This window comes from Streptomyces sp. NPDC096193 (genome assembly GCF_040302905.1).
GTDB lineage: Bacteria > Actinomycetota > Actinomycetes > Streptomycetales > Streptomycetaceae > Streptomyces.
The window spans coordinates 1,510-56,571 of sequence record NZ_JBEOSJ010000001.1; the positions used below are offsets into that span (position 1 = coordinate 1,510).

Annotated in this window: 57 protein-coding genes and 2 pseudogenes (1 of these 59 only partly in view); 35 read left to right on the forward strand and 24 right to left on the reverse strand. The window is 70.7% G+C overall.

Translation table 11 applies throughout. The features are described from left to right. The 8 genes from ABTX78_RS00020 to ABTX78_RS00055 form a co-directional block, all read left to right on the forward strand. Positions 1-432 (forward strand): hypothetical protein (locus tag ABTX78_RS00020; protein WP_352204508.1); only part of this gene is annotated, 432 nt, incomplete at its 5' end. Next, positions 432-698 (forward strand): DUF4235 domain-containing protein, encoded by a 267-nt coding sequence (locus ABTX78_RS00025; protein WP_352204509.1) that lies wholly within the window; start codon positions 432-434, stop codon positions 696-698. The genes ABTX78_RS00020 and ABTX78_RS00025, both read left to right, overlap by 1 nt. Before the next feature lie 281 nt (positions 699-979). Further along, positions 980-2,197, forward strand: a complete 1,218-nt coding sequence (locus ABTX78_RS00030; protein WP_352204510.1) for an MFS transporter — start codon at positions 980-982, stop codon at positions 2,195-2,197. A 294-nt stretch (positions 2,198-2,491) separates the two neighbouring features. Then, on the forward strand, positions 2,492-3,145 hold the full coding sequence (locus ABTX78_RS00035; protein ID WP_352204511.1) for a TetR/AcrR family transcriptional regulator: 654 nt from the start codon (positions 2,492-2,494) through the stop codon (positions 3,143-3,145). Positions 3,146-3,377: 232 nt separating this feature from the next. Beyond that, the gene (locus ABTX78_RS00040; protein WP_352204512.1) at positions 3,378-4,988 is read left to right on the forward strand and encodes an MFS transporter; all 1,611 of its coding nucleotides are present in this window, start codon (positions 3,378-3,380) and stop codon (positions 4,986-4,988) included. A 204-nt stretch (positions 4,989-5,192) separates the two neighbouring features. Continuing rightward, positions 5,193-6,113, forward strand: coding sequence for a hypothetical protein (locus ABTX78_RS00045; RefSeq protein WP_352204513.1), 921 nt, complete (start codon positions 5,193-5,195; stop codon positions 6,111-6,113). Between the two features lie 264 nt (positions 6,114-6,377). Further along, entirely contained in the window at positions 6,378-7,580 is a 1,203-nt protein-coding gene (locus tag ABTX78_RS00050; RefSeq protein ID WP_352204514.1) for an epoxide hydrolase family protein, read from the forward strand. Positions 7,581-7,646: 66 nt separating this feature from the next. Next, complete coding sequence (locus ABTX78_RS00055) at positions 7,647-8,612, forward strand: nucleoside hydrolase (RefSeq protein ID WP_352204515.1); 966 nt, start codon at positions 7,647-7,649, stop codon at positions 8,610-8,612. 158 nt (positions 8,613-8,770) lie between these two features. On the opposite strand, the gene ABTX78_RS00060 is transcribed toward ABTX78_RS00055, so the two are convergent. From ABTX78_RS00060 to ABTX78_RS00070, 3 genes are all read right to left on the reverse strand, one after another. Next, positions 8,771-9,415: a hypothetical protein gene (locus tag ABTX78_RS00060; RefSeq protein WP_352204516.1), complete on the reverse strand. Its 645-nt coding sequence runs from the start codon at positions 9,413-9,415 to the stop codon at positions 8,771-8,773. Next, positions 9,415-10,029 (reverse strand): hypothetical protein, encoded by a 615-nt coding sequence (locus tag ABTX78_RS00065; RefSeq protein ID WP_352204517.1) that lies wholly within the window; start codon positions 10,027-10,029, stop codon positions 9,415-9,417. Before ABTX78_RS00065 ends, ABTX78_RS00060 begins: the two co-directional genes overlap by 1 nt. Before the next feature lie 335 nt (positions 10,030-10,364). Beyond that, entirely contained in the window at positions 10,365-10,586 is a 222-nt protein-coding gene (locus ABTX78_RS00070) for a DUF5999 family protein (RefSeq protein WP_352204518.1), read from the reverse strand. 356 nt (positions 10,587-10,942) lie between these two features. Here ABTX78_RS00070 and ABTX78_RS00075 point away from each other — a divergent pair, with 356 nt between their 5' ends. Continuing rightward, on the forward strand, positions 10,943-11,425 hold the full coding sequence (locus ABTX78_RS00075; protein ID WP_352204519.1) for a DUF6069 family protein: 483 nt from the start codon (positions 10,943-10,945) through the stop codon (positions 11,423-11,425). A gap of 195 nt (positions 11,426-11,620) precedes the next feature. Here the strand turns inward: ABTX78_RS00075 and ABTX78_RS00080 are convergent, their stop codons facing one another. The 3 genes and pseudogenes from ABTX78_RS00080 to ABTX78_RS00090 all read right to left on the reverse strand — a co-directional run bounded on the left by ABTX78_RS00080 (position 11,621) and on the right by ABTX78_RS00090 (position 14,255). Next, positions 11,621-12,811 carry a thiolase family protein gene (locus ABTX78_RS00080; protein ID WP_352204520.1) on the reverse strand — a complete coding sequence of 397 codons (1,191 nt, stop codon included), beginning with the start codon at positions 12,809-12,811 and terminating at the stop codon, positions 11,621-11,623. A 31-nt stretch (positions 12,812-12,842) separates the two neighbouring features. Next, positions 12,843-13,482, reverse strand: a pseudogene (locus tag ABTX78_RS00085) (3-oxoacid CoA-transferase subunit B). Further along, entirely contained in the window at positions 13,482-14,255 is a 774-nt protein-coding gene (locus ABTX78_RS00090; RefSeq protein ID WP_352204521.1) for a CoA transferase subunit A, read from the reverse strand. The pseudogene ABTX78_RS00085 and the gene ABTX78_RS00090 overlap by 1 nt, the downstream one beginning before the upstream one ends. 189 nt (positions 14,256-14,444) lie before the next feature. Here ABTX78_RS00090 and ABTX78_RS00095 point away from each other — a divergent pair, with 189 nt between their 5' ends. The 6 genes from ABTX78_RS00095 to ABTX78_RS00120 all read left to right on the forward strand — a co-directional run bounded on the left by ABTX78_RS00095 (position 14,445) and on the right by ABTX78_RS00120 (position 19,753). After that, positions 14,445-16,097, forward strand: a complete 1,653-nt coding sequence (locus ABTX78_RS00095) for an IclR family transcriptional regulator domain-containing protein (RefSeq protein WP_352204522.1) — start codon at positions 14,445-14,447, stop codon at positions 16,095-16,097. Between the two features lie 222 nt (positions 16,098-16,319). Beyond that, entirely contained in the window at positions 16,320-16,787 is a 468-nt protein-coding gene (locus ABTX78_RS00100) for a DUF5709 domain-containing protein (protein WP_352204523.1), read from the forward strand. Positions 16,788-16,882: 95 nt separating this feature from the next. After that, the gene (locus ABTX78_RS00105; RefSeq protein WP_352204524.1) at positions 16,883-17,929 is read left to right on the forward strand and encodes a YihY/virulence factor BrkB family protein; all 1,047 of its coding nucleotides are present in this window, start codon (positions 16,883-16,885) and stop codon (positions 17,927-17,929) included. A 68-nt stretch (positions 17,930-17,997) separates the two neighbouring features. Further along, on the forward strand, positions 17,998-18,732 hold the full coding sequence (locus ABTX78_RS00110; RefSeq protein WP_502993712.1) for a nucleotidyltransferase family protein: 735 nt from the start codon (positions 17,998-18,000) through the stop codon (positions 18,730-18,732). Continuing rightward, positions 18,729-18,983 (forward strand): hypothetical protein, encoded by a 255-nt coding sequence (locus ABTX78_RS00115; protein ID WP_352204525.1) that lies wholly within the window; start codon positions 18,729-18,731, stop codon positions 18,981-18,983. Before ABTX78_RS00110 ends, ABTX78_RS00115 begins: the two co-directional genes overlap by 4 nt. Then, on the forward strand, positions 18,980-19,753 hold the full coding sequence (locus ABTX78_RS00120; protein WP_352204526.1) for a metallophosphoesterase family protein: 774 nt from the start codon (positions 18,980-18,982) through the stop codon (positions 19,751-19,753). Before ABTX78_RS00115 ends, ABTX78_RS00120 begins: the two co-directional genes overlap by 4 nt. A gap of 363 nt (positions 19,754-20,116) precedes the next feature. Here the strand turns inward: ABTX78_RS00120 and ABTX78_RS00125 are convergent, their stop codons facing one another. Continuing rightward, the gene (locus tag ABTX78_RS00125) at positions 20,117-20,335 is read right to left on the reverse strand and encodes a hypothetical protein (protein WP_352204527.1); all 219 of its coding nucleotides are present in this window, start codon (positions 20,333-20,335) and stop codon (positions 20,117-20,119) included. A gap of 795 nt (positions 20,336-21,130) precedes the next feature. Here ABTX78_RS00125 and ABTX78_RS00130 point away from each other — a divergent pair. Further along, positions 21,131-22,759, forward strand: coding sequence for a serine/threonine-protein kinase (locus tag ABTX78_RS00130; RefSeq protein WP_352204528.1), 1,629 nt, complete (start codon positions 21,131-21,133; stop codon positions 22,757-22,759). Continuing rightward, complete coding sequence (locus tag ABTX78_RS00135) at positions 22,756-23,544, forward strand: hypothetical protein (protein ID WP_352204529.1); 789 nt, start codon at positions 22,756-22,758, stop codon at positions 23,542-23,544. Before ABTX78_RS00130 ends, ABTX78_RS00135 begins: the two co-directional genes overlap by 4 nt. A gap of 195 nt (positions 23,545-23,739) precedes the next feature. Here ABTX78_RS00135 and ABTX78_RS00140 read toward each other — a convergent pair whose 3' ends face one another. Together ABTX78_RS00140 and ABTX78_RS00145 are read right to left on the reverse strand one after the other, a co-directional pair. Next, positions 23,740-24,927 (reverse strand): glycoside hydrolase family 64 protein, encoded by a 1,188-nt coding sequence (locus tag ABTX78_RS00140; protein WP_352204530.1) that lies wholly within the window; start codon positions 24,925-24,927, stop codon positions 23,740-23,742. Between the two features lie 402 nt (positions 24,928-25,329). Next, complete coding sequence (locus tag ABTX78_RS00145; protein WP_352204531.1) at positions 25,330-25,905, reverse strand: DUF2165 domain-containing protein; 576 nt, start codon at positions 25,903-25,905, stop codon at positions 25,330-25,332. A 139-nt stretch (positions 25,906-26,044) separates the two neighbouring features. Between ABTX78_RS00145 and ABTX78_RS00150 the strand changes: the two genes are divergently transcribed. Then, positions 26,045-26,581: a DUF4240 domain-containing protein gene (locus ABTX78_RS00150; protein WP_352204532.1), complete on the forward strand. Its 537-nt coding sequence runs from the start codon at positions 26,045-26,047 to the stop codon at positions 26,579-26,581. A 98-nt stretch (positions 26,582-26,679) separates the two neighbouring features. Here the strand turns inward: ABTX78_RS00150 and ABTX78_RS00155 are convergent, their stop codons facing one another. From ABTX78_RS00155 to ABTX78_RS00185, 7 genes are all read right to left on the reverse strand, one after another. Next, the gene (locus ABTX78_RS00155) at positions 26,680-27,072 is read right to left on the reverse strand and encodes a VOC family protein (RefSeq protein WP_352204533.1); all 393 of its coding nucleotides are present in this window, start codon (positions 27,070-27,072) and stop codon (positions 26,680-26,682) included. After that, positions 27,069-27,371, reverse strand: a complete 303-nt coding sequence (locus ABTX78_RS00160; RefSeq protein ID WP_313948117.1) for an ArsR/SmtB family transcription factor — start codon at positions 27,369-27,371, stop codon at positions 27,069-27,071. The genes ABTX78_RS00155 and ABTX78_RS00160 overlap by 4 nt, the downstream gene beginning before the upstream one ends. Positions 27,372-27,574: 203 nt before the next feature. Further along, complete coding sequence (locus ABTX78_RS00165) at positions 27,575-27,856, reverse strand: type B 50S ribosomal protein L31 (RefSeq protein ID WP_352204534.1); 282 nt, start codon at positions 27,854-27,856, stop codon at positions 27,575-27,577. A 99-nt stretch (positions 27,857-27,955) separates the two neighbouring features. Then, on the reverse strand, positions 27,956-28,261 hold the full coding sequence (locus ABTX78_RS00170; RefSeq protein ID WP_352204535.1) for a UBP-type zinc finger domain-containing protein: 306 nt from the start codon (positions 28,259-28,261) through the stop codon (positions 27,956-27,958). Between the two features lie 472 nt (positions 28,262-28,733). After that, complete coding sequence (locus tag ABTX78_RS00175; protein ID WP_502993738.1) at positions 28,734-28,970, reverse strand: YrhB domain-containing protein; 237 nt, start codon at positions 28,968-28,970, stop codon at positions 28,734-28,736. A gap of 119 nt (positions 28,971-29,089) precedes the next feature. Next, positions 29,090-30,745, reverse strand: coding sequence for a TlrC/CarA/OleB/SrmB family ABC-F type ribosomal protection protein (locus ABTX78_RS00180; protein ID WP_352204537.1), 1,656 nt, complete (start codon positions 30,743-30,745; stop codon positions 29,090-29,092). 302 nt (positions 30,746-31,047) lie between these two features. Beyond that, positions 31,048-31,269, reverse strand: a complete 222-nt coding sequence (locus ABTX78_RS00185; protein WP_352204538.1) for a hypothetical protein — start codon at positions 31,267-31,269, stop codon at positions 31,048-31,050. A gap of 240 nt (positions 31,270-31,509) precedes the next feature. On the opposite strand from ABTX78_RS00185, the gene ABTX78_RS00190 reads away from it, so the two are divergent. Then, positions 31,510-32,082 (forward strand): O-methyltransferase, encoded by a 573-nt coding sequence (locus ABTX78_RS00190; protein ID WP_352204539.1) that lies wholly within the window; start codon positions 31,510-31,512, stop codon positions 32,080-32,082. A 34-nt stretch (positions 32,083-32,116) separates the two neighbouring features. Here the strand turns inward: ABTX78_RS00190 and ABTX78_RS00195 are convergent, their stop codons facing one another. After that, on the reverse strand, positions 32,117-32,245 hold the full coding sequence (locus tag ABTX78_RS00195) for a hypothetical protein (protein WP_352204540.1): 129 nt from the start codon (positions 32,243-32,245) through the stop codon (positions 32,117-32,119). Between the two features lie 156 nt (positions 32,246-32,401). On the opposite strand from ABTX78_RS00195, the gene ABTX78_RS00200 reads away from it, so the two are divergent. From ABTX78_RS00200 to ABTX78_RS00215, 4 genes and pseudogenes are all read left to right on the forward strand, one after another. Continuing rightward, a complete protein-coding gene (locus ABTX78_RS00200) occupies positions 32,402-33,808 on the forward strand; it encodes a hypothetical protein (RefSeq protein ID WP_352204541.1) in 1,407 nt (468 codons plus the stop codon). A gap of 60 nt (positions 33,809-33,868) precedes the next feature. Beyond that, positions 33,869-35,140, forward strand: coding sequence for an AAA family ATPase (locus ABTX78_RS00205; RefSeq protein WP_352204542.1), 1,272 nt, complete (start codon positions 33,869-33,871; stop codon positions 35,138-35,140). Next, positions 35,137-35,876: pseudogene (locus ABTX78_RS00210) on the forward strand (vWA domain-containing protein); the annotation flags it as partial. The gene ABTX78_RS00205 and the pseudogene ABTX78_RS00210, both read left to right, overlap by 4 nt. 33 nt (positions 35,877-35,909) lie before the next feature. Then, positions 35,910-36,392, forward strand: a complete 483-nt coding sequence (locus ABTX78_RS00215) for a VWA-like domain-containing protein (RefSeq protein WP_352205005.1) — start codon at positions 35,910-35,912, stop codon at positions 36,390-36,392. Positions 36,393-36,549: 157 nt separating this feature from the next. Here the strand turns inward: ABTX78_RS00215 and ABTX78_RS00220 are convergent, their stop codons facing one another. Next, positions 36,550-36,957 carry a RidA family protein gene (locus tag ABTX78_RS00220; RefSeq protein ID WP_352204543.1) on the reverse strand — a complete coding sequence of 136 codons (408 nt, stop codon included), beginning with the start codon at positions 36,955-36,957 and terminating at the stop codon, positions 36,550-36,552. A 145-nt stretch (positions 36,958-37,102) separates the two neighbouring features. Here ABTX78_RS00220 and ABTX78_RS00225 point away from each other — a divergent pair, with 145 nt between their 5' ends. Continuing rightward, a complete protein-coding gene (locus ABTX78_RS00225) occupies positions 37,103-37,483 on the forward strand; it encodes a winged helix-turn-helix transcriptional regulator (protein ID WP_352204544.1) in 381 nt (126 codons plus the stop codon). On the opposite strand, the gene ABTX78_RS00230 is transcribed toward ABTX78_RS00225, so the two are convergent. Both ABTX78_RS00230 and ABTX78_RS00235 read right to left on the reverse strand, forming a co-directional pair. Continuing rightward, on the reverse strand, positions 37,473-37,895 hold the full coding sequence (locus ABTX78_RS00230; RefSeq protein WP_352204545.1) for a hypothetical protein: 423 nt from the start codon (positions 37,893-37,895) through the stop codon (positions 37,473-37,475). The two genes, ABTX78_RS00225 and ABTX78_RS00230, sit on opposite strands and share 11 nt — an antisense overlap. 69 nt (positions 37,896-37,964) lie before the next feature. Beyond that, positions 37,965-38,552, reverse strand: a complete 588-nt coding sequence (locus tag ABTX78_RS00235; protein ID WP_352204546.1) for a TetR/AcrR family transcriptional regulator — start codon at positions 38,550-38,552, stop codon at positions 37,965-37,967. A 90-nt stretch (positions 38,553-38,642) separates the two neighbouring features. Here ABTX78_RS00235 and ABTX78_RS00240 point away from each other — a divergent pair, with 90 nt between their 5' ends. Both ABTX78_RS00240 and ABTX78_RS00245 read left to right on the forward strand, forming a co-directional pair. After that, the gene (locus ABTX78_RS00240) at positions 38,643-39,065 is read left to right on the forward strand and encodes a nuclear transport factor 2 family protein (RefSeq protein ID WP_352204547.1); all 423 of its coding nucleotides are present in this window, start codon (positions 38,643-38,645) and stop codon (positions 39,063-39,065) included. Next, positions 39,065-39,919, forward strand: coding sequence for an NAD(P)H-binding protein (locus tag ABTX78_RS00245; RefSeq protein ID WP_352204548.1), 855 nt, complete (start codon positions 39,065-39,067; stop codon positions 39,917-39,919). The genes ABTX78_RS00240 and ABTX78_RS00245 overlap by 1 nt, the downstream gene beginning before the upstream one ends. Before the next feature lie 64 nt (positions 39,920-39,983). Here the strand turns inward: ABTX78_RS00245 and ABTX78_RS00250 are convergent, their stop codons facing one another. The 3 genes from ABTX78_RS00250 to ABTX78_RS00260 all read right to left on the reverse strand — a co-directional run bounded on the left by ABTX78_RS00250 (position 39,984) and on the right by ABTX78_RS00260 (position 43,876). Further along, positions 39,984-40,583 (reverse strand): hypothetical protein, encoded by a 600-nt coding sequence (locus tag ABTX78_RS00250; RefSeq protein WP_352204549.1) that lies wholly within the window; start codon positions 40,581-40,583, stop codon positions 39,984-39,986. Between the two features lie 266 nt (positions 40,584-40,849). After that, complete coding sequence (locus ABTX78_RS00255) at positions 40,850-41,545, reverse strand: DUF4142 domain-containing protein (RefSeq protein ID WP_352204550.1); 696 nt, start codon at positions 41,543-41,545, stop codon at positions 40,850-40,852. A 219-nt stretch (positions 41,546-41,764) separates the two neighbouring features. Further along, positions 41,765-43,876, reverse strand: a complete 2,112-nt coding sequence (locus ABTX78_RS00260) for a SpoIIE family protein phosphatase (RefSeq protein WP_352204551.1) — start codon at positions 43,874-43,876, stop codon at positions 41,765-41,767. An 835-nt stretch (positions 43,877-44,711) separates the two neighbouring features. Between ABTX78_RS00260 and ABTX78_RS00265 the strand changes: the two genes are divergently transcribed. From ABTX78_RS00265 to ABTX78_RS00280, 4 genes are all read left to right on the forward strand, one after another. Next, complete coding sequence (locus tag ABTX78_RS00265) at positions 44,712-45,218, forward strand: GNAT family N-acetyltransferase (protein WP_352204552.1); 507 nt, start codon at positions 44,712-44,714, stop codon at positions 45,216-45,218. A gap of 260 nt (positions 45,219-45,478) precedes the next feature. Then, positions 45,479-46,924 carry a glyceraldehyde-3-phosphate dehydrogenase gene (locus ABTX78_RS00270; RefSeq protein WP_352204553.1) on the forward strand — a complete coding sequence of 482 codons (1,446 nt, stop codon included), beginning with the start codon at positions 45,479-45,481 and terminating at the stop codon, positions 46,922-46,924. Between the two features lie 226 nt (positions 46,925-47,150). Next, positions 47,151-48,161 (forward strand): SPFH domain-containing protein, encoded by a 1,011-nt coding sequence (locus ABTX78_RS00275; protein WP_352204554.1) that lies wholly within the window; start codon positions 47,151-47,153, stop codon positions 48,159-48,161. After that, entirely contained in the window at positions 48,158-49,057 is a 900-nt protein-coding gene (locus ABTX78_RS00280; protein ID WP_352204555.1) for a diacylglycerol kinase catalytic domain-containing protein, read from the forward strand. Before ABTX78_RS00275 ends, ABTX78_RS00280 begins: the two co-directional genes overlap by 4 nt. A gap of 243 nt (positions 49,058-49,300) precedes the next feature. Here ABTX78_RS00280 and ABTX78_RS00285 read toward each other — a convergent pair whose 3' ends face one another. Continuing rightward, the gene (locus ABTX78_RS00285) at positions 49,301-50,014 is read right to left on the reverse strand and encodes an SDR family oxidoreductase (protein WP_352204556.1); all 714 of its coding nucleotides are present in this window, start codon (positions 50,012-50,014) and stop codon (positions 49,301-49,303) included. 125 nt (positions 50,015-50,139) lie between these two features. Between ABTX78_RS00285 and ABTX78_RS00290 the strand changes: the two genes are divergently transcribed. The 5 genes from ABTX78_RS00290 to ABTX78_RS00310 all read left to right on the forward strand — a co-directional run. After that, complete coding sequence (locus ABTX78_RS00290) at positions 50,140-50,712, forward strand: TetR/AcrR family transcriptional regulator (protein WP_352204557.1); 573 nt, start codon at positions 50,140-50,142, stop codon at positions 50,710-50,712. Between the two features lie 687 nt (positions 50,713-51,399). Continuing rightward, positions 51,400-52,317, forward strand: coding sequence for a S1 family peptidase (locus ABTX78_RS00295; protein ID WP_352204558.1), 918 nt, complete (start codon positions 51,400-51,402; stop codon positions 52,315-52,317). A gap of 202 nt (positions 52,318-52,519) precedes the next feature. Further along, complete coding sequence (locus ABTX78_RS00300; protein WP_352204559.1) at positions 52,520-53,086, forward strand: 2Fe-2S iron-sulfur cluster-binding protein; 567 nt, start codon at positions 52,520-52,522, stop codon at positions 53,084-53,086. Continuing rightward, positions 53,083-54,087 (forward strand): FAD binding domain-containing protein, encoded by a 1,005-nt coding sequence (locus tag ABTX78_RS00305; RefSeq protein ID WP_352204560.1) that lies wholly within the window; start codon positions 53,083-53,085, stop codon positions 54,085-54,087. The genes ABTX78_RS00300 and ABTX78_RS00305 overlap by 4 nt, the downstream gene beginning before the upstream one ends. Continuing rightward, positions 54,084-55,062, forward strand: partial view of a xanthine dehydrogenase family protein molybdopterin-binding subunit gene (locus ABTX78_RS00310; protein WP_352204561.1) — the beginning only. Its footprint extends 1,124 nt past the window's final position; 979 of the gene's 2,103 nt are visible here — the first part of the coding sequence; the start codon lies at positions 54,084-54,086; its stop codon lies beyond the right edge, outside the window. The genes ABTX78_RS00305 and ABTX78_RS00310 overlap by 4 nt, the downstream gene beginning before the upstream one ends.

Sequence of the window (55,062 nt, forward strand, 5' to 3'; positions counted from 1 at the left end):
CAGGACGCGGCCGCACAGGGCAAGGCCCAGGCGCAGGAGAAGGCGGCCAAGGCCAAGACGCAGGTCCAGGACGCGGCCGCACAGGGCAAGGCCCAGGCGCAGGAGAAGGCCGCCAAGGCCAAGACGCAGGTCCAGGACGCGGCCGCACAGGGCAAGGCCCAGGTGCAGGAGACCGCGGCCCGCGTGGCGCACATCGCTCAGGACAAGACGCCCGAGCAGGTGCGCGAGAAGGCCGCTCAGGCCAAGGCGCAGATCGCGGAGACGGTGGCCACCGTGGCGCACACCTTCCAGGAGAAGGCGCCGGACGCGCTGACCGACAGGGCGAGCCAGGCCGGTGAGGTAGCGCGCCGCCGTAAGGGCCCGCTGCTACTCACCGCCGCCGCGGGTGTACTGGTGCTGGTTGCCGTCAAGCGCCGTGGCAGGAACCGCTGATGAAGGCGTCGAAGATCGCGTACAAGCCGGTCGGCATGGTCCTCGGTACCGTGAGCGGCATGATCGCGGGCGCCGCGTTCAAGCAGGCGTGGAAGGTCATCGGGCATCAGGACGACGCTCCCGACGCCACGGACCAGGACCGGTCTTGGCGTGAGATACTGATCGCCGCCGCTCTGCAGGGCGCGATTTTCGCCGTGGTGAAGGCCGCGGTGGACCGCAGCGGAGCGACCGCCACCTATCGGCTGACGGGCACCTGGCCCGGCTGAGGATGCTGTCCGGGTGCCCGGGGCGCACTGCGTGAAGCAGTCGGGCACCCGGGCAGCCCGGGTCCGGGGGCCTGTGTCCGTGTCCCCGTCGCGCCCGGTCGCACCCCTCTCACGCGGGAGAGAAATCCCGCGCCGCGCGTCGGCCGCCTTCGTACACTGAGGGCATGAACCGACGACGACATTGATCCACCACTGAAGGTCCGCACGGAACGGGCTGTCGAGCGCCGCCCACGGGACGAGCGCCGACGCCGCCATCCGTTCCGTTCGCAGAAGGACCTTCGATGCTCTTTCCCACCTCAGGCGTGCCCGCTCGCAACTGCGTGCCCGGCCCGCAGATCCGGCGGCTGGAGCGGACGCTCCTCGTGTCCGCCGGCTTCGAGGATCTGATCCTGCTCTATCCGGTCTACGCACTGCTCTTCGCCGAACACGGCCTGAGCACCGCGGAGGTCTCCTCCCTCTTCGCCATCTGGTCGGTGACCGGACTGCTGCTCGAAGTGCCTTCGGGTGTGTGGGCCGATGTGGTCTCCCGCCGGCTGCTTCTGATCATCGGGCCGCTGCTGTCGGCCGCCGGATTCGCCCTGTGGGTCGTGGCCCCGTCGTACGGGGCCTTTGCCGTCGGCTTCGTCCTCTGGGGCACCGGCGGTGCGCTGCGTTCCGGCGCGCAGGAGGCCCTTGTCTACGAGGAGCTCGACCGGCTCGGTGCCGCGTCGCGCTACGCCGGGCTGATGGGCCGCGCCGGGGCGGTGAGCATGGCCGCGACGGCGGTGGCCACCGCGGCGGCGGGCCCACTGTTCGCACTCGGCGGCTACGCGGCGCTGGGCACGGCCAGTGTCGTGGCGTGTGTGCTGTGCGCGGCCGCGGCGGCCTTTCTGCCCGAGCACCGGCCGGACAACTCGGCAGGACAGGACGACGAGGCCCCGGCAGCGGGTTACGCCGCGACGCTCAAGACAGCTCTGTCCGAGGTCCGCAGGAGCAGGGCGGTACGCCACGCCCTGCTGATGGCCGTTCTTCTGACCACGGTGTGGGGTGCGCTGGACGAGTATGTGCCGCTACTGGCCATGGAGATCGGAGCGTCGACGCGGGACGTGCCCTTTCTCGTCCTGGCCGTCTGGGTCGGTGTCACCCTCGGCAGCCTGCTCGCCGCGCGCGCCGAGCGTATGGCGGCGTGCACGACGGGTGCGGCCGTCGCGGTGGCGGGACTGCTCATGGCGGTGGGCGCGCTGTCCGGCAGCCCGTACGGCTTCCTGCTCCTCGCGTCCGCCTTTCTGGTATTCCAGATGGCCGACGTGGTCGCCGACGCCCGGTTGCAGGCGGCCATCCCCGGGCCGAGCAGGGCGACCGTGACCTCACTGGCGGGCCTGGGCACAAGTGTGTCGACGCTGCTGATGTACGCGGCTTACGGCACGGCGTCCCAATACACCGGCCACGGCACGTTGTTCGCCCTGTTCGCCGTGCCGTACGTCCTGATCGCGTTCGCTATGACGCGATCGGTGAGGTGAGGTCGACCACGACGGCGTACGGCTTCGCAAGCGACGGCCGACGTGCGGCGCTTACCGCCGGAAACCCCGCACGACCCGTCCCGTTCCTACTGTGCCGCAGTACAGTAAGGGCGCCGCCCATGGACGAAGGCGAGCCCGGCCGGGGGGCCGGGCCGCCGGGTGCGGGCGCTCGCCGTGCTCCGCCGACGACCGCGGCACCAACGGGTGCGAGGGTGTTTGCCCGGGCCTGTGCAAGCATGGGGACACCGACCGCGTCCTCCGGATCCGAGGAGGCCCGTCCCCCGGGGTACCGCCGTGACCAAGCCTGCCGCTCGCGAGCCGCAACGCAGCAATTCCCGCTCGAACCGGGCGCGGATCCTGGCCGTGGCGCGCCGCGAGCTGGCCGTCAACCCGGAGACCACCCTCGAGGAGATCGCGCGGGCCGCAGGCGTCGTTCGTCGTACCGTCTACGGTCACTTCGCCGGCCGGACCGCCTTGCTCGACGCTCTCGCCGACGAGGCGGCGGGCGTACTGCGGACGGCGGTCGACGTCGCGACCGCACCGCACGAGGACCCCGAGCGGGCATTCGCGCGTTTCGTCCTGACCATGTGGCCCATCGGCGACCGCTACCGGATGCTGCTCGCGCTCGCACGCCGCGATCTCGGCATGGAGCGCGTCACCGGCGTACTGGCGCCCGCACGCCGGGAAGTGACCGGCATCCTCGACCGGGGCCGGGCCGCGGGCACCTTCCACGCCCATGTGCCGCCGGCCGTGCTCAGCGCCGCACTGGAAGCCCTGACGCTCTCCCTGCTGGAGAGCGTCAACAGGCAGGCATGGAAGGACAACGGGGAAGCCACGGCGGTCACCACGCTGATCGCCGCCGGCGTGCCCGCGGAGCGGGCCGAGACTGTGGTGCGCGAGCTCGCGGAGTCGATCGACGTCGTCATCGAGCCCGACGACACTCTCTGATCCACCGCCCCTCACTCTCTGTCCACCACCCCTCTCGGGGGCTTCTCACCCACGCCGTACGGCTGCGACCAGCCGCGCTTCGGCGTGGGTTGCGACGTCCGCACACCCGCTCCCGCACGGGCTCGCAGCCTCGACGGGGAGCCCATTTGCACACGCCTGTGCAAGTAACTAGTCTGCACATGAGCGTGCAAATAGTGGTGCTCCCCCATCCCCTCCCTCGAAAGTCCAGACAATGCCTCTCCTCGCGAAGACGCCGGTCGACAGGATGGACACGCCCTACGCGCGGCGCTGGTGGGCGCTGCTGGTGCTGTGTCTCAGCCTGCTGATCATCGTGATGGCCAACACGTCACTGATCGTCGCGGCCCCCGACATGACCCGAGACCTGGGCCTGAGCAGCAGTGACCTGCAATGGGTGATCGACGGCTACACCGTGCCGTACGCCGCCCTGATGCTGGTGCTCGGCGCGATAGGCGACAAGTACAGCCGCCGGGGCGCCCTCGTCGTCGGTCTGCTGATCTTCGGTGCGGGATCGGTCATGGGAAGCCTCGTCGACGAGACCGGGCTGGTCATCGCCGCCCGCGGGATCATGGGCGTGGGCGCCGCCGTGATCATGCCGGCCACCCTGTCCCTGCTCGTGGCGACGTTCCCCCGCACGGAACGCGGCCGTGCCATCACCGCCTGGACCGCGACATCCGGCCTGGCGATCGCTGTCGGCCCGCTGGTCGCCGGCTTGCTGCTGGAGAACCACGCCTGGGGCTCCACCTTCCTGATCAACGTGCCCGTCGTGGTGCTCACCCTCATCGGGACCCTGACGCTGATCCCGCCGTCGAAGGCGGAGGGCATGGGCAGGCTCGACTTCGGCGGCGGACTGCTGTCCATCGTCTCGATCGCCGCACTCGTCTACGCGATCATCGAAGGGCCCCACTTCGGCTGGGGCACCGGTCCCGTGACGGCCGCGGTGGTGGCCGCCGCGGGCCTGCTGGTTTTCGTCCTGTGGGAGCTGCGTCACCCGCAGCCCATGCTGGACGTACGCAAGTTCAAGATCCGCTCCTTCAGCGGCTCCATGCTCGCCGTGCTGTTCTTCTTCTTCGGCACTTTCGGCTCGATCTACTACGCCACGCAGCACCTGCAGTTCGTGCTCGGCTACGGCGCGCTGGACACCGGCGTACGTCTACTGCCCCTCGCCGGCGCGGTGTTCGTGGGTGCCGCGCTCACCGGGCGCCTCACGCCCAAGGTGGGCATGAAGACAACCGTGGTGGCCGGCATGGTGATTGGCACCGTCGGCGTCCTTATGCTGACGCTGATCGACACGAACTCCACCTACACGGACTTCGTCGGGCCCCTGGTGCTGCTGGGCGTGGCGATCGGGCTGAGCGTGTCCCCCGCGACCGACACCATCATGTCGACGTTCCCGGAGAACGAACTGGGCGTCGGCGGCGGCGCCAACGACACCGCACTCGAACTCGGCGGATCACTGGGAATCGCCGTCCTCGGCTCGCTGCTCGGCACGACCTACCGCAACGAGCTGACCGACCTGGTCGGCAACCGGCTGCCCGCCGCGGCCCTCGACACCGCGAAGGACTCCGTCGGCGGAGGACTCGCCGTCGCCGAGCGCCTCGCCCAGGACCCGGCCGTCGGCCCCCAGCAGGCACAGGCGCTCGTGGGCGCCGTCCACCAGGCGTTCGCCCAAGCCGTGTCGAGCACCAGCCTGGTCGGCGGCATCACGATGGGCGCGGGCACGCTGCTGGTGCTGTTCGTCCTGCCGGGCCGCAGGCGGCGCAAGGCCGCGGCGGAGGATGCAGCGGCCACCGCGCCTGAGCAGGAGACCACGAAGGTCGGCTGAACCGTCCGGCGGTGAGCCTCTCCCGGGCTCGGGGCTCCCGGGCTCGGGGCTCGGGGGCTCCTGGGAGATGTGGTTCGCTCCCCGGAGCCGCGTCGGTCGCGGTCGTCGCCCCTCACACGCGCTCCCGCTCCGGCCGGGCTCCAGAAGCGACGCCGGTCCGGCGGTGGGAGAATCGATCACGGGGGCAGCGCCCGCTGGAGGACCGTGGATCTGGAAAGCGTGACCGACGAGCTGTACCAGCTCCTGCCCCAGGACTTCACGGCCGCGCGCAATGAACGCGCGGCCCGGGCCCGCACAGCGGGAGACCGCGAACTGGCGGCACGGATCAAGGAGCTGCGGCGTCCGACACTGTCCGCCTGGGCCAGCAACCTCCTCGTACGGCAGCAGCCGGAGAAGGTGCAGCCGCTGATCAGCCTGGGTGAAGGGCTGCGCCAGGCCCATCAGCAGCTCGACGGCGGGCAGCTGAGGGAGCTCGGCCGACAGCAGCACGCGCTCGTCGGCGCCCTGGCCCGGGAAGCCCGGAAGCTGGCGGAGGCGGCCGGCCAGTCGGTCGGCGAGACAGCACAGCACGAGATCGAGGACACGCTGCATGCCGTGCTCGCCGATCCTCGGGCGGCCGAGGAATGGGCAGCGGGACGTCTGGCCAGGCCGCTCAGCGCGCCCGTGGGTTTCGACGGCGCGGTGCAGACCACGGTGCCTCCCCGGGAGACACCTGCCACGCCGTCGGGCGGTTCGGCGAAGCCCGAGAAGCGGACGCAGCCCGGTACGCAGACGCGGTCGCGGGCCGAGGAGCGGGAACTGGCCAAGCAGCTCGACCGGGCCCGGAGGGCGGCCGAGACCGCCGAAGCCGCCGAGGAGAAGGCGAGTGCCCTGGAGGCGGAGCAGCGGGAGGCCGAGTCGGAGAGGGACCGGACGGACACCGCGCGGATCGAGGCCGAGGAGCGGGTGTCGGAGCTGGCCCGGGAGCTCAAGGCCGCCCAGCAGCAACAGAAGGAAGCCCGCGCGGAGGCACGGACCGCACGTGACGCCGCGAAGGCGGCCGAACAGGCCGCGAAGTCGGCGCGCCGGCAGGCATCGGCGGCGAGCAAGAAGGCCGAACGGCTGGCGGCGCAGACCCCCGAATGAGCCCCGGTGCGGCCGCCGGTGGCCCTCCCGGCCACACCCCGAGGTCCGCCACGCACCGGGCCGACGACCCGGATCTCCGCACCGCACCCGGCTCCGGCCTCCCCCCGGGAACCGGGAGGCCCTGACAGCCGCCCGGCCCGGGGTGCCGACCGGCCTGGACACCCGACCGGCCTGGAATGCCGACCGGCCTGGGGTGCCGATCGTGGGGAGCGTGCTGAAAACGCGTCGACAGACCGCCGCGGCAGAGGGATAGCATCCGTCGCCGTGACGACCTCGAACGACGACCGCATCCGCCCCTTCCGCATCGATATCCCGCAGAGTGAGCTCGACGACCTGCACGAACGCCTGGACCGCACCCGCTGGCCGGACGAACTGCCCGGGGCGGGCTGGGACTACGGGGCCCCGCTCGGCCACGTGCGGGAGCTCGTCCGGTACTGGCGGCACGAGTACGACTGGCGGGCGGAGGAGGCCGCACTCAACGCGTGGCCGCAGTTCACCACGACCGTCGACGGAGCGAGTGTCCACTTCGCCCACCTCCGGTCGCCGGAGCCGGACGCGACACCCCTGATCGTCACGCACGGCTGGCCGGGATCCGTCGTGGAGTTCGCCGCCATCGCCGGCCCGCTGACCGATCCGCGTGCGCACGGCGGCGATCCGGCCGACGCCTTCCACCTGGTGATGCCCAGCATCCCCGGCTTCGGACTGTCCGGCCCGACGAAGGAGCGCGGCTGGGAGTTCCAGCGGGTGGCCGCCGCCTTCGGCGAGCTGATGGCGCGACTGGGCTACAAGCGGTACGGCACGCAGGGCGGCGACTGGGGTGCGGCCGTCGCCCGTGAGCTCGGCCGGATCCACCGCGACCGGGTCATCGGCGTCCACCTCAACCTCCTGCCGGGTGCGGCCGCGTCGGAGGAGCCGGGTGCCGAGGAGACGGCCGCGCTGAGCCCGGCGGAGCGCGAGCGCACCCGCGCCTCCTGGGAGCGCAACAAGGTGTGGATCCGCGAGCGCCAGGGCTATGCCGACATCCAGGCGACCCGGCCGCAGACCCTGGCCTACGGACTGACGGACTCCCCCGTAGGCCAGCTGGCCTGGATCGCGGAGAAGTTCCACGAGTGGACGGACAGGCGAGAGCGCCCCGAGGGCGCTGTCGACCGCGACCACCTGCTCACCAACGTGATGCTGTACTGGCTGACGCGTACGGCCGGATCGTCCGCCCGCATCTACTACGAGCGCGCGCACGCGGCCTACTGGGGCGCGCCGCCGGAGCCGTCGGACACGCCGACCGCACTCGCCGTCTTCCCGATGGACAACTTCATTCCGCTGCGCCACATCGGGGAGCGGACGAACAACATCGTGCGCTGGACGGAGTTCGACCGCGGAGGGCATTTTCCGGCGATGGAGGTGCCGGAACTGCTGGTCGGCGACGTACGGGCGTTCTTCCGGAGCCCGGCCGTCCGGCGTCGGGACTGATGTCCGCCCCGCGGGACGGGACGAGGGGCACACTGAACACGCTGCCGACCGACGACGAGGAGCATTGTGCCGCCCGTTCCGATCATCATCGACTGCGATCCCGGACACGACGACGCGATCGCCCTCATGCTCGCCGCGGGCGACCCGGCGATCGATCTGCTCGCCATCACGACCGTGGCCGGCAATCAGACGCTGGAGAAGACCACGCTCAACGCGCGCCGCGTCTGTACGGTCGCCGGCATCACCGACGTGCCCATCGCGGCGGGGTGCGCACAGCCGCTCGTACAGCCCCTTCTCGTGGCCGAGGACGTGCACGGCGACTCGGGCATGGACGGCCCGCGGTTCGGGGAGCCGACGGTGGACACGGTTCCCGAGCATGCCGTGGAGCTGATGTACCGGATCCTCAACGAGCGTCCGGAGCCGGTGACCCTGGTGCCGACGGCGCCGTTGACGAACATCGCCCTCCTGCTCACCCGGTATCCCGACGCGGCCGCTCGTATCCGCGAGATCGTGCTCATGGGCGGCTCCACGGAGCGCGGCAACCGGACCCCGGCCGCCGAGTTCAACATCCATGTCGATCCCGAGGCCGCGGACATCGTGTTCCGTAGCGGTGTGCCGGTCACGATGTGCGGCCTCAACGTCACACACCAGGCGCCGGCAACCCCCGACGTACTGGCGCGGCTCGACGGCCTGGACACGGAACTGGGCCGTGTGTGCGTGGAGTTGATGACGTACTTCGCCTCCACGTATCAGCGGCTGTGGGGCTTCACCTCGCCGCCGGTGCACGATCCCGTCGCGGTGGCACGGGTCATCGACCCGGCGATCGTGCAGTGCGTCGACGCGCATGTGGCGGTCGAACTGCATGGCCGGTACACGCGCGGGGCGACGGTGGTCGATCTCCATCAGTATCTGGACCGGCCGGTGAACGCCCGGGTCGCCGTGCACCTGGAGACCGAGTTGTTCTGGGACCGGGTGATCGCGGCGGTCGACACGCTCGGGCGCCGGACGGCGGGCCCGCCCGCATCCGCGTAGGGCCTGCGCGTACCGGACGTCGAGCGGCGAATCCGCACGCGCACGGCGCACGCGCACGGACCACGCGCACGGATCACGCGCACGGATGAGGCCCGGCCGGTGGCCGGGCCTCATCCCTCGATGCCGGTCGATGTCCGCCGACATCCGTCGGGCACGCGCTACAGACGGAGCAGGCGTTCCGTCATCTCGCGGTAGGAGCGCAGCGCGAGGCGCAGATCCTCGGTGTCCGTCTCCCTCGGGCCGCCCTTCCCCTCGCCGTGCCAGTCGGCGCGCAGGGCGCGGCGCTGCTCGGTGAGCGCGGCCGTGATCTTCTGGGCGGCATCGTCCATGACCGCTGCCGCGTCCTCGACGGCGTGCCGCGGGGCGTCGACGAATCCGCTGAGGGAGTCGTGCAGCCGCCGGGCCAGCTTCTCTCGCTCGTCCTGCGCGATCAGATGACCGGCGGTCTTGTGCTCCTGCGGCTCGGCGTGCGTGTGGCCGGCCGCAGTCCCGTGCGGCACCGGAGTCTCGTGGGCCTCCGGAGTCCTGGGCGCCTCCGTGGCCTCGGTCCGCCGGGCGGTGTCGCCCGCCGCCACCGAACCGCCCTGGCCACGGGTGCCGGTCGTGGCGGTGGGCTCGACGAACGTCGCCGGTCCGGCGGGCTCGCGGGGCTCGACCGGTCGCCCGGAGCCGAGAGGCCTTGCCGTCTCCACCGGTTCGCCGGACTCGGACCGTTCGCGGGACGCGACCGGCTTCGCCGTCTCCACCGGGTCGGGGGTACCGACGCGCTTCGGTGCCGGGACCTGCTCCCTTTCGTACGCCATCACACGCCACTCCCCTTCGGCTTCAGCAGGTGGCCGCGGCGACCGCTCTCGGCAGGACGCTCACGGGTGGTGCGGGTGTCCTCGGGCCCGGCCTTGACCAGGGCCTCGAAGAGCCCGCGTGCCTCGACCATCGCCTCGCGCAGCTCCTCCGTACTCGACTCGGCGCGGGCGGCCAGGTGCATACGGCGGTAGCCTCCCACGTGTTCGGCGTGGTGCACGGAGAGAGCGTCCAGGTGCTCGTCGTGCTGCGAGGCCTCGGGGAAGCCCCGGTCCCGCGCGAGGCGGGCGACGAGCTTGTCCGCGTCGGCCACTGCCTGGGCCGGGGAGTCGACGAACTGCTCCTGGAGACCGGCCCACTGGGCGACGTACTGTTCACGCGCCTCGTTGGCGAGGGGCTTCGGCCTCAGGTCGCCGTGCCGCTTGACGCGTTCGTTCAGTTCGTGTTCCGTGGCCTTGGTGTCCCCGTCGTGGCGGGCGAGAACGCGGTCGTACTCGGGACCGAACCGGCGCTTGAGCCCCCGTCCGCCTCCCTTGCCCGGGCCGAGGTAGAACACCGCGGCGACGACGATCGCAAGTACCGCGACCAGTGCGACGATGGTCAGGACTGTGGACATGGCTGCCTTCCCGGTTCACGTGTCATGTGCCCAACTCGGTGAATTCGCTTGCTGGACGCCGTTCGAACGCCGGGTTGCCCGGATTGCAGCGGCCAAACCGGCGGTGCGGGGCGCCCCTTGCGCACGACGGACGGAAACACCGTCGGACGGGCCGGACGAGCGAGGACACGAGGGGCGGAACCGGTCGACTGTGGTGCCGGCGGTTTGCCGGGTCAGCTGGTGGTGCGCGAGGGCACCGGATCACACCAGGTGACCGGTGGCGGGGCTCCTGAGGGCCAGGTCTGGCGGCGTGCGCAGGTCTGGCGGCGTGGACCTGTTCAGGCGTCGTGGTCAGGTCAGGCGGCGACGGTCAACTGCCCACGCGACGGCGGGGTGGTGCCGAGAGGTCGGTGCGGCGGGATGATCTCGCCGTCCGGCAGCAGCTCCCCGGTGTCGTCGAAGACGACCGTGCCGTTGCACAGGAGACTCCAGCCCTGTTCGGGGTGGGCGGCGACGATACGTGCGGCGTCACGGTCGGTGTGGGCGGCGGTCGGGCAGGTGGGCCGGTGTGTGCACATCTCATGTCTCCGATTCCTGAGTCTCCGGGCTGTCTCTCATCGCGGCCGGTCTCGTGTCGAGGTCCGGGTCTCTCTTCAAGGATCTTGCGCGCCGTACGTCTTGTTCGTGTCACCGGATACGACCGGGCCGGCAACGAGAACTCATCGGACCGCGGCGGCCGTAGTGGCTTGCGTTCTCAGTTCCGTTCTGTGCTCCGTTGTGTGGTGCGCACGAGTCTGTCACCGGTGTCCGACAGTGCCGGCTCCGGCGATCCCGACACCTCGGAGAAAACTCTGCCGTAACCGATGAGTTCACGGCCACGGTCCCGTCTGCCTCGATGACAAATGCAACCCGCCATGCGCCAGGAGGCAGCATCGTGACCACCACGACCCTCACCACCGAGCCCCCTACCTCCCGTTCGGCCCGCGTGTTCCGTGCCACTGTGATCGCCCAGCCCGTGTGGCGGGCCGGTGTCGTCGCGGCCGTCGCGGGGGCGATCACGACCGAAGTCTTCGCCACCGTCGCCCGCGGCGCGGGCGTGCCATTGAAGGCGGCGAGTCCCGGTGCGGATGCGGCGGCCGCGATCCCGCCTCTCGGTTTCGCCTTCGGTGTGCTGTTCTGGACCGTCGTCGGCATCGTCCTCGCGGTGCTGCTGGCCCGCTTCGCGAAGCGTCCCGCCCGCACCTTCGCCGTCACGACCGTCGCGATGACCGTGCTCTCCCTCGCACCGCCGTTCATGGCTCCCCACACAGCGCTCTCGACCCAGATCGTCCTGGCCCTGTCTCATGTGGTCGCCGCGGCCGTGATCATCCCGGCGCTGACGGTCCGGCTGACGCACCGTCGTCCCACCGCGTCCTGACCGGTGTGAGTGCTGCGGACCGCCGCTCGGAGACCCGCGGACGCGGACAGGGTGGTGACCCCCGGATCCCGGGGGCCACCACCCTGTCCGTGCTTCTGCGGCCTCATCCGGTGGGCAGTCCGGTGCCGTTGTCCGCGAGTTCCGCCGCGCGGAAGAACTGCGGTGCCCTGCCGGGACTCGCCGCTCCCGTCACTGTCACCTCTCCAGGACGAGCGCCAGCCCCTGGCCCACGCCGATGCACAGGGCCGCGATGCCTGTGCCGGAGCCCGCCGCGGCGAGCTGGTGGGCCACTGCGCCGGTGATCCGGGCGCCTGACGCACCCAGCGGGTGGCCGATGGAGATGGCGCCGCCGCGCGGGTTGACCACGGCCGGGTCGAGTCCGGGCCACTGCCCGACACACGCGAGCGCCTGGGCCGCGAACGCCTCGTTGAGTTCAAGGGTGCTGAGGTCGCCGACCCCGCGGCCCGCCTTCTTGAGTGCGCGCTGGACGGCTTCGATGGGCCCGGCGCCGAAGTACTGCGGCTCGATGCCGGTCACGGCCGTGGCTCCGATTCGGGCCAGCGGTTCCCGGCCGGTGGCGCGCAGACCGTCCTCGTCGGTGAGCAGCAGAGCCGCGGCGCCGTCGTTGAGGGGTGAGGAGTTGCCCGCCGTGACCGTGCCGCCCTGTCGGAAGACGGGCTTCAGCTTGGCCAGTGCCTCGGTGGAGGTGTTGTCGCGGATGCACTCGTCACGGGCCAGGTCGGCGCCGTCGACGGGCACGACCTCGGAGTCGTACAGCCCCGCGTCCCAGGCACGGGCGGCCTTCTGGTGGCTGGCGAGCGCGAAGGCGTCCTGTGCCTCGCGGTCGATGCCGTAGCGGTCGGCGACCAGTTCGGCGCCTTCGCCCAGGGCGACCGTCCACTCCTTGGGCATCCGCGGGTTGACCATCCGCCAGCCGAGGGTGGTCGAGAACATCTCCTGGTGGCCCGCGGGGAAGGCGCGTTCGGGCTTGGGCACGACCCAGGGCGCGCGGCTCATGGACTCGACACCGCCCGCGACGGCGATGGACGCGTCCCCGACGGCGATGGCACGGGCCGCCTGGATGACGGCTTCCATCCCTGAGCCGCAGAGCCGGTTGACCGTGGCGCCCGGCACGGTGACGGGCAGCCCGGCCAGCAGCACGGCCATGCGCGCGACGTCTCTGTTGTCCTCCCCGGCCCCGTTGGCGTTCCCGAAGACGACGTCGTCGATACGCGCCGGGTCGAGGTCGGGCGTACGGGAGGCGAGGGCGCCGAGGACGCCAGCCGCGAGGTCGTCCGGCCGGACACCGGACAGGGCGCCGCCGTACTTGCCGAAGGGCGTGCGGACGGCGTCCACCACATAGACATCACGGAGGCGGTCGGTCATGTCAGCTCCTGGGTGCGGGCGTGAGGGGGTGTCAGGGGGTGGTGACGGACGGGCGCCCCGGTCCTCGCCGGACCTCGTCGGGGGTGACACCCGGCGCGGTCTCGACGAGCAGCAGCCCTTCCTCGGTGACGTCGAGGACGGCGAGGTCCGTCGGTGATGACGCGGTGCAGGCACTCCTTGCCGGTGAGCGGAAGCGTGCACTCCCGGACGATCTTCGGGGACCCGTCCCGGGCGGTGTGCTCGGTGAGCACGATGACCCGGCGGGCTCCGTGGACCAGGTCCATGGCGCCGCCCATCCCCTTGATCATTCTGCCGGGGACGGACCAGTTGGCGAGGTCCCCGGTGGCGGAGACCTGCATGGCACCGAGGACGGCGGTGTCGATGTGACCGCCGCGGATCATGCCGAAGGAGAGGGCGGAGTCGAAGAAGGCGTCCCCGGGCCGGACGGTGACGGTTTCCTTGCCCGCGTTGATGAGGTCGGCATCGATCTCATCTTCGGTCGGACAGGGCCCGACGCCGAGGATGCCGTTCTCGGAGTGGAGGACCACATCGACGCCCTCGGGCAGGAAGCCGGGGACGAGCGTGGGCAGGCCGATGCCGAGGTTGACGTACGTACCGTCGGTCAGCTCGGCGGGCGCGCGGGCGGCCATCTCGTTCCGCGTCCACGCCATCAGGCTCGTACCGTCCTCTTCTCGATCTGCTTGTCGGCGGCCTGCTCGGCGTCGAGCACGATCACGCGCTGCACGAACACTCCGGGGAGGTGGACGGCGTCGGGGTCCAACTCACCGGGTTCCACGAGCTCTTCGACCTCGGCGACGGTCACCCGCCCGGCCATCGCGGCGAGCGGGTTGAAGTTGCGTGCGGCCTTGTTGAAGACGAGGTTGCCGTAACGGTCCCCCTTCGCGGCCCGGACGAGCGCGAAGTCGGTGGTGATGCCGTACTCGAGGACGTGTTCCTGCCCGCCGAACACGCGGACTTCCTTGGCGGGGCTCGTCACGGCCGCCGCGCCTGCATCCGCGTCCGGCCCGGAGGGGGCGTAGCGGAGGGGCAGCCCGCCGTCCGCGACCTGGGTGCCGACACCGGCGCGGGTGTACAAGGCGGGGATGCCGCAGCCGCCGGCGCGCAGCCGTTCGGCGAGTGTGCCCTGCGGTACGAGCTCGACCTCCAGCTCGCCCCCGAGGTACTGCCGGGCGAACTCCTTGTTGTCCCCGATGTAGGAGCCGGTGACACGGGCGATACGGCCGGCGGCGAGCAGGGTGCCGAGACCCCCGCCGTCGACCCCGCAGTTGTTGGAGACCACCTGCAGTCCGCGGCTCCCACCGGCGAGGACGGCCGCGATCAGGGTGTTCGGCACTCCGCTCAGGCCGAAGCCGCCGACCGCCAGGGAGGCGTGGTCCCTGATGTCGCCGACCGCGTCGGCGGCGCTCTGCTTGACCTTGTCCATCGCGGAGGTTCCTCGTCAGGGGCGGAAGCACTGGCAGGGATGCAGTGGTTCGCCAGATGAACTACAGTTCATTTTTCACTCGGACGAGTGTGCGTTCATCGGCCACGCGATGTCAACGGCCCCACGGGCCTGCTGCTGGCCGAACCCGGGCTCCAGGACATCGACGCACGACGACCGCACGGAGGGCCGATGACCGTGACGACCCCGATCCCCGACGCGGCGCCCCGGGAGGCCGTGGGTCCGCTGATGCGCGGTGTCGCCGTCCTCGAGGACATCAGCGAGGCGGGCGGACGAGCCACCGTCAGCGAGCTCGTACGCTCCACCGGACTCGCCCGCTCCACCGTCGACCGGATCACCGCGACCCTGGCGCGCATGGGCTACCTCCGGCTCGCCGAGCACACCGCCGTCCTGGCGCCCCGGCTGATGGAACTGGGGAACGCCTACCTCGCCGCGATCCGGGTGCCCGGCCCGCTCGGCCCGCTCGCGGAAGAGCTCGCCGACGCTCTCGACGAGTCCGTCTCGCTGGCCGTGCCCGACGGCGACGGCATCCGCTTCGTCCACCGGACGAGGCGGCGGCGGGCGATGTCGCTCACCTTCCGCATCGGGGACCTGCTGCTGGCCGAACGTACCGCGCAGGGAGCGGTGTTCGCCGCATCCTGGAGCGAGGAGGAGTGGTCCCAATGGCGCGCACGGCGCGGCGCCACCCCGCACAATCTCGCCTTCCCGCCGGCTGCGGACCGCGCCGAAGGGGGTCTCGGCTTCGAGGAGCGTGCCCTGCAGGCCCGTACGCAGGGATGGGCCCTGGACGACCAGCTCGTGGAACCGGGCCTGATCACACTCGCCCTTCCGGTCCGCTCCCCCGACGGCCGGGTGGTCTGCGCCGTGGGCGTGGTCAGCCACACCAGCCGTCACACCTCGGCCTCGATGCGCGAGTCGCTGCTGCCGCGGGCGCGGAACACCGTGGCCGCGATGGAGGAGCGACTGAGAACGAGCCGGGTCGAGACCGAGGTCCGGTCCAGCGGGCTCGCCGCCTGGACAGGCGCCTCCAAAAAGGAACTCGGCGCCGAGTTCGTCGAGTCGCTGGCGCGTGGGCTGACCGTGCTCACCGCCTTCGGGGAGGGCCGCGCGGAACTCACGCTCGCCGCGGTCGCCCAGGCCACCGGACTCGCGCGCGCCACCGCCCGCCGTGCGCTGATCACCCTGGAGCACCTCGGACACGTGGAGGCAGGCGAGCGGGCTTTCCGCCTCACCCCGAAGGTGCTGACGCTCGGGTATCCGCCGCTGTCGCGCATCACGCTCCCGGACATCGCCTCACCGCATCTGGCGACCCTTGTGCGCAAGGTGCACGACTCGGCGTCCCTGGCGGTGCTGGACGGCGATGCCATCCAGTACACGGCCCGGGTCGCGACCGGTCGCATCATGAGCGTCAACATCGGGATCGGCACGAGATTTCCGGCGTACGCGGCTTCCATGGGGCGCGTCCTGCTGGCCGACCTGCCGGCACGGGAGCGGGCGGCCCTGCTGACGCGTACGGAACTGCGCGCGCTGACCTCCCGGACCGTCACCGACCGGGAACGGCTCGACGCCGTTCTCGCCCAGGTGGTGCGGGACGGCTACGCGCTGGTCGACGAGGAGCTCGAAGAGGGCCTGCGCTCCCTGGCCGTGCCGGTACGAGATCACGGCGGACGAGCGGTCGGGGCCGTGAACGTCGCCATGCACAGCAGCCGCCGCACCGTGGACCAGTGCCTGGCGGAGGTACTGCCCACGCTGCGGGCGGCGGCCGCCCGGATCGAGGCCGATCTGCGCATCGCCGGACGCTTCACCAGGATCCCGTCGTCCTGAGCGGTGCGCCGCCCCCGCGCGCACGGCCTGAACAGGTCCCCCCTGCGGCTGTGGACGCCGCCCACATGGCACCCGGACATCCCAGCAGTCCCAGTGGTTTACCCGCTTCTCTTCGGGCACCCGGAATGTGCGACTTTGCGCGTACGCACGTCGGTGCGGCACGCGCACCGAGTCGTGCCCGCCCATCACGGGACCGAACTCACGGGAGACGAGGAGCCTGACATGTCCGACGATGCACGTGGCGACGACGTGTACCAGCCCGACGCGACGGAGACCCAGAACCGTCCGACCGACGACCTCGACCTGGAGAACGCGATCGACGAGCGGGATCTGGACGACATCGTCGAGGAAGGCTACTCACCGCCCGAGCGCCCGTTGGGTGTGGGGAAGCACGGCACCACCGGCGAGGAACAGCGGGAGGGCGAGTCCCTCGATCAGCGGCTCGCCCAGGAGACCCCGGACATCGAGCCGGAGCCGGGCGACGGGATCGGCGATCTGCCCCGCGGCGAGGGCGAGCCCCTCGACGACGAGGCGGGAGACGACCGCTCCGGCCGGCTCACCCAGGACGGCTACGCGTCCCGTCAGTACAACGACGTGACCGCCCGTGACGTCGGCATCGACGGAGGCGCGGCGTCCGCGGAGGAAGCCGCGATGCACACGATTCCCGACGAGGAGGACGGCGCCCCGTAGCCGCTGCGGGCCCGCCGGGCAACCTCAGGACCACCTCAGGGCGGGACTTCTGCCGGGCAGGTGACTTCAGCGGTTTTGCGGTTACCCGTAACGGCATGGCACGTATCTGGCACACCAAGGAACAGCCTCCGGAACACGCCGAGGACACCTCGGCGCAGACCGGGAACCCCCCTCCGGGTGAGTCCGATGAGGCCCCGGACACTCCCGCGGAACTGCCCAAGAAGTCGTGGTGGGCGGTGCTGCGCCGGACGGTCACGGAGTTCAAGGACGACGAACTCGCGGACCGGGCCGCCGCGCTCACGTACTACGGAGTGCTCGCGCTGTTCCCGGCGCTGCTGGTTCTCGTGTCACTGCTCGGCGTCGCGGGGAAGTCCACGACGCAGTCGATTCTCGACAATCTCGAGAAGCTCACCCCCGGGTCGGCGCGCCAGATCATCTCCGACGCCGTCGAGCAGCTCCAGGCCGGCAGCGGCACGGGATCCGTCCTGGCGATCGTCGGCCTGCTGGCGGCGCTGTGGTCGGCCTCGGGCTATGTGGCGGCGTTCATCCGCAGCTCCAACGCCGTCTACGACATCCCCGAGGGCCGCCCGGTCTGGAAGGTCACTCCCCTGCGCCTCGTCGTCACGGTGGTGTTGATGGTGCTGGCCTGCGTCAGTGCGCTGATCGTCGTGTTCACGGGCGGGATCGCCCGCCAGGTGGGCAGCGCCCTCGGCATCGGGGACACCGCGCTGACGGTGTGGTCCATCGCGAAATGGCCCGTCCTGGTCCTGCTGGTCACCATCATGATCGCCATCCTGTACTGGGCCTCCCCGAACGCGAAGGGGCGCGGTTTCAAGTGGGTCACCCCCGGCAGCTTCCTGGCCCTGTTGATCTGGATCGCGGCATCCGCCGGCTTCGCCATCTACGTGGCGAACTTCGGTTCGTACAACAAGACCTACGGCACTCTCGCCGGCGTGATCATCTTCCTGGTGTGGCTGTGGATCACCAATCTGGCGATCCTCCTGGGCCTGGAGTTCGACGCCGAGATGGCGCGGGAGCGGGCCATCGTCGGAGGGCACCCCGCGGACGAGGAACCGTACGTCCAGCCCCGTGACACCCGGGCCTGGAGCGATGAGGAGCGCAGGGAAATGGGCACGGAGTGAAGAGGGACCACGCCACAGGCCGGGGGGCCGACAGTGCCCGGCCGGCCGACGAGGAGGACGGTGCACTCGTGAGCAAGCACTCTCAGGACGCCACGCAGCTCGGCGACCGCGCGGAGCCGACCGGCCTGCACCTGGCCGTCGGCAGCCCGGCGACGGGTCTCCCCGCGGAAGCCGCCCAGGTGGCCGGCCGGCGGAGCAGCCCATGGCCCCTGCCGCCGGACCGTACGCAGGCCATCCTGGAAGCCACCAAGCACGTCGCCGCACGGCTCAAGAGCGGCGGACACCCCTTCGCCCTCGTGGGCAGCGTCGCCGCCTACGCACACGGGGTGCCCGCGAGCTTCCAGCACGACGTGGACTTCTGCATCCTGCGCGAGGACGCCGAGGCGGTGACGCAGGAGCTGGAGGCGGCAGGCGTCGAGGTCCGTACGCCTCCCGAGGACTGGCTGATCAAGGCCCGCAGCCACGGCGAGGAGATCGACCTGATCTTCGAGCTCGCCCAGCGGCCCGTGACGCACGAACTGCTGGACCGGGCGGAGATCCTGCCGGTGGACTCGGTCCGCATGCCGGTGCTCTCCCCGACCGACCTGGTGAGCAGCCTGATGGCCGCGTTCTCGGAGCACCACTGCGACTTCGGCGCCGTCCTGCCGATCGCCCGGACCCTGCGGGAGAAGATCGACTGGGACCGGCTGCGCCGGGACTACGAGGACGTCCCGATGCCCGACGCCTTCCTCTACCTGCTGGAACGCCTGGAGATCATCGACGAGCGGGACAGGGACACCGAGAAGGGGGACGAGGACTCATGAGCCACACCGAAACCGCCGAGTACCGCATCGCCCATCTCCGCGAGCGCCTGGCGGAGGGATCCGCCGCGGAGATGGGCGTGCGGATCGAGATGCGCGGCGACAGCGTCCTGCTGTCCGGCAGCGTGCCGAGCGCCGCCTGCCGCGACGAGATCCTGCGTATCGCCGAGGACGAGCTCTTGGGACTGCCCGTCCGCGAGGACCTGGTGGTGGTGTGTGCCACCGCCCCCGACCACCCCGAGGAGCTGGCGTGATCCGCGTAGCAGCAGTCGGCGACATCCATATGGCCCCGGACAGCGCCGGCGTACTGCGCCCCGCCTTCGAGACCCTGAGCGAGTGCGCGGATCTGCTGCTCCTCGCCGGGGACCTGACACGGCACGGGACGCTCGACGAGGCCGCGGTCGTGGCCCGGGAGGTGACCGGCCTGGACGTGCCGGTAGTGGCCGTGCTGGGCAACCACGACTACCACAGCGATCTCCAGACCGAGATCGCGCAACTGCTCGGCGAGGCCGGCGTCACCGTGCTGGAAGGCGACGGCACGGTGCTCGACATCGGCGGCGTACGGGTCGGGATCGCCGGGACCAAGGGCTTCGGCGGGGGCTTCGCGGGACGCGAGGGCGGCGATTTCGGCGAGCCCGAAATGAAGAACTTCATCCGCGTGACCAAACGGTGCTCGGAGGAACTGCGGCGCTCCCTGGAGGACCTGACGGAACGCGGCTGCACCGTCCGTATCGCGCTGACGCACTACGCGCCGGTGGCGGACACACTGGCGGGCGAACCACTGGAGATCTTCCCCTTCCTCGGCAGCTATCTGCTGGCGGAGGCGATGGACGCGGCGGGCGCCGATCTCGCCGTGCACGGGCACGCACATCACGGGGCCGAGCACGGGATGACCAGCGGCGGTGTACGGGTGCGCAATGTCGCCCAGCCGGTGATCGGCCGGGCGTTCGCCGTCTATCACCTCGCCGTCCACGACGACGCGCGGGCCCACGCCGCGAGTACCGGAGCGGGCGCCGTCCACTGAGGCCGCGAGGGCCGTCACGGCCTCGGATTCCGGGGAAACGCCCCGGAGCCGGCCGAGATGATCGACGTGGTGGGGCCCCAGGGCCGGGTCACACCGACGCCGACCGCGGCGGCATGAGGCACATCACATGCCGGAACGGTGAATACCGGAACAACGGGGGCCGGTCGCCCGTTGAGCGGTATGTGGCTGCGGAGGGGACAGTGTCCCCGGGCCCTACCCATAGCCCATGGGGAAGATCGTTCGGCTGAAGCCCCATGGAGCCTTTCGCCGCGAGGCGACCGCCCTCCGTTTCCACCTCATACCGCCCCGGCTGGACTCCCCCCTCCAGCCGGGGCTTCCTCATGTCCCGACGCGGCCCGCTCCTCAGGGGTGCGGCCAGTCGTCGACTCCGCCGCCACGCCACTCGATCAGATCCGAGTCGGACAGATCGATGACCTCGTCCTGCCTACCGAGTTCCTTGCGCAGCAGTTCCGCGAGGTCGCCGCGGCCGTGCGCGAGACCGGCGATCTGTCCGTGGATGGTCACTCTTCGGCCGCCGCTGGGCGACGGTGGGTGAACGATGACCGGTGGGTGAGGAGGCATGCCTCCACCGTGCCTCGCACGGAGCACGAATGCATCCCGGACGCCACAACCCGATGAATCCGGCAACCCGATGAGGCCGGCGCACACGACAGTCCTGTGACGGAGACCGAACGGACAGACGTCCGGAGCCCGGACGCGCGACCTGATCATCACCGGGAACATCACGCTCGACGAGTCATCGACGCGGCAGAGGGCTGGTTCGGCCCCGCCGGGGTCGACGCCGAGTCGGACCGGTCCGACATCGAGGCAGCACTCGGGACCAGAGGGCGGCCGCCGACGCGCCCCTCGGGAGGGTGACCTTCGAGGAGATGCGCGGCTTCCGGCCCGGCAGGCCGACGGCACGACAGCCGTGTCGGACCACCTCAACTCGGTGTCCACGTACGTGGTGTCCGCACCCTGGACGATCCCGAGTGGGACAACATCACCATCCTGCGCGGCGGCGTCACGCAGGAGGCGCGGGCGCAGAGTTCGCACCGGGCAGGACATCGTCACCACGGGCAGCATCTCTTCGAGAAACGCCGACAAGGTGCCGCGACTGCGCCTGTTGGAGACCCGGCCGTTCAACTCCTGTGTGCTGCTGCCGCGTTACCGCACCACCTGGGGTCGGGCGCCGTCCGCGACGGCGAGGGCGGGGTTCGTCGGCCGGGAGCTGTCCCTCGGCCGGGGGCCGCGGGAACCGGTCGTGACGGAATTGTGTCTGCCTTGGGGAGAGCAAGTGGGCTACCGTGCGGCGGTCGCGTTCCGTGCGAACACGCCCCGGACGTCCGGCGGGAGCACTTGCGGCAAGGGGGACGGATGAACGCGTGGACAGTGCCCGGGTACACGGAGATACGTGAGCTCGGTTCCGGCGCCGGCGGGCGCGTCGTCCTGGCCGTCCATGACGAGAGCGGCGTTCCGGTGGCCGTCAAACACCTCAGCGAGAGGCTGCGGACGGACACGGCCTTCGTCCAGGACTTCCGGTCCGAGGCCCGGTTGCTCGGCGGTCTCGACTCGCCGTACGTCGTCGGCCTGTACGAGTACGTCGAAGCCCCGCACGGAGCCGCCATCGTGATGGAGCTCGTCGACGGTGTCGCCCTGCGTACGCTGCTGCTCCGCGAGGGCGCCACGGGCCCCGAGGCCGCGCTGGTGGTCCTCAAGGGCTCCCTGCTGGGGCTGGCCGCGGCGCACCGGGCGGGTGTCGTCCACCGTGACTACAAGCCGGAGAACGTCCTGGTCGCGGCGGACGGGGCGTCGAAGCTGGTCGACTTCGGGATCGCGGTGGGCCGTGGCACCACGCCCGGTGTGGCCGGCACCCCCGCCTACATGGCGCCGGAACAGTGGAACGGGGAACCCGCGTCACCGGCCGCCGACGTCTACGCGGCGACCGCGACCTTCTACGAGTGCCTGACCGGACACAAGCCGTTCACCGGCGAGAACTTCGCCGAACTGGCCCTCCAGCACATCGGAGCGCCGGTCCCCGACGACGGCGCCCCCGAGCCGGTACGGCCGCTGATCCGGCGCGGGCTGGCGAAGACCCCGGAGGAGCGCCCGGAGAACGCGGCGGCTTTCGTGAACGAGCTGGAAGACGTCGCGCGGGCCGCGTACGGCGCGGACTGGGAGGAGCGGGGCCAGCGCCGGCTCGCCGCGCTGGCCGGCCTCCTGCCCCTGCTGTTCCCGTCCGCCGGCGGGCAGTCGGCGGGAACGACGGCGGTGGCCACCACGGCGCTCGGCGAAGGCCGGGGCGACAGCTGGAAGCCCGGCCTCCGGGGCATCCTGACCGGTGTCGCCGCCGTCGTCATCGCGATACTGGTCGGTGTGGCCGCGGATGCAACGGGAGGCGGCGTCCCGCAGGTGACGGCTCAGACTCTCGCCACCACCAGTGCCCGGCCCGGCTCGACCGTCTGGCCGAGTCAGGACCCGTCTCCGTCGGCGAGCCCCTCGCTGTCCGCATCCGCCTCGCCGTCCGGCTCGCACTCCCCGTCCCCTTCGCCGACCGACACCGCGAGCGGCGGAACCGTCGCACCCACACCCGTGGTGGACCCGCCCATCACTCCCCCGCCTCCCCCGACCACGGACCCGACGACGGCCGTACCCACACCGTCGGAGCCGACCACGGTTCCGCTGAGGGTCACGTCCGTGTCCGTCACCGGCCTGCGTCAGGTGTCGACCACCGGCGGCGTCGCGTCGGTGGACGTCGCCACCGACGGGACGGGGCCCGTCACCGTTGTCATCACCTGGTTCACCGGAGACGCACAGGGGCAACTCGGCGTTCCGGACGGGTCGCAGACCTTCGAGCGCAGCGGTGCGACGCAGTACACGCTGGCACTGGACCACACCTTCCAGGGGAAGGGCTGCTACTGGGGAGTGCGGGCGTCGACCAACCCCGGGGCGGCCTCCGGCAGTTCCTCCCAGCAGGTCTTCGTCCGGCGGTGCACGATCTCATGAGAGACGACCGGATCCGCGGTCCCCGGGACCACGACGGCAGACCCGGCCCGGAGGGCAGCCGTGACCACTCCGAGGTCGCACGAGGCCGCGACGGCGGCGGTGACGAGTACAGCGCGACCGCGCTCGGCAGCCAGTGGTTCGAGCGTCCCGAACCCGAACCCGAACCCGAGCCCGAACCGGGCCCCGAGCCCGCCACCGAGAGGGCGACCCTCATCCAGCGCGTGCGGCCGGACGCGGAGCCGGACCGGGTGGAGGGAGAGGTCCTGCGCTTCGGGCCGGGCGTGACGGCGCTCGCCCGCAGCCGCGTACCCCGCGACTCCACCGCCGCCGTCTGGCACGGCGGCACCCTGGCGGGACGGCCCGAGGACAGCCGGCCTCCCGGGAAACCCCGCCGCGGCGGCCTCCGCCCCTACACCCTGGCGGGAGTGGTGCTGCTGACCGTCCTCGTCTTCCTCGCCTGGCAGCGCTACGGGCCCGGTCTCGCCGTGCGGGACGTGTCCGTCCGTACGGTCACCGAGGGTCCCGGCTGTGACGGCACGGCCGATGTGGTGGGTGTGGTGGACACGAATGGCCGGCCGGGCACACTCAGATACCGCTGGGTGCGGAGCGACGGCACCACATCGGGGCTGCTGACCGAGAAGCTGACGCGCGGCCAGGAGCGGGCACGTCTGCATCTGCTGTGGACGTTCCACGGGTCCGGGGAGTACCGCGCCAGGGCGGAACTGCGGATCGTCTCACCGTCCCCGCGCACGGCGGACGTCCGGTTCGCGTACAGCTGCCCCTGACGGGGGCCGGCAGAAATCCGGCGGGCGGATCGCGTCGTACCGGGGGCGGCGGACAGCGAGGGTCAGGCGCCGGTCACGGGGTCGCGCCCGTCCTCGTACCGCACCCGGCTGAGGTACAGCTCGTCGGACGGGCCCGCGCGCCCTGTCCGGCTGTTCCCCGGACAGGGCTTGGGGGGCCGAGGGGCCCGGACGGGCCTAGTTGAACGGCTCCAGTGTCATGAAGGCCTCTTGCGGGTTGCCGTCGTGCACCAGGGACTCATGGGCACCCACGTCGTCGAAGGCGAAGCCGTACGCCTTACCGTCGACCATCTGCCCGTGGATGATGCGCGAGTAGTGGTTGGTGACCGCGTCCCGGTAGAAGTTGGCGTTGTTGGGGTCGGGCTGGTTGGGGTTGGTCAGCAGCGTCGAGCGGTTGTAGCCGGCGCACAGGGTGCGGGAGATCGGGCCGCGGACCAGGTCGTTGGGCGCGTCGAGGAGCTTGTAACAGCCGAAGACGCTGTCGGAGTCGGGCTTCTGGAAGCTCGTGACCACAGCCCCCGAGCCGTTGGTGAAGTTCATGACGTTGCCCGAGACCCTGCCGTAGTACTTGGTGTTGGGCTGGTTCGCGAACGGCGTCACGGTGAGTGTGGAGGAGCTGTACCTGCTCCAGACCCGGTTGATGTAGTCGTTCATGACGCCGGCGGAGATGCCGCCCGCCGCGATGCCGTGACCGGGTGAGAGTGCGCGCAGCGGAGTGCCGTCGGGACGGTTCTGGATCAGTCCGCCCCAGCCCGCCGACCGCAGCTGGTTGAAGACGGCGTTGTACCCGCCCGGCTTGAGCTTGCCGGTGTTCTTGACCGTGCCGTTGGCGAGCTTGACGCCCACCGCGTACGGAGCCGAGAACATGTCGACCTGAGTGCTGTTCATCCACAGACCGGCGTCGTTCAGCGTGTACTCGGACCAGTTGAACAGGATGTTGCGGTTGGGGTCGGACGGGTTCTGCACGGCGGGCTGTACCAGACCGCCCGTGGTGAGCTTGAAGACGATCTTCTGGCCGATGGAGAAGTAGACGCGACCCGAGAACTTGGGCATCCGGATCGTCTTGGTCTGCCCGTTGGCCGGTCCCGCGATCGAGGCGTCGGGGGCGGGCGTCGGCGGATTGCCTCCCGCCGGCCAGGGGTGGAAGGTGCCGTTGGCGTCGGCCCAGCCCTGACGGCCCGACGAGAGCTCGGTGCCCAGGTTGTAGATGTAGACAGGTTCGCTGCGCCCCGAGCTGTTCTTGATCGTGAGCGGAATGGTCGCCGGCACGGCTTCCGCGGATGCCGACGGGCCGAGGACCGTCAGGCCCGTGGCGACGACCAGCGCGGACACCACGGACGCGAGGACTTTCGGTAAGCGGAACACGCTCTTGCCTCCTTGTGGGGGCTTGTGGGGGTGATCCCGATGGACGGGAAGTGCGGCGCCCACGCGGCCTGTGGGTCACCGGACGGGGGGAATGGACGGTGCCTGAAGGGTGAGAGCGCTCTCAGAATCCGGCCGTGTTCATCCTCTGTCAATGAACCTGACACAGCTGGGGTCAGTCGATCATGACGAATTGGGCACCGGGCGAGGCCTGGTGCGTGGGTTCGGGCGGAGATGTGGACAGCGCCGGAGCGGACTCGGAGGTGTGACGGGTCTGCGTCACACCTCCGGCTTTCGACAACGCTTCAGCGGTGCGGTCCTGCACCCCAGCGGCGCCCGCCCGACGCCGGCAAGCTCACCGAGCCGTACTCACGGTGCCGGGCCCGCGGGCTCACCGAGCCGTACTCACCGTGCCGGGCCCGCGGCCTCCGCCACGTCATCCCGGTCGCGCACTGCGGGCAGATGGATGACGACGAGCACGAAGGCCGCCACCATCACATTGCGTCCCGCGGCGTCCAGCCCGTTCCAGTCGGACGACTGCCACATCTGGAACCACTCACCGCCGATGCCGATGAATCCGAGACCGAAGAGCAGCAGCATCATGGTCAGCCCCAAAGTGGACGCCCGGCGCGCCCGGATGAACTCCCCTCGCGCCAGGCCCTTCACCCACCACCAGGTCGCTGCCACGAGGATGACGGCGGCGACCGTTTCCCAGGCGATGATCCCGACGTATGCGATGTCGCTCAGCGTGCGGGACTCGATCGCCCGCCACATGACGTCCTCGTCCTTGAACGTGGTGTCCATGGCCAGCACATGCTGGACGAACTGCCGATTGGTGTCGAAGTCGGTGATGTTCCCGAAGGCCACCAGAGCCATGTACACCGCGACGGTGCCGGTCAGCGCGGTGGCCGCGACGGGCAAGGTGCCGAGGAAGAATATTCGGTCCAGCCGGGTACGCGACCCCGGTTTGCGCTCCGCCACGCGTCCTCCTTTTCGCCGTACAGCCCTGTGCTGCAAGGTAGTTGTAGCTTCTCAAACACGTCCGGCGGCCCTGTATTCCGGGGTGGAGCGGCGGTGTACGTCCATCGGTTGTCAGACCCGGGTGCCAGGCTGTGCCGCCATGGACACCGAAGAGTTCTGGCACCTCATGGAACAAGCTCGTGGCCGCGCCGCGGATACGACCGATGCGGAGGACATCGCCCGTCGGGCCTCGGCACTGCTGACGGCCCGCGAACCCCAGCAGATCCTCGATGCCCAGCGGATCCTGTGGGACCTGATGGCCGCGTCGTACAAAGCCCCGCTCTGGGCTGCCGCCCATGTCATCAACGGCGGTTGTTCGGACGACGGTTTCGAGTACTTCCGCGGCTGGCTGATCACCCAGGGCCGCACCACCTTCGAGCAGGTCGTCGACGATGCCGACCGCCTCGCCGACCTGCCCGCCGTCCACGCGGCAGCGAGCGTGGGCTTGGATCTGGAAGGGGAACAGACTCTGAGCATCGCCTGGGACGCCTACGAGGCAGCTACCGGATCACAGCTGCCCGGCGGCTCCTTCAGCATCAACTACCCCCAGCTCGACCCCGCTTGGGGTTTCGACTTCGAAGACCACGGTCGGATCGCCGCCCGACTGCCCCGGGTCGCGGCGCTCTTCACCGACTGAGCAGGCCGCCGGAGTCCGGAGTCGCGTCCCCGCCGTCGGCGCATTTGGGGCCGGCCCTCCTCCCGTCGCCGGGGGCGGGCCCTCGCACGGCCGGCTGCCTACTGCGGCAGGGTCGCGATCTGGATGAGGTTGCCGCAGGTGTCGTCGAAGACGGCGGTGGTGACGGGTCCCATCTCCAGGGGCTCCTGGGTGAAGCGGACTCCGAGGCCGCGCAGGCGCTCGTACTCCGCCGTCACGTCCTCGACGGCGAACTGTGCGAGCGGGATGCCGTCTCCGACGAGCGTGTCGCGGTAGGTCTTGACGATCGGGTGACCGGCGGGCTCCAGCAGGAGTTCGGTGCCCCCCGGCTCGTCGGCCGAGACGACGGTCAGCCACCGGTCCTTCTCCCCCACCGGGACGTCGTGCTTCTTCACAAAGCCGAGGATCTCGGTGTAGAAGCGCAGGGCTTTGGCCTGGTCGTCGACGAAGACGCTGGTCAGACGGATCTTCATGGGGTGCTCTCTTCCGGTCCGGAGGTGTCGGGCACGAGCCAGCGCTCGGCGATCTGCCGAAGGGGGGCTGTGTTCAGGTCGTGGAACTTGTAGCGGCCTTCCCGCCTGGTCTCGACGAGCCCGGCGGCCTCCAGCACAGCCAGGTGCTGGGACACCCCCTGGCGGGAGATCGCGAGCTGATGCTTCATGCTCAGCCGCGAGCAGATCTCGAACAGGGTCTGTCCGGACTTCTCCGTGAGCTCGTCGAGGATGGTGCGTCGGGTGGGATCGGCCAGGGCTTTGAAGAGGTCGTCGGCCACGACCAGATGATAGGCAACTAAGCACTTGCCTATCAAGTCGTGGTGGACCGTGTCGGGTGTCGGCCGGCCGGCGAGGGCGGCCAGTACGTGGCCGGTCGACCCGGAAGGGAAGCCAGTCGGGGATCAGGCCCCTTCGGCTGCGCCCGCTTGCCCCACAAGATCACATGTGACACACGGCCCGGCGCCGTGCGCATGCGGTCGCCTCAGGCGCGGCCCTCGCCGCCCTCACCGCCGGACTGCGGGGTGCTCCCGAAACGACGCTCGAACTGGGCGATGCGTCCCTCGGAGTCGACTGTCCGCGCCTTGCCGGTGTAGAAGGGGTGGCTCTCCGAGGAGATCTCGACGTCCACGACCGGGTACGTCTCGCCGTCGTCCCAGGTGATCTCTTGATCGCTCGTAGCCGTGGAACGCGTGAGGAAGGCGTACCCCGCCGCACGGTCTCGGAACACCACAGGACGGTAGGCCGGGTGCTTGTCTTCCTGCATATGACGGCTCCTTGAGCTTCAGAGGTGTGTCACCGACGATCGCGTCGCCGTCGCCGGTCACCCCTCGCGCGGTCTCGCGTGGACTGGGGGCAGGCCGGGCTAGGCCGCGCGGGCCGGGCCCTCACCCTCGACGTCGAAGACCACCTGGTCCTCATAGCACCACCACCAGGTCTCGCCCGGTTCGTACGAGCGGATCAACGGGTGGCCGGTGGCGGCGTTGTGCGCGGTGGCGTGGCGCGCGGGTGAGGAGTCGCAGCAGGCCACGTGCCCGCACATCTGGCACTCCCGCAGGTGCACCCAGGTACCGCCTTCGGCGACGCATTCCGTACAGGAATCCGGGCTGTCGGGTGTGACCACGGGCCGGACCTGGTCGAGGTGACTGCAGACACGGAACACGTCAGTCATCGTGGCACCTTCTCGGCAGATCTCCTTGGACCACCCGCGGGCGACGTGCATACCGGGCACTGACCGGCATGACTCATCGGCGCCGGCCGCACAATACGCCGGATCTGCAGCAGCAGGCGCTGGCTCAAGCCTGCCACCGTGACACCCCGTGTCAAGCGGAGCACCGGCAGACGAGTGCTTGACCAGGCCTTTCCACCCCGGGGCTCCCTGCGGTCCGAAGGTCAACGAGGAGCGCTTCGGGCGCTCGACCAGTGCGGCGGTTCGGGGCGGGGGGCCGCCGTACGTGGTGATGGCGAGGTACCGGGTGTCGGGTTGCGGAAGTCGGGCCGTCAGGCCGGCGGGCGGGTCGCCTCCCGCCGCGACAGTGTCCACATAGCGGAGGGCGTCGGCAGGACTCAGCCCTCCCCCGGCGCGGCGCACCGCCCCGCACGCGTCGAGCCGGCGCCCGGCGCGTGTCAGCCGCCGCACCTCCTCATCGAGCTCCCGGGGCGGGAGCTCGCCACGGACCTTCTCCCGGTACTGGTCCTCCCATTCCTGACCGTCGCTGCAGAACTGCTGGTGCACCATGTGCAGGCTGCCCTCCAGCGTCCACGAGGAACGGGCCGTGACCGACGAGGGCATCGGCCGGGTCCCGCGTTCGTGCGTATCGCGGCGACTGACAAATGATCAGCCATCCCAGCGCATGTCGCTCCACATCGATGACCACCATCGGCGGCGACGCCTGCTCGGCCGCTTCGACGAGCAGGTGCCGTTCCACCACGTCGATCGCCCACGCACGCGAGATCACGCGATCACCGTACGTCCCCCTCTCACTCCCCCACACCCACGTCACCGTCCGCCGGTCACCGCCCCCTCGCGCAATTCCAACCGCGACCCCATGAAGCGCGACCGCATCCGGCGATCGTGCGTGACCAGCACCAGCGCGCCCCCGAAACCGGTCAGCGCCGACTCCAGTTCCTCCACGAGCACCGGTGAGAGATGGTTGGTGGGCTCGTCCAGCAGAACCAGGTCCACCGGCTCACTGACCAGCCGCGCCAGCTCGATGCGGCGCCGCTGGCCGTACGACAGTTCCCCCACGCGCAGTCGCAGCGCCTCCGGTGCGAACAGACCGAGCGACAGCAGCCGGTCCGCGTGTTCGTCCCGGTCACCGGCGCGGCCGTGTGCGAACGCATCCAGGACGGTCAGTGCCGGCGGCCACGGCGCTTCCTCCTGCCGCAGGTGTCCCACTCGCCCCGGAACGGCCACCGTGCCGACGTCCGGCCTCAGTTCCCCGGCTAGGACTCGCAAGAGCGTGCTCTTGCCCGCGCCGTTGGGGCCGGTGACCAACAGCCGCTCCGCCGGGCCCAGGCGCAGCTCGGGCACACACAGCCGGTCGTCGACGACGACACCGTCGAGTGTCGCGGCGGGCGCCTCGCCCGGTCCGCGGTCGGTGACGATGCGGGCCGTGAACGACAACGGGTCCGGCGGCGGTGCCACTGGCCGCGCGGTGAGCCGCTCGACCCTTTCCTTGGCATTGCGGATACGGCTCATCGCGCCGTGCGCACGCCCCCGCGCGCGGAACGCTGAGGAGCCGAAAATGGCCTTCGGTGTCTTGCGCGGGATGCTGCCCAGGCGCGCGACGTGGGACTCGGCAAGCTTGCGGCTCCGGTCGAGCTCGGCACGCCACCGGTCGTACTGCTGCTGCCGGCGGCGGCGTTCGGCGGCCTTGGCTGCGAGGTAACCGCCGTACCCGTTGCCGTGGCGGGAAACGCGACCGCCGTCGACCTCCAGAACCGTAGTGGTGAGCCGCTCCAGGAACACGCGGTCGTGCGTGACCGCGACGACGGTTCCGCGGTGGGCCCGCAGATGGTCCTCCAGCCACCCGACGGCCCGGTCGTCCAGGTCGTTGGTCGGCTCGTCGAGCAGCAGCAGCTCGGGCCGGGACGCCAGGGTCGCTGCCAGCGCCAGCCGCGACCGCTCACCGCCGGACAGGGTGCCGAGCTGCCGATCCCGGGCGAGGCCGGGCAGACCGAGCCCGTGCAGTGCGGCATCCACGCGGGTGTCGGCGCCGTAGCCGTCACGGGCCTCGAACCGCTCGGTCAGCCGCGCGTACTCAGCGAGGCGATCGGCCGGATCCGCGTCCACGGGGGCGTCCGCGAGAGCGCGTCCGGCCTGGCGCAGAGCCGCTTCGAGTGCACGCAGCTCAGCGAGCGCCAGGTCGACGGCGTCCTGGACGGTGGCCTCCGCAGGCAGGCCGAGGCTCTGGGCGAGATACCCGCTTCCGCCGGGCGCGGTCACGGTCACCTCGCCCGCGTCGGGTTGCTCCCTGCCGGCGAGAAGGTTCAGCAGGGTGGACTTCCCGGCCCCGTTGTCACCGACGACGCCGGCCTTCTCACCGGGGGCGAGGCTGAAGGAAACCTGGTCGAGCACCGTGCGGTCGTCGTAGCACTTGGAGACACCGCACAGGGAAAGCTGTGAGAGGGATGAGGTACGTCGGGCACGCATGTGAAAGCCCCAGTTCTCGGCCGATGCCGATAGAACGGATTCGAGGACGAATCAACGCCGCGACCGCGGAGCAGAGCTCGACGCGGTCGTGCGCGGGGTGATCACAGAGTTCCCATACGGTCGAAGGTACGCGGCCAACCGACGACGGGCAACGGGGTTTGGCGAACGGTCGCGCCGCTACCCGTACCGAGGTGTGCGCAACCGGCGGCGCGTTCACTGTCTCGACCAACTGCGGCGTCTCTCCCGGCAGTTGCCGTCGAAGCCAACCGGAAAACGTCAACACCGAGATCATCGGCATGCACTCAGAAGAGGCCGTCCTGATCGATGCGTACGGCCCGGCGCCGGGCCGTACGCGGCGCACGGCGGACGGGCGACTCTTCGCCGAACAGCGGAGCCGTACCGCACTCGTCGGGCTCGGCCGGAATGGCCGCCGGACCCGTGGGCACTGCCAGCTGCAGAGGAACGTCAGGGTCGAAGTCCGCGCGCGTCATGGCCGTCCAGTCGCGGCCCGGCTGCTCGGCCATGCGTCGTCTCCCCTCTGCCACTCGCCACCCCCGCGCCGCGCGCCTGCGGCGCGGGCAGCCGCGTACGGGCGGGCCGCCTCACGCGCTCATACCCGCATCCTTGCAGTGGATCACCCATCGCCTCGGTCATCCGAGCGACCCTAGTGCTTCGACCGGGAAGGGTTCGACGGGGCCTGACGGCTGAAAGTCCGTACGGACGCCCCCGGTGACGGATAGCGTCCCGTTCACGATGAGAGGGGCGTGACCGTGACAGAACGTGCGATTCCGTCTCGCGTGGTGGCCGCAGAGCGCGTCGCCTCCGAGACGGGATTCAAGAAGAGTTGCCTTCCTGAAGTCGGCAGACTGCTCAGGCTGACCGCTGCCGCGAAACCCGGCGGGGTCATCGCGGAGAGCGGCACCGGCTCGGGAGTGGGCACCGCCTGGCTGCACAGTGGGCTGGGCGCAGACGCGGGCCTGGTCACCGTGGAGCGTGACGAGGAGCTGGCCCGTCGAGCGGCCGGTGTCTTCGCGGACGACGCGCGCGTCAACGTGCTCACCGGAGACTGGCGGTTGCTGGCGCAGCACGCCCCCTTCGACGTCTTCTTCTGCGACGGCGGCGGCAAGCGTGACGACCCACGGCGGGTCGTCGAGATGCTCGCACCCGGTGGCATTCTCGTCCTGGACGACTTCACCCCGTCGCCCCATTGGCCGCCTCGTTTCGAGGGTGAAGTGGATGAGCTCCGCCTGTTCTACCTCACGCACCCATCACTGGACGCGACGGAAGTACTGACAACACCGGCCAGCTCAGCGGTGGTTGCGGCGCGCCGCGTCTGACCGACAGTGCCCGAGGACAACAAGCGCCGGGCACTCACCACCGGATGAACAGCACGGTCCCGGCGAGAATGGTGATCACCCACACGCCGATCGCCAGACACACCGTGCGGATGATCAGGCGGTTGAGCACCGCCGGCTTCGAGTTGTCACGGTCCGGCGTCATGTCGATCCCTTCCCCCGGACAGCAGCCTCGGGCCGGCGGAGGCTCGGCCTTGTCCGCGGGACCTGGCAGATCGCGGTCCGGCGCGCTATGCTCGCCGGCGATGATCACTCATTCTGTTCACAGATTGGGGGTCCCGTCCGCGCAAGGTGAGTGCTGATGCTCACTCAGATCGCGAACGGGGATTCCCGCCTTTCCTTCTGGCTGCGCGTGCGTGAGTACGCCGTGCCGCCGTCCATGATCGAGACTGCGACCGCTCGCCGGCATGCCGGGGACTGGGCAGGTGCGTGCGCCGCCGCAGGCATCGACATCGACCTCGATATGCGCTCCGTGGCCCGCACGTACGGCCGCGACCTCGCGACCCGTATGCGGGCCGATCTCCGCCACCTAACCCCGGACCTGCTGCGCTGGCACATGCCGAGGGTCGCTCCCGACGGGCTACTGCGCCCAGGTCTGACCATTGCTCTGGCCCGGTACGACACTGCCGGGCGGGACGACGGATCGCCGGTGCAGTTGGTGGTCCGTACTCCGCCTGCCTGGGCGGATGGTGGTCAGCGGATCAGCCTGGCGTTGTGGGACGGGTCCCATGCCGATCCCGCCGCCCGACGACACCCGCACCCCCGTCCGGACCGGCGGTTCCGCCTCGACCTGCACCGTCATCTCTGGGACGCGCGCAGGACCGATGCGCTCCGGGTCCGGTCCGGCGCAGATCCGCTGTCCGCCGACTCCCGTCCCTCGGACCCCTCTGATTCCGATCCACGGGGATTGGTGCCGCGGCAGCTCCGCTGTGCCGTTGACCGGTGGGCGGACGAGGCGGCGATCCTGCTCCGCGCCGAGGGCAGGGACGGCACGGTCGCCGTGCGGTTCGGAGGGCGGCGCAGGCTGCTGCTGCAACCGGCCGCGGACAGCGACGGTCTCAGGCCGCCCGCCCTGCGGATCACACCGGCTCCCACGGACGGCAGCATCTCCACCCTGCCCGTCCTGCCCGACGCGGCGACCTGGGTGCTGCCCGATCTGGACCTGATCCGCACCGGCTCGATCGAGGCCGGCCGGCTGCACCCCCTGGTCGCCTCGGCACTCGTACCCGACCACGCGCCGGCCGCCCCTTCCCCAGGCCCCACCGGGACGGGACAACCACACCTCGTGGAATGCCGCGGAGACCGGCACCGGGTCGGCCTCGTCGGCGGGGTGCTCGTGCCCCTGGACCACGACCCCGCCGAGATCGACCGCGAAGAACTACTGGTCGCACTGACCGGTACCCCCCTTCCCTGCCTGCAGTTCATCGACCAGGCGCACCGTCGGCCGGACTGTCTCGTCGGCGTCCGCGAACGTCTGGATCACGGTGACACCGCCGGTGCGCTGGCCGTCGTCGAGGGCCTGCTCGGCTCCGAGGCCGTGCTGCGTGACGGAGCTCTGCGGGACGCGCTGGAGGCGGCCGCGCGGCGGCGGATCGCCTACGGGCTCTACCGGGCAGGCCTGGTCGGCCCCAGGCCGAGCCGTCTCCATCCGGGCTCCCGCCGTCCCCGTGAACTGCGCTCCCACCCGCGCCACACCACCGCACGCTGACCCGAGGACCCGGTCCTCCGCACCCACGTGCCCCATCACGAACCCCAAAGGTGATCAGACATGCCCCCGTACACCCCGCTCGCCGCTGCCTCCACCGGCACCCTTCCCGACGACCCCGCCCACGTTTCCCAGCTCGCCGTCGCCGGTGAGTTGCTGACGCTGCTGCGCGATGCCTCCACCGAACCCCGTCCCGACACACAACTGGAGGCGCTCACGCTGGCCGTGGCCGCCGACCTGCCGGTCGTCCTGTGGGGTGAGCCGGGGATCGGCAAGACCGCGGCCCTGACACAACTCGCCGCGGCCCTGGATCTCCCCCTCACCACCGTGATCGCCAGTGTGCACGAGCCGTCCGACTTCTCGGGTCTGCCCGTCGTCGGGGACGATCCCGCGGAACAAGGTGTCCCGATGGCCCCGCCGGACTGGGCGGTGCGACTCGTACGGGCCGGCAAGGGTCTGCTGTTCCTGGACGAACTGTCCACCGCGCCACCGGCCGTTCAGGCCGCCCTGCTGCGTCTCGTCCTGGAGCGGCGGATCGGCTCCCTCCAACTGCCGCCCGGAGTACGGATCGTGGCCGCCGCCAACCCTCGGTCCTCGGCGGCCGACGGCTGGGAGCTGAGCCCGCCGCTGGCCAACCGTTTCGTCCATCTTCAGTGGACGCACGACCACGAGGTGGTGGTACGCGGTCTCGGTGGGACGTGGCCGAGAGCCACACTGCCCCGGCTCGACCCGGCGACGTTGCCGGACGCCGTGGACTTCGCCCGCCGCGCGGTGTGCGGGCTGCTCGCCGCACGCCCGACTCTCGTACACCGGCTGCCCGGCAACGAAACGCGGCGGGGCGGGCCGTGGCCGTCACCGCGGAGCTGGGAGATGGCACTGTGTCTGATCGCGTTCGCGACCGCGGCCGGCTCGTCCCGGGAAGTGCTCTCCCTGCTGGTCAGGGGCACCGTGGGTGACGGTCCCGGACTGGAGTTGCTGGCCGGTCTCGACCGGATGGACCTCCCCGATCCCGAGGTGCTGCTCGCCGATCCGGCGAGCGCGGTCCTGCCCGAACGGGGAGATCTGCGCCAGGCCGTGCTGGACGGTGTCGTGCAGGCGGTCCGCGCCCGGCCGGAGAAGTCACGCTGGGACGCTGCCTGGGCGCTGCTGGTACGGGCGTTGGAGACGGGAGCCCCCGATCTGGTGGTGGTCCCGGCGACCACCCTGGCGTCGCTGCGCCGTGAGGACTGGGACGTACCGGCGTCGATCGAAGGGCTCGCCGGAGTGGTGTCCCTGTCCCGCCGAGCCGACAAGGCCGCGGCTCGTGCCGCCGTCGCCACACAGGCCGGACGATGACGGCGGACGCACCGAGGGCACTGGACCTCGACAAGCTCTTCGCCGCCCGGCTTCAGGCCGCCCGGGCACGGCCCTACCTGGCGACCGCGCTCTTCGCCCTGCACACCGTGGAGTCGCGGCTGGTACCCACGATGGCCGTGGACCGGCACTGGCGGTGCTATGTCTCACCGGCGTTCGTGGCTCGAACGCCGGTGGAGGAACTGGCCGGGGTGTGGGTGCACGAGGTGTCGCACCTGCTGCGCGACCATCACGGCCGCAGTGACCGGGTCGCCAAGGAGCGGGGGCTGACCGGCCCGGGGGAACGGCTGCGAATGAACATTGCCGCGGACTGCGAGATCAACGACGACGCGTTCGGTGACGGACTGGTCCGGCCGGACGGCGTGGTCGATCCGGCGTTGCTGGGGCTCCCCGAGGGGGAGTTGATGGAGGACTACCTGCGCCTGTTCCAGCTCGGACCGCGTACGCAGAGCGTGACCTGGCTGGACTGCGGCAGTGGCGCCGACGGACTGGCGCGGGAGTGGGAAAGGGGAGCGGACGGCGCGCACGGCCTCAGCGACCAGGAACGTGACGCGGTCCGTTCCGGGTGGCCCAGGGCATCACCGGACGTCCGGGCAGCGCGCCGAAGGGGTGGCAGCGGTGGGCGGAGGAAGCCTTCCACCCGCCGCAGCCGTGGCGGGAGTTGCTGGGGGCGGCGGTCCGCTCGGCGGCCTCCGCCGCCGGTGCGGGCGAGGACTACACCTACGGCCGGCCGTCGCGGCGTTCGGCCGCGGTGCCGGGCGCCGTTCTGCCGAGCCTGCGGCGCAGGCCGCCGAGGGTCGCCGTAATCATCGACACCTCCGGATCGGTCAGCGACGCCGAACTGGGCAGCGCGCTCCTCGAAGTCGCAGCGATCTCACGCGCCGTGGGCGGCCGCCGCGACATGGTCACCGTGGTGCCGTGCGACGCGGCGGCCGAGTTCGCGCACTCGCTGTGCCGGGCCGAGGGAATTCCCCTGATGGGCGGTGGCGGCACGGATCTGCGTACGGGCTTCGCCAAGGCACTCCGCACGCAGCCCCGGCCGGATGTCGTCGTGGTCCTCACCGACGGCCAGACGCCCTGGCCGGACACGCGACCACCGTGCCGGACGGTGGTGGGTCTGTTCCCTCGGCAGAGGCGCGCGACCTGGGACGAGGACAATCCGGACCATGTGCCGGACTCGCCTCCCGCGTGGGCACGAGTCACGCACATCGGGTCCGGCCCCGGTGCTCGGTGAGCCCCTGGCCGGCGACCGCTCGCGCCGGTGCGCGTCGGCGTTCGAGGTCCCGCGGTCACGAGCGCTACCCGCAACCTTCGTACAGGGACGGCCTGTTCGGTTTCGAGGTCTCGCGGTCACGAGCAGCGCAGGCAACCTTCTTCGAGGGACGGCCTGTTCAGTCGATGACCGCGGTGGCCTCGACCTCGACGAGATGCTCGGGTACGTCCAGTGCCGCGACTCCGAGCAGCGTGCCCGGCGGCACCGGGGTGCCCCCGAGCTGCTCGGCCGCCCGGGCGACCCCCTCCAGGAACGACGGCATCTTGTCGGGGGTCCAGTCGACGACGTATACGGTCAGTTTCGCCACGTCGTCGAAGGATCCACCGGCCGCGGCCAGGGCGGTGCCGACGTTGAGGTAGCACTGCTCGACCTGCGCGGCGAGATCGCCCTCGCCGATCGTGGTCCCCTCGGCGTCCCAGGAGACCTGCCCGGCGATGAAGACCAGCTTCGATCCGGTCGCGATCGACACCTGCCGGTAGGCGTCGATCTCCGGCAATCCGCTGGGGTTCACCAGGGTGATGGCCATGCTGCCCGCCTCCTCGTCATGACGGGCCCATGGGCCAGTCCGCCACCGGACGGGGGCGCTCCCCGGTCTCTTGTGGTTACTCGGGAACTGTAGGAGAGTGACCGCTGACGTGGAAGAACGCACTTTTCGGTGACTGGGGTACCTGATGGTGACCAAGCAGTTCAGCGGCTCGCCCGAGGATGCGGACCTGACGCGGGCGGACTCCCTGGCGCGCGAGATCTTCTCGGACGTCGCCAACAAATGGGCGTTCCTGATCATCGACGCCCTGGGCGAAGGCACCCTGCGCTTCGGCGAGGTACGGAACGAGATCGAGGGCATCAGCCACAAGATGCTCACGCAGAACCTGCGCATGCTGGAGCGCAACGGCCTGGTCGAGCGGTGTGTGCACCCCACCGTGCCGCCACGGGTCGAGTACACCCTCACCGAGCCGGGTCAGGCACTGCGGGAGATGGTCCACAGAATGTGCGACTGGACCCATCAGAACCTTGGCCACATCGAGGCCTCGCGCCGCCGCTTCACCCCCTGACGGAGGACTCCCGGGCGTCGATCATCCCGTGCATCACCGCCACGGGCAGGGCCGGGTTCCCGGCCGCGACCCGCGCGCGCTCGCGGTCCCGCAACAGTCCGATCAGCGTCCGGGCGGGCAGGCGCGGATGCCCGGCCGCCTGATGACGCACCGACCACCGGGGGTCGTCGACCAGTCGTACGGCAGAGGCGGCGGACAGCCGCGGGTCGCTCGCGGCCCGCGCCCGTACTTCCTCGTCGGGGTCACGGCTGAACCGCTCCACCAACTCGGCCGTGGACTCGGGGTCGTCCGCGTACCGCAGTAGATGGGTGCCGACCCACGTCGGCAGAACGTCGCCGGCGCGACCGTCACCCACGATCTCCAGACCCGCCCTCGTGAGCAGCTGTGCGTATGCGTCTCCCCCACCAGTCATGCCTGCCATCGTCCCGGACCGTGGAAACGGCCTGGACGGTGGCCCTCACAGGTGCGGTGAGCGGGGAGTTCAGTCCGCCGGTGTCTCCAGGACCCTGGTGGTGAAAGCCGCGAGGCGGTCCCTCATCTGCTGACGCGTCATCCCCTGCCGGCCCACGAGGTGTTCGACGAGGTCGGCTCGGGTGGCCGCCAGCAGTGCGTGCGCGGTGAACTCGCTGTCCGTGAGTCCGGGAATGTGCTCCAGCGCGGCACGGAGCGTGCCGTGCCAGCGTTCGTAGTGTTCCGCCGCGTACGGGCTGTCGCCGCCCGTCCCCTCCAGAGCCAGGGCGAGATGACGGTTGTCGATCTTGAAGCACAGGAGGGCATCGAGGAGGGCGGGCACGCGCCGGAGGGGCGGAGTGGCGGGTCCCAACGGCGACTCCCCCTGTTCGGCGGCGTGCCTGAGCGGTGCGAGCCGCATCTCGTACAGCGCGTGGATCAGGCCGGTGCGGTCGCCGAAGCCACGAAAGAGCGTCGCCTTGCCGACGCCGGCCGCTGCCGCGATGTCGGCCATGGTCACCGCCTCGGGGCTCGCGCAGCGCGCGAAGAGCGTGTCGGCGGCCGCGAGCACGGCCTCGCGGTTGCGCGTGGCGTCCGCGCGGGGTTTGCGGTCGGGCATGCGGCTCCTCCTTGCAAAGCGGACCACGGGTCCGTATCGTCGAACGCGAAGCGGACCCACGGTCCGTATCGTACGGGACGGAGTCACACCATGACCGCGATCACCGCGCCGGCGGACCTGTACCGCCACGGCCTGAAGTTGCTGCTGGACAAGGACATCCCCGCCTGGGTCGACCTGTGGGACGAGGCCGGCGTTTTCGAATTCCCCTTCGCACCGGACGGCCGGCCGAAGCGGCTGGAGGGCAAGGCCGCCGTCGCCGACTACATGCGCGGCTACCCGGACCACATCGATCTTCATGACTTCCCGTACGTCGAGATCCACCGGACCCTCACCCCGGAGACCATCGTGGTCGAGATGCGTGGCGTGGGCCGCCTGGTGGAGACCGGAAGCCCCTTCGACATGTCCTACATCGCCGTTGTCACCGTGCAGAACGGCCTCATCACCAGGTACCGCGACTACTGGAACCCGCTCGCCCTCCAGGACCCCGCCACCGACTTCACCGGGAGCAACTGATGACCACGGCCCGGAAGTTCACCCTGGTCATCGGGGCCACCGGCACCACGGGCAGCCGTGTCGCCGCGCGGCTCGCGGCCGCTGGACACCCCGTGAAGGCCGCCGGCCGACGCGCCACCCCGGTGGAGGGCTGCAGTCCGGTGCGGTTCGACTGGGACGAACCGGCCTCCTTCGCCGGCGCCCTCGAAGGCGTGGACCGGTTCTATCTCATCCCGCCGCTCGGCGCTCCGGACCCGGCGGCCGTCATGCTGCCCTTCCTCCGCCAGGCACGCAGCGCAGGGGTGCGCCGCGCAGTGCTGCTCAGTTCGTCGGCGATCCCCGAGGGCGGCCCCGCGGTGGGTCAGGTGCACCGCGCGCTACCGGGCCTGTTCCCCGAGTGGGCGGTCCTGCGGCCCTCGTGGTTCATGCAGAACTTCACCGGCGACCACGCACACGCCCGGACCATCCGCGAGGAGGGGACCATCCGGACGGCGGCCGGTGAGGGGCTCATCGGATTCGTCGACGCGGATGACATCGCGGCCGTCGCCGTCCACGCGCTGACCGAGGCGCAGGCTCCGAACACCGACCTCGTCCTGACCGGGCCACAGGCCCTGAGCCACGACGACATCGCCGCGGTGCTCGGCGAGGTCACCGGACGGGCCGTCAGCCACCGCCGACTGACGTACGAGCAGATGCGTGACTGCCTGGGCGCCGACATGCCGGAAGCGTTCGCGGAGCTACTCGCCGGCATGGACCTCGCCATCGCCGAAGGCGCCGAGGACCGCACCACGGACACGGTCGAGCGCCTCACCGGCCGCCCACCGAGCAGCTTCCGCGCCGTCGCCGAACGGGAGTTGGGCCCGGCTCGGCGCTGAGCCCGGCCTTCACCGCGTGCCGCCCCCACCCTGTTGGCCCCGGCCGACGAGCAGGGGCTTCGCGTCAATGGGCAAGTTCCGGGGGCCAGTAGCGGCTCGGCAGCATCATGACCCTCGGTGTGAGGTCCGGGTGGATGAGCAACGGGAAGAGCGCGGTACGAAGAACGTGGTCGGGCAGGTGGCGGCGGCAGACGATGATGTGGGTGCGGTAGACCTCGTCGTCGCCCGCCAGGCTCTTCGGCACGCGCATCCTCGGCGGGTACCGCGTCTCGCCGGCCGGCCTCGCGGCGAAGGCGCCCTCATCGGGCTCCTCGTGGCCGTCGCTTCTCACCGCGTACAGAGCGTGGGCCATGGCGCGCAGGCGGTCGGGGTGCTCGTCGAAGGCGGCGGCGTCCGGGCTGTAGATCACCGTCGACACGTGGTCCTGATCGCCGGGCAGAAAGAGCCGCTCGTCCGCCCGCACCAGGGAAGCCCAGACCAACCGCCCTTCCCGGAGCAGGGTGTTCTGCTGCCACAGAATCTCCCGCAGGGGTTCCGCGGCCGCGATCCATGAGGGAAGAGGGATCCGCAGATAACGGCGCTTGTCGCCGAAGTCGAACGTGCGCGGCGCGGGGCCGAGGTTCGTCCGGCATGCGTGGAGCGTCTCGGCTGCGGATCCGGTCATGAGGTGGAGCTTACGGACGGCCCACCGAGCGGCGGTCACCGCGGGGAACCCGAACGCGCGGGTACTGCCGGCCGCCGCACGCGTCGCTGACCACGCGGCGTCGACGACCTGTACCTTTCGAGCGGCGTCACCGTGCCAGTGCCGTGCTCCCGGGCAGGGACCGGCTCGTTACCGGTCTCTCGTCACCCGGGAGCTTTGCACAGTGCAATGGATTGGTCCAGAGGGCTGGACGAAGCCACCACGGTGTGCGAGCGGCACGACGGGCGCTACTTCGGCTTCACAGCCGCTTCGACCTCCTGGAACGTCGCACTGTCGACGAACCCGGTGTCCTCGAGAACTTCGAGATGGTCCAGGACGGTCTGGTTGGCCTGACGCGCATGGCGGCGGATGAGGTCGTTCTGCGTACCCGCCCGGACTTCGGCGATCGTGGCGAAGATCTTTCCGTGCGAGGCACGCAGCAGGTTGGCGAAGATCCGGTCGAACTCCGCCCCCCGAGCGTTCTCCATCTGCCGCACAAAGCCCTGCTGTTCGGCTGTGGCCTCATCGGGCAGGGCGACACCGAGGATCCGGGCGTCCTCCCGGACGAGCTGATCGAGCTTGCTGTGGCCGTCGATGAGGTGGAGTCCGGCACGTTTCACGGACTCGCTCGAGGCGTGCGTCTGTGCCAGCTTCCCCGCCGGAATCTCCCACAGGCCCGCCTGACGCACCTTGACCAGGAACGTCTTGTCCACCTCCGTGAGGGCCTGGTCCTCCGGTGCTGCCCCCTCGACGGGCGCATCGGCACCGGCGTCATGGACGCCGGCATGCTGCGGCACCCCCGCGGAGACCGGATCGGCGGCCGCCTCCTCGTCGCCGCCTCGCGTGACGATCAGCAGGGTGGCGACGACCGCGCATGCGGCGATGATGATCCCGAGCGTGCGCAGGGGCAGGCCGGACGATGCTGCGCGTCGATTCGATGGCATGGGTGTCTCCCGGTTCGGCATGACGAACGAACTGCTCTTGTGTCGGGAGCACTGGACGGCGACTGGCACGGCGCGCACCAGTCAGTACGGACGAAGGTGCCGGACCGTTCAACAGGACCGGCCGGGAACCGGGTTGGCACGCCGGCTTACCGGCACCGGCGGCCCACCGGCTTGCTTCGGGACGGAAATCGGTGCGGCCGCCGGCCCCCGGGTTCCCGGTCATCCGCCGCGCTGCTGCGGGCTGATGAGCAGCAGGGCGATGTCGTCACCATGTCCGGGGGCGTGCTCGATCAGCGTGTCCGCCAGGGTTTCCAGATCGTCGGGGTCCGCGTCTTCGACGAGCCGGGCGAGTGCGGCGACGGCGTCGTCGGGGTCCACTCCGGGGGATTCGATGAGTCCGTCGGTGTAGAGGACCAGCACACTGCCGGGTGGCAGGGGGATTTCGAGAGCCGGGTACTCCGCTTCCGGGTCGATGCCGAGCAGAAGCCCGGGCGGGACGTGCAGTACGTGCGTACGGCCGTCGGCGTGACGCAGCAGTGGTCTGGGGTGGCCGGCTGTGGCCAGGCAGGCGGCCTGGCGTCCGAGGTCCAGGTGCACATACAGACAGCTGGTGAACAGGCCGGGATCGAGATCGATGAGCAGACGATTCGTCCGGCTCAGGACATCGCCGGGTGGTGCGCCGACCGTGGAATGGGCGTGGACCGCGGTGCGGACCTGCCCCATCAGGGCCGCGGCGTCGATGTTGTGGCCCTGAACGTCGCCGATGGCCGCCGCGGCGGTCGTGCGGTCCAGCCGGATCAGGTCGTAGAAGTCACCGCCGACGTCCATGCCGTGTCCGGCGGGCAGATAGCGGGCCACCACGCTGAGGCCCGGGACGCGAGGAAGGGCGGCGGGCAGCAGCGCTTCCTGGAGGCGGCGGGCGACGCGGTGCTTGGTGTCGTAGAGGCGGGCCCGGTCCAGGGCTTGGCCGATCAGACCGGCCAGTGAGATGAGGACCGCGCGTTCGGCAGGGGGGAAGGTGCGGGGCCGGGCGTAGGCGAGAACGAGCGTGCCGATGGTGCGGTTGGAGGCGATCAGCGGCAGAAAGGCCCACGACGCCATGTCGTCCTGATGGACCGCCGCGGCGTAGGAGCGCTTCAGATCGGCGAAGGAGGCGAAGAAGCTCGGAGCACCGGTGGTCAGGACATGGGCCGCGGGAGTGTCCGACATCAGGGGTATGAGGTCGAAGCGCTCGATGAGCGCGGCGCTGTAGCCGCGATGACCGACGATCTTCAGTCGCCCCTCCTCCGCGGTCATCATGGCCATGGCCTGCGCGCCGAGCGCCGGCAGGAGCTGGTCGGCGGCCTGGTCGACGACGTCCTGGACGCCGATGGCCTCGGTGAGCGTGGCTGCCATGTGCATCAGCTGGTAGAGCAGCGTGGCGCGGCTCGGCCCCGGGCTGCGCGCGGACTGAGCCGCGATGTTGTCGCTCTCGGCGGGGCGGCTCGGAATGATGCGGACACTGATGCCGGAGGGGTCCGGATACAGCTCGAACGCCAGCCAGGTGTCCGGCGGGCGCACGGCGGTGAACGACGTGGGCTGCTCGCTGACCAGCGCCGCCCGGTAGCGGTCCTCGACTTCGGGCACGTCCATCCAGGGCAGGGCTTCCCAGGGCCGGGCGCCGAGCAGGTCGGCCGCGTCGGCTCCGAGGAGTTCGGCCGCGTCCGGGGTGATGAAGGTGATCCGGCCGCCCAGGTCCATGGCGCACGACCCGCCCGGCAGCCGGTCGATGAACGCCGCCGTCGCCGTCGCCTCCCCCAGCGCCAGGGGAGCCAGGATGCGGGGCAGGTTCGGCGGCAGCGATGCCCCCTCGTCGGTGGCCACCTGAAGGATGCGCCCGAGGCGCAGGCAGCCCTCCTCCATGGCGGCGCGCTCGGCGGGGCTCATCCCCGGCGCGTGCAGGCCGGGCCACAGCAGGACCAGCGCACCCCGGACTGTCCCGTTCGACGTGACGGGGGCGGCCGCCAGGGCGAAGTCGTACGGCAGCACCAGGGACAGCCGCGGGTACCGGCGCGCCGCGTCCTCCATGCCCCCGACCCAGACCAGACGCCGTTCCCGCACCGCGTCCGCCACCGGAATCGGGTCGGCCAATCCCACCCGTGTCCACGGAGCAGCGATCTCCCGCGGGGTACCGGTGACCACGACGAGCCACAGCGCCTCCCCCGTCGGCGACAGCACATAGAACATCCCTCTGGACGCACCGGCCTGTCGCACCACATCGATCAGAGCGGTGTCCAGCAGCTGACCGCCGGAGTCCACGGTCGTCGTGGGGCGGGACGGTTTCCGGCTCATCCGGCCTCCCCCGGAGTGACCGGGCGCAACAACCGTGTCCGTCCGATGGAAGCGCCGGCCGTACCGGTCGCTGCCTCGGGGGTGCTCGGGCCGACGGTGACGCGTACCGCACTCGGCCTGGTGCGTCCCTCTCCCCGCACCGCTGAGCGAGCGCTCACCGACGCCGTCCCACGCGCGGCTGCGCGGCAGCCACACCGAACGTCACCCATAAGGGGACACTACGCCCGTCCGCGCGGGACGACATTCGCGCGTTTCCCCGGAGGGGAGGACGCCGGCGGCCTCGGCAGCGCGCTAGTGACAGGCCGTCGCGGAACCGGGCCCGGTCATGGCTACAGCAGAGCCACCGCCAGGAAATAGATCAGACCTCCGAAGACGACACCCAGAGACAACAGGAACACCACGCGCATCGCCTGTCACCGACCCTTCACCGTGCACCGATGCGGCCGCCCCGCGGACCCGCACGCGGCGGAGCGATCATGGGATCCGTGATACCCGCCGCCGGTCCGTCCCACTCGCCGCGCCGCGCATGTGAGGCAAACGCAGCAGCCTCGGCTCCTCGGGCAGACCACTGGCCGGACGGTGGCGTGGCACACCAGGACGTCGTCCACCACCGCAGCGCGTTCGGACGGAGAGTGTGACCGTCAGACGTGCGTACGGCACCCTGCCCGGCCCGCGCCGGAAAGCCCCCCGGCGCACGTCCTCGCACCCGGGAGCCGGAGCCGGTGCGGGATCGAGGGCGGGCGGGGCGGGAGCGAGGGCCGGTGCGGGAGGGGCCATGTCCAGGCGGGCAAAAGGCGTTTGCCGACTCGATTTTCCGTGCGTAGCGTCGCCACCCGTGAACCCGACTCTGCGCACCGAGCGGCTCGTCCTGGAGCCGTACACCCCCGAGGACGAAGAGGACTTCGTCGCTCTCTTCCAGGACACCCGGGTGTCGCAGTGGATGGGTGACGGCCCGGCTTCCGAAGCGGCGGACCGCGCGCTGTTCGGGCGGCTCTTCACGAAGGTCTACGCCCGGGGCCTGTTCGACGTCTGGGCCGTTCGCCGCGACGGGTTCCGGGTCGGACATGCCGAGATCAAGCCGACGGAGGCCGTCGGAGGCCACGAGATCATCTACGCGCTCGCGCCGACGGTTTGGGGCTCCGGACTGGGGACCGAGCCGGCCGAGGCGCTCGTCGACCACGGCTTCGACTCGGTCGGCCTGAACGAGGTGTTCGCCACCGTGGCCGCGGCGAACAAGGCATCGCTGACTCTGCCGGCCAGGATCGGATTCGAGCATGTCCGGGACGTCGAGGAGGAGGACGGCAGCACCACTCGCGTACTGGTCCGCCGTCGGACGCGCTGACTCCCCCCACTCCACCTCAGGTTGACGGGCTCACGGCTCGCAGCTGCCTCGGTCGGCTCGGGGTGGGTACGGCCGGCGCATGTCAGGCCGCCCGCGATCACGGCGAAGATCACGGTCGAGGGGGTTCACATGGGCAGGGACAGCGGCTACTTGGATCCGCCCGGGAAGCAGGGGCCTCTCCCTCGCCCTCGACACCGCCCGCATGATCAAAACAAGAGCGGGTTAGCATATGAGCACCGCCTAGCTCGAAAGATAAACCTGTGACTGTCAATGACGACTCGTTCACCAACTGGAAGAACCGCGAGGAGATCGCGGAGTCGATGATCCCCGTCATCGGGAAGCTGCACCGGGAGCGGGACGTCACGGTCCTTCTCCACAGCCGCTCCTTGGTGAACAAGTCGGTGGTCAGCATTCTCAAGACCCACCGCTTCGCCCGGCAGATCGCCGGCGTGGAACTCTCGGTCACCGACACGCTTCCGTTCCTGCAGGCTCTGACCACGCTCGATCTCGGTCCGTCCCAGATCGACCTGGGCCTGCTCGCCGAGACCTACCGGGCCGACGACCGCGGCCTCTCGGTGGAGGAGTTCACCGCCGAAGCCGTCGCCGGTGCCACGGGTGCCGACAAGATCGAGCGCCGCGAGCCGCGCGATGTCGTCCTCTACGGCTTCGGCCGCATCGGCCGTCTCGTCGCGCGCCTCCTCATCGAGAAGGCCGGCTCCGGCAACGGCCTGCGGCTGCGGGCCATCGTCGTCCGCCAGGGTGGCGACCAGGACATCGTCAAGCGCGCCTCGCTGCTGCGCCGCGACTCGATCCACGGCCAGTTCCAGGGCACGATCACGGTCGACGAGTCGAACAGCACGATCAACGCCAACGGCAACGAGATCAAGGTCATCTACGCGGGCGACCCGTCGGAGGTCGACTACACGGCGTACGGCATCAAGGACGCCATCCTCATCGACAACACCGGCAAGTGGCGCGACCGCGAGGGTCTGTCGAAGCACCTGCGCCCCGGTGTCGACAAGGTCGTCCTGACCGCCCCCGGCAAGGGTGACGTCCCCAACATCGTGCACGGTGTCAACCACGACACCATCAAGCCGGACGAGCAGATCCTGTCCTGCGCGTCCTGCACCACCAACGCGATCGTCCCGCCGCTGAAGGCGATGGCCGACGAGTACGGCGTCCTGCGCGGTCACGTGGAGACCGTCCACTCGTTCACCAACGACCAGAACCTGCTGGACAATTACCACAAGGCCGACCGCCGCGGCCGCTCCGCGCCGCTCAACATGGTCATCACCGAGACCGGTGCCGCCTCCGCCGTCGCCAAGGCGCTGCCCGACCTCAAGGCGAGGATCACCGGCAGCTCGATCCGCGTCCCGGTGCCGAACGTCTCGATCGCGATCCTGAACCTGCGGCTCGCCCGCGAGACCACCCGCGAGGAGGTCCTCGACCACCTCCGCAACGTCTCGCTGAACTCGCCGCTCAAGCGCCAGATCGACTTCATCAGCGCTCCCGACGCGGTCTCGAGCGACTTCATCGGCTCGCGCCACGCCTCGATCGTCGACGCCGGCGCCGTCAAGGTCGAGGGCGACGACGCGATCCTCTACCTGTGGTACGACAACGAGTTCGGCTACTCGTGCCAGGTCATCCGCGTCGTCCAGCACGTCTCCGGGGTGGAGTACCCGACGTACCCGGTGCCGGTGACCTGACCGGTACATCAGCGGAATCCGGCGGCCGGCCCATCAGGGCCGGCCGCTTTGCTGTGGGTGCTCAGCGGCGAGTACCACCGGGGCCGCGAACAGGCCCGCGCTGTCGGCGCGTTGACGGTCGGCGGGCAGAGCGGGGCGAGGCCGTCACAGACACCGGCCCCACTTTCGTCTTATTGACGATAACCCGCTCCCCCTATATCGTCGATAAGACGAAAAGGGGGGCAGCATGGCAGACATCATCAGGCGCTTCGGATGGCGCCACCTTCGTTCCACACCCACCGCTCACGTCCGCCACCACCGGCGGGGCAAGCTGGTCCACGACGGACCGGGGCTGAGCTTCTGGTACCGCGCACTCACCGCCGCACTGTGTGAGATTCCGGTGGACGACCGGGAGGAGTCCATGGCCTTCCACGCCCGCACCGCGGACTTCCAGGACGTGACCGTCCAGGCCACCGTGACCTACCGGATCGGCGAACCGTCCACCGCCGCCACCCGGCTCGACTTCTCCGTCGACCCCGACACCGGCGTCTGGCGCGGCGCGCCCCTGGAGCAGATCTCGACCCTGCTGACCGAGACGGCCCAGCAGCACGCCCTCGACGTGCTGGCCCGTACCCCCCTCGCCGCCGCACTGACGGACGGTGTCGCTGCCGTACGGGAGCGTGTGAGCGACGGGCTGGCCGGGGAGCCCCGGCTGGCGGCCACGGGCATCGCCGTCGTGGCCGTCCGCGTCGTCGCCCTGCGACCCGAGCCCGAGGTGGAACGCGCGCTGCGCACTCCCGCGCGGGAGCAGATCCAGCAGGAGGCGGACAGGGCGACGTACGAGCGGCGGGCCGTGGCCGTGGAGCGCGAGCGCGCCATCGCGGAGAACGAGCTCGCCAGCAAGATCGAACTCGCCCGCAGGGAAGAGCACTTGGTCGAGCAGCGTGGCACGAACGCCCGTCGCGAGGCTGAGGAGAAGGCCGCTGCCGACGGCGTACGGGCGGCGGCGGAAGCGGCTCGAACGGTCCGGCTCGCCAAGGCAGAGGCCGAGGCCGCCCGTGAGGTCGGCGACGCCCGGGCACACGCCCAGGCCGCCTGGCTGCGGGTGCACGCCGAGGTCGACGCGGCCACGCTGCACGCACTGACGGGTTCGCGGCTGGCCGAGAATCTGCCGCGCATCGACAGTCTCACCGTGTCGCCGGACGTGCTGACCGGTCTGCTCGCCAAGCTCGGCCGCCCGCAGGGTGAACAGGAATGAGTCTCGCCCCGCGGGCGGTGCTGGTGCACCGCACCAGTGAGTACGAGGAATTGGTCGCCCGGCACGGGACGCACGGGCAGGCGGGCTTCTTCCTCTCCTCACGCGGACGGGGCATCGAGGATGTCGCCGAACGCCATCGGCGCGCGCGGCGCATCCTCTCCGAGGTGACGGCTTCGGTGCCGTTGAACTGGCGGCAGGCGCGCGTGGAGCGGGCCGATCTCGACCGCTTCCTCTTCGGTCCCGAGGATGTCGTGGTCGTCGTGGGCGCGGACGGCCTGGTGGCCAACACCGCGAAGTACCTGAGCGGTCAGCCGGTGATCGGGATCGACACGGACCCGGGCCGCAACCCGGGGGTCCTGGTGCGCCACCGGTCGCGGGACGCGGGCCCGCTGCTCGTGGCGGCGGCGGGCAGGGGCGGCTCGTTCGACGAGCTCACCATGGTGGAGGCCGTCGCCGACGACACCGAGCGGCTGCGGGCGCTGAACGAGATCTATCTCGGCCGGCCCGGCCACCAGAGCGCGCGCTACCGGCTGCATGCGGGTGCCGACGACGACGCTTCGGAGGCGCAGGCCTCTTCGGGGGTCCTCGTCGGCACCGGCACCGGATCGACCGGCTGGCTGCGCTCCCTGTGGCAGGAGCGCGCCAGCCGGCTGGCGCTGCCCGGTCCCGCCGATCCCCGGCTCCTCTGGTTCGTCCGCGAGGCCTGGCCCTCCCCCACCACCGGAACCACGCTGGTCGAGGGTGTCCTCGAACGCGCCCAGCAGCTGCGACTGGTGGTCGAGTCCGACCGCCTGGTGGCTTTCGGTGACGGCATCGAGAGCGACGCCCTGGAGCTGACCTGGGGCCAGAGCGTACGTCTCGGTGTCGCGGACGCCGGCCTGCGGCTGCTGGTGTGAGCGGCGCGGACTCCAGACTGCCGCTGCCGTCATGAGGGGCGCGGACGCCGTCCTGCGGCTGCTGCTGTGATGGCCATACACCGAGGTCCCGCTGCTGGTCCAGCGGTCCGGCCGGGAAAATGACCCGCGGCCCCCGCCGGGAACGGGAGCCGCGGGAGTTCGGTGCTGCCGGCGCTGCGGAGAGGCACGAGGCCGCAATCCGTCAAACCAGGCGGAGGACGGACGCCGGTCTGCGGAGACGATCTAGCCCAGCGCCTCGGCCACCTGCGGGTAGAGCGCGGAGGGGTCCGCGGCGAGACCGGCCTTGACCTGCGCGCTGATGTCGTCGGCGAGGTACTCGAACCGGCGGGCCTCGATGGTGTCGAGCGCCCCGTGGGCGACCGTGGCCGGGTCCACCTTGGGGCCCTCGACGGTCGCGGCCATGTCGGTGTCCATGTATCCCACATGCAGTGCGGTGACCAGGGTCCCCTGCCCGGCGAGCTGGACCCGCAGGGCGTTCGTCACGGCCCATTCGGCGGCCTTGGCAGCGCTGTACGCGGCGTTGTCCGGGAACACGTACCAGGACAGCACCGACAGCACGTTGAGCAGCGCGCCGCCTCCGTTGCGGGCGAGCACGGGGGCGAAGGCCCTGCTCATGTCCAGCGTGCCGAAGACATGGGTGTCCATCTCGCGCCGGAACTCGTCCGTGCTGCCGTTGAGGATGCCCGTGTCGGTGGAGATCCCCGCGTTGTTGATCAGGAGCGTCACGTCCTGGGCCTGCTCGGCCGCGGCCCGTACGGATGCGGGATCCGTGATGTCGAGTGCCAGGGGCACCGCCCCGGGGGCGGTCACGGTGTCCGGGTTGCGGGCCGCGGCGTAAACCTTCGCCGCTCCGCGGTCGAGGAGCGCCTTGACGAACTGGTCCCCCAGTCCGCGGTTGCCTCCGGTGACCAGAGCTACTGCGCCCTCGATCTGCATGGTGCTCTCTCCTCGTTCCGTGGGGCCGCGAGAGGGGTGTGTCGCACGGCGTGGAAACCGATCGGTTTCCACCACCGTAAACCGATCGTTTTCCCTGAGCAAGTCCGAGAGGTAATCTCGATCGCATGACCACGACAGCGACGGCGTCCACCCGCGACCGGTTGCTCGACGCAGCTGCCGAGCTCTTCTACCTCCAGGGCATCACCATCGGCGTCGAAGCGCTGTGCAAGGCCGCCGGCGTCTCCAAGCGCTCGATGTACCAGCTGTTCGACAGCAAGGACGCCGTCCTCGCCGCCTGCCTGGAGCGGCGCGCCCCCGCATATGCCGCGGCACTCTTCCCTGCGGCGGACGACACCCGACCGCCGCGGTCCCGGATCCTCCATGTCTTCGAGCGACTGGAGGCGGAGGCCCTGACCGACGACTTCCGGGGCTGCCCGTTCCTTGCCGCGCAGGTCGAGCTCAAGGACCCGGAGCATCCGGCCAGCAAGGTCGCCCGCGAGGTGAAGCAGACCCTCACGGAGTACTTCCGCCGCGAGGCACAGCACGGCGGCGCCCACGAACCGGCCCTGCTCGCACGGCAGTTGACGCTTCTCTTCGACGGGGCGAGCGCACGGGCCGGCGTGGGCGCGGAGCAGCTCGACGGACTGACACTGACCACCGCGCAGGCCCTCATGGACGCGGCGGGAATGACGAAGTAGTCCGGTCCCGAGCGCCCCTGCCCACGAACTGCCGAATCGACGCGTCCAGTTCCGGACAGCGCGGAGGGCGACCCAAGGGTGGCGATCAGGCCCATAACGGCGGCGCCCCCACGACCTGTCCGCCCCGCGCAGACACGCCGGCGGCGTCGCCGGCGGGGTGTGACACCCGCGCCAGGTCGCACACTGCCGGTCGACGGCACCCTCGGAAGGGTTCGCACCCGTGTGCACCCGCCACGGGTGGGCCTGTTCGATGCGCGTAGATCACCCGAGAGGCCGTGAGCGCGAGTCGCCGCTGTCGATCGGACACTGAACAGCCGAAACGGTGCGTGACGTTCCGGTTCACGCCGCGCGTACCACTCGAAAACCTTGTGTCCCACCTGACGCGCAGGTCAGCTGACGCTACGCGAGCAAACGGTCGTCCACTCCGCCGCAGCCCGTCACGGCACCCGTGCCACTGTCGCCCGCGGGGCCCAACATGCTCCCGTTGCCTGGTGGTTCACCTCGCACAGTCCGCGGACGCGCGTAGAGCGGCCGAAAGGCGATCTTGTCGCCAACCCATCCGGAGCACAGGATTCCTACCGCACCGCTTGGCAGGCTCATGACCGTTCACCCGGTCGACGAGCCGGCCGTTCGGCGCTCACGGGCCCGCCCACCCAACGGGCCCCGGAACCCCCACCGGAGGATGTAGTGAACATCAAGCGCTTCTCCCCTCTCGGCGGCGTCGGCAGACGTGGACGGCTGATCGCCGTCGTCACCGGCCTGCTGACCGTCTCCGCGCTTGCCGCGCCCACCGCTGTCGCCGAAACGGGCACCGTCGCACGAGCCACGACGGCCCAGCTCGCCCAAGCGAACAACGCCGTGCTCGGCGCGGACGTCGCCGGCACCGCGTGGTACACGGACAAGGCGACCGGCAAGCTCGTCGTCACGGCCGACCAGACCGTCTCGGCGGCCGAGATCGCCCAGATCAAGAAGGCCGCCGGGGCGCAGGCCGGCACCCTCGAGATCAAGCGCACCCCGGGCACCTTCAACAAGCTCATCGCGGGCGGCCAGGCCATCTACGCCGGCGGCGGACGATGCTCCCTCGGCTTCAACGTCCGCAGCGGCAGCACCTATTACGCGCTCACCGCGGGCCACTGCACCAACATCGGCAGCACCTGGTACACGAACTCGGCCAACACCACGCTGCTGGGCACGAGGACGGGATCCAGCTTCCCGACCAATGACTACGGCATCATCCGGCACTCGAACGCGTCGGCCGCCGACGGTCGGGTCTACCTCTACAACGGCTCGTACCGTGACATCACGTCCGCGGGCAACGCCTACGTCGGCCAGGCCGTGCAGCGCAGCGGCAGCACCACCGGCCTGCGCGGCGGCACGGTGACCGGTCTCAACGCCACGGTCAACTACGGCAACGGCGACGTCGTCTACGGCATGATCCAGACCAACGTCTGTGCCGAGCCCGGCGACAGCGGCGGCTCCCTGTTCGCCGGTTCCACCGCGCTCGGTCTCACCTCCGGAGGCAGCGGCAACTGCAGCTCCGGTGGCACCACGTTCTTCCAGCCGGTCACCGAGGCGCTCAGCGCCTATGGCGTGAGCGTCTTCTGACACACCGGTTCGACGCACCGATCCGCTCGGCGATCGGGGCGCTGATCGGGTGCACCCGATCGACGCACGACGAGGGCCGGTGGTCCGCCGCGAGGCGGGCCGCCGGCCCGACGCACGTCCCGGCCTCCCAAGCCGCGTAAAACGCCATGTACTGATAGGAAAGAGGCAAAGCGCCCAACGAGCGACCGAAAGGCACTGCGCCGTGGAGCCAACCAGCCGACCGGACAACACGGTGACCCAGCGCCCGGTGAGCGCCCACCGCTCCTCCCTCACCCTCCGGGTGAACGGAACCCAGCACCCTTTGACGCTCGACAACAGGACCACCGTCCTGGACGTGCTGCGGGAGCATCTGGATCTCACCGGTACGAAGAAGGGCTGCGACCACGGCCAGTGCGGCGCCTGCACCGTGCTCGTCGACGGCCGGCGCGCCAACAGCTGTCTGATGCTCGCGGTCGCTCACGACGGGGCGGACATCACCACTGTCGAGGGCCTCGCCGACGGCGCGGCGCTCCACCCGTTGCAGGAGGCGTTCATCGCGCGGGACGCCCTCCAGTGCGGCTACTGCACACCGGGCCAGCTCTGCTCCGCCGTCGGCATGCTGAGCGAGGCGGCCGAGGGACACCCCTCCCATGTGACATCGCCGGACTACACGGGCGGCGGTGAGGCGGAGCTGACCCCCATGGAGATCCGGGAGCGCATGAGCGGCAATCTGTGCCGCTGCGGCGCCTACCCCTCCATCGTCCGGGCGATCGAGGACGTGGCACGGTGAAACCCTTCGCCTACCTCCGAGCGGCCACCGTCGATCACGCCATCGACGCCTTCGCCTCCCACCCCGGAGCGCAGTACCTCGCCGGCGGCACCAATCTCGTGGACCTCATGAAACTCGGCGTCGCCGCCCCGGACCTGCTCATCGACATCCGCCGGCTGCCGTTCGACCGGATCACGGACACGGCCGAGGGCGGGCTGCGCATCGGCGCGGGCGTGCTCAACACCGACCTCGCCGCGCACCCCGGTGTCCGGTCGCGCTACCCCTGCCTCTCCCAGGCACTGCTCGCCGGGGCGTCCGGCCAGCTGCGCAACACCGCGACCACCGGCGGCAATCTGCTCCAGCGCACGCGGTGCCCGTACTTCCAGGACACGACGAAGCCCTGCAACAAGCGGCTCCCCGGCAGCGGCTGCCCCGCGCGGGAGGGCGCCCACCGCGACCTCGCGGTCATCGGCCACTCCGAACACTGCGTCGCCACCAACCCGTCGGACATGGCCGTCGCTCTGTCCGCTCTGAACGCCACCGTGCATCTGTACGGCCCGGAGGGCGAGCGCGCCGTGCCCGTCACCGACTTCCACCGGTTGCCGGGCGATGACCCCGAACACGACACCGTCATCCGGCCGGGTGAGCTGATCACCGCCGTGGAACTGCCGCCCGGCCCCGTCGGCGTCCGCTCCCGGTACCGCAAGGCCCGCGACCGGGCGTCCTACGCCTTCGCCCTCGTGTCCGTCGCCGCCGTGCTGGAGCTCGAGCAGGGCGTCGTGCGGTACGTGGCCCTCGCGTTCGGCGGGCTCGCCCACCGCCCCTGGCGCGCTCGCGTCGCCGAGGAGGCACTGCGCGGTGCGTCCGCGACGCCGGAGAGCTTCGCCCGCGCCGCGGAAGCCGAGCTGGCCGCCGCGTCGCCGCTGCGCGACAACGGCTTCAAGGTGCCGCTGGCCCGCAATCTCGCCGTCAGCGTGCTGACCGACCTGGCCCCGCACCCGAATACCGAGGACCTGTCATGACGCAGACACCGGGCATTCTGGGGTCACCGGCCGTACGCCGGGAGGCCGCCGACAAGGTCATGGGCGTCGCACGCTACGCGGCGGAGCACACCGCACCGGGATGTCTCTATGCCTGGCCCGTCCCGGCCTCCATCGGCCGGGGGCGGGTCACCGCCGTGCACAGGGAGGAGGTGCTCGCTCTGCCGGGCGTGCACGAGGTCCTCACCCACGAGAACGCGCCCCGGCTGGAGCCGCCCGACGACGCCAACCTCGCGGTGCTCCAGAACGCCGGCGTTCCCCACCGCGGCTGGTACGTGGCTCTCGTCGTCGCCGACAGCCCGGAGAACGCCCAAGCAGCCGCCGGCGCCCTCAGGGTGGAGTACGACGAGGAGAAGCCCGACGTCACGCTCACGGCCGACCACACGGGCCTCTACACACCGCAGGAGGCCAACGGTGGCGAACCCGGTCTGCGCGAGCGCGGGGACTTCGGCGGCGCCTTCGCGTCCGCGGCCGTGCAGGTCGACGCCACGTACAGCATGACCGCGCTGCACAACCACCCCATGGAGCCGCATGCCGCGACCGCGTGGTGGCTCGACGGACATCTGACGGTGTACGACTCCAGCCAGGGCGCCAGCACCGTACGCGACACCCTGGCCGCGATGTTCGGGCTGCGGCCCGAGAAGATCACCGTGCTCTCCGAACACGTCGGAGGCGGCTTCGGCTCCAAGGGCACGCCCCGGTCCCAAGTGGTGCTGGCCACGATGGCCACCCGTCACACCGGCCTGCCCGTCAAGGTGGTGTTCCCCCGCCGCCAGATGGCGGCAATCGTCGGTCATCGCGCTCCGACGATCCAGCGGGTGCGGATCGGCTCCGACACCGACGGCGTGATCAGTGCCCTCGCCCACGAGGTCGTCACGCAGACGTCCACGATCAAGGAGTTCGTCGAACAAGCGGCCATTCCCGCTCGGATCATGTACACCTCGCCGAACAGCCGTA

Bases quoted from the DNA above. Each gene is read 5' to 3' on its own strand.
- ABTX78_RS00025 (WP_352204509.1), top strand. From the start codon at position 432: ATGAAGGCGTCGAAGATCGCGTACAAGCCGGTCGGCATGGTCCTCGGT.
- ABTX78_RS00030 (WP_352204510.1), top strand. From the start codon at position 980: ATGCTCTTTCCCACCTCAGGCGTGCCCGCTCGCAACTGCGTGCCCGGC.
- ABTX78_RS00040 (WP_352204512.1), top strand. From the start codon at position 3,378: ATGCCTCTCCTCGCGAAGACGCCGGTCGACAGGATGGACACGCCCTAC.
- ABTX78_RS00060 (WP_352204516.1), bottom strand. From the start codon at position 9,415: ATGGCGTACGAAAGGGAGCAGGTCCCGGCACCGAAGCGCGTCGGTACC.
- ABTX78_RS00065 (WP_352204517.1), bottom strand. From the start codon at position 10,029: ATGTCCACAGTCCTGACCATCGTCGCACTGGTCGCGGTACTTGCGATC.
- ABTX78_RS00070 (WP_352204518.1), bottom strand. From the start codon at position 10,586: ATGTGCACACACCGGCCCACCTGCCCGACCGCCGCCCACACCGACCGT.
- ABTX78_RS00080 (WP_352204520.1), bottom strand. From the start codon at position 12,811: ATGACCGACCGCCTCCGTGATGTCTATGTGGTGGACGCCGTCCGCACG.
- ABTX78_RS00090 (WP_352204521.1), bottom strand. From the start codon at position 14,255: ATGGACAAGGTCAAGCAGAGCGCCGCCGACGCGGTCGGCGACATCAGG.
- ABTX78_RS00095 (WP_352204522.1), top strand. From the start codon at position 14,445: ATGACCGTGACGACCCCGATCCCCGACGCGGCGCCCCGGGAGGCCGTG.
- ABTX78_RS00100 (WP_352204523.1), top strand. From the start codon at position 16,320: ATGTCCGACGATGCACGTGGCGACGACGTGTACCAGCCCGACGCGACG.
- ABTX78_RS00105 (WP_352204524.1), top strand. From the start codon at position 16,883: ATGGCACGTATCTGGCACACCAAGGAACAGCCTCCGGAACACGCCGAG.
- ABTX78_RS00115 (WP_352204525.1), top strand. From the start codon at position 18,729: ATGAGCCACACCGAAACCGCCGAGTACCGCATCGCCCATCTCCGCGAG.
- ABTX78_RS00125 (WP_352204527.1), bottom strand. From the start codon at position 20,335: ATGCCTCCTCACCCACCGGTCATCGTTCACCCACCGTCGCCCAGCGGC.
- ABTX78_RS00130 (WP_352204528.1), top strand. From the start codon at position 21,131: ATGAACGCGTGGACAGTGCCCGGGTACACGGAGATACGTGAGCTCGGT.
- ABTX78_RS00135 (WP_352204529.1), top strand. From the start codon at position 22,756: ATGAGAGACGACCGGATCCGCGGTCCCCGGGACCACGACGGCAGACCC.
- ABTX78_RS00150 (WP_352204532.1), top strand. From the start codon at position 26,045: ATGGACACCGAAGAGTTCTGGCACCTCATGGAACAAGCTCGTGGCCGC.
- ABTX78_RS00155 (WP_352204533.1), bottom strand. From the start codon at position 27,072: ATGAAGATCCGTCTGACCAGCGTCTTCGTCGACGACCAGGCCAAAGCC.
- ABTX78_RS00165 (WP_352204534.1), bottom strand. From the start codon at position 27,856: ATGCAGGAAGACAAGCACCCGGCCTACCGTCCTGTGGTGTTCCGAGAC.
- ABTX78_RS00170 (WP_352204535.1), bottom strand. From the start codon at position 28,261: ATGACTGACGTGTTCCGTGTCTGCAGTCACCTCGACCAGGTCCGGCCC.
- ABTX78_RS00175 (WP_502993738.1), bottom strand. From the start codon at position 28,970: ATGGTGGTCATCGATGTGGAGCGACATGCGCTGGGATGGCTGATCATT.
- ABTX78_RS00180 (WP_352204537.1), bottom strand. From the start codon at position 30,745: ATGCGTGCCCGACGTACCTCATCCCTCTCACAGCTTTCCCTGTGCGGT.
- ABTX78_RS00185 (WP_352204538.1), bottom strand. From the start codon at position 31,269: ATGGCCGAGCAGCCGGGCCGCGACTGGACGGCCATGACGCGCGCGGAC.
- ABTX78_RS00195 (WP_352204540.1), bottom strand. From the start codon at position 32,245: ATGACGCCGGACCGTGACAACTCGAAGCCGGCGGTGCTCAACCGCCTG.
- ABTX78_RS00200 (WP_352204541.1), top strand. From the start codon at position 32,402: ATGCTCACTCAGATCGCGAACGGGGATTCCCGCCTTTCCTTCTGGCTG.
- ABTX78_RS00205 (WP_352204542.1), top strand. From the start codon at position 33,869: ATGCCCCCGTACACCCCGCTCGCCGCTGCCTCCACCGGCACCCTTCCC.
- ABTX78_RS00220 (WP_352204543.1), bottom strand. From the start codon at position 36,957: ATGGCCATCACCCTGGTGAACCCCAGCGGATTGCCGGAGATCGACGCC.
- ABTX78_RS00225 (WP_352204544.1), top strand. From the start codon at position 37,103: ATGGTGACCAAGCAGTTCAGCGGCTCGCCCGAGGATGCGGACCTGACG.
- ABTX78_RS00230 (WP_352204545.1), bottom strand. From the start codon at position 37,895: ATGACTGGTGGGGGAGACGCATACGCACAGCTGCTCACGAGGGCGGGT.
- ABTX78_RS00235 (WP_352204546.1), bottom strand. From the start codon at position 38,552: ATGCCCGACCGCAAACCCCGCGCGGACGCCACGCGCAACCGCGAGGCC.
- ABTX78_RS00240 (WP_352204547.1), top strand. From the start codon at position 38,643: ATGACCGCGATCACCGCGCCGGCGGACCTGTACCGCCACGGCCTGAAG.
- ABTX78_RS00245 (WP_352204548.1), top strand. From the start codon at position 39,065: ATGACCACGGCCCGGAAGTTCACCCTGGTCATCGGGGCCACCGGCACC.
- ABTX78_RS00250 (WP_352204549.1), bottom strand. From the start codon at position 40,583: ATGACCGGATCCGCAGCCGAGACGCTCCACGCATGCCGGACGAACCTC.
- ABTX78_RS00255 (WP_352204550.1), bottom strand. From the start codon at position 41,545: ATGCCATCGAATCGACGCGCAGCATCGTCCGGCCTGCCCCTGCGCACG.
- ABTX78_RS00260 (WP_352204551.1), bottom strand. From the start codon at position 43,876: ATGAGCCGGAAACCGTCCCGCCCCACGACGACCGTGGACTCCGGCGGT.
- ABTX78_RS00275 (WP_352204554.1), top strand. From the start codon at position 47,151: ATGGCAGACATCATCAGGCGCTTCGGATGGCGCCACCTTCGTTCCACA.
- ABTX78_RS00280 (WP_352204555.1), top strand. From the start codon at position 48,158: ATGAGTCTCGCCCCGCGGGCGGTGCTGGTGCACCGCACCAGTGAGTAC.
- ABTX78_RS00285 (WP_352204556.1), bottom strand. From the start codon at position 50,014: ATGCAGATCGAGGGCGCAGTAGCTCTGGTCACCGGAGGCAACCGCGGA.
- ABTX78_RS00290 (WP_352204557.1), top strand. From the start codon at position 50,140: ATGACCACGACAGCGACGGCGTCCACCCGCGACCGGTTGCTCGACGCA.